Annotated in this window: 58 protein-coding genes (2 of these 58 running past the window's edge); 20 read left to right on the forward strand and 38 right to left on the reverse strand. The window is 59.2% G+C overall.

Annotation, left to right across the window (positions count from 1 at the left end):
• Together glgB and asd are read right to left on the reverse strand one after the other, a co-directional pair.
• On the reverse strand, positions 1-598 hold the beginning of the coding sequence (gene glgB / locus DR88_RS03940; protein ID WP_004150069.1) for a 1,4-alpha-glucan branching enzyme. It extends 1589 nt beyond the left edge of the window; only the first 598 of its 2187 coding nucleotides appear in the window; it begins with the start codon at positions 596-598; the stop codon falls past the left edge of the window.
• A 238-nt stretch (positions 599-836) separates the two neighbouring features.
• Complete coding sequence (asd, locus tag DR88_RS03935; RefSeq protein WP_002920570.1) at positions 837-1943, reverse strand: aspartate-semialdehyde dehydrogenase; 1107 nt, start codon at positions 1941-1943, stop codon at positions 837-839.
• Between the two features lie 103 nt (positions 1944-2046).
• Here asd and DR88_RS0126665 point away from each other — a divergent pair, with 103 nt between their 5' ends.
• A complete protein-coding gene (locus tag DR88_RS0126665; RefSeq protein WP_025861237.1) occupies positions 2047-2409 on the forward strand; it encodes a hypothetical protein in 363 nt (120 codons plus the stop codon).
• Here DR88_RS0126665 and gntU read toward each other — a convergent pair.
• The 5 genes from gntU to DR88_RS03910 all read right to left on the reverse strand — a co-directional run bounded on the left by gntU (position 2406) and on the right by DR88_RS03910 (position 7420).
• Positions 2406-3746 (reverse strand): gluconate transporter, encoded by a 1341-nt coding sequence (gene gntU / locus DR88_RS03930; RefSeq protein ID WP_002920773.1) that lies wholly within the window; start codon positions 3744-3746, stop codon positions 2406-2408. The two genes, DR88_RS0126665 and gntU, sit on opposite strands and share 4 nt — an antisense overlap.
• Complete coding sequence (gntK, locus tag DR88_RS03925) at positions 3746-4276, reverse strand: gluconokinase (protein WP_002920775.1); 531 nt, start codon at positions 4274-4276, stop codon at positions 3746-3748. Before gntK ends, gntU begins: the two co-directional genes overlap by 1 nt.
• Positions 4277-4456: 180 nt before the next feature.
• On the reverse strand, positions 4457-5452 hold the full coding sequence (gene gntR / locus DR88_RS03920) for a gluconate operon transcriptional repressor GntR (protein WP_002920777.1): 996 nt from the start codon (positions 5450-5452) through the stop codon (positions 4457-4459).
• Between the two features lie 113 nt (positions 5453-5565).
• Complete coding sequence (locus tag DR88_RS03915; RefSeq protein WP_002920779.1) at positions 5566-6261, reverse strand: pirin family protein; 696 nt, start codon at positions 6259-6261, stop codon at positions 5566-5568.
• Between the two features lie 121 nt (positions 6262-6382).
• Entirely contained in the window at positions 6383-7420 is a 1038-nt protein-coding gene (locus tag DR88_RS03910; RefSeq protein ID WP_025861234.1) for an oxidoreductase, read from the reverse strand.
• Positions 7421-7684: 264 nt separating this feature from the next.
• Between DR88_RS03910 and DR88_RS03905 the strand changes: the two genes are divergently transcribed.
• Both DR88_RS03905 and yhhY read left to right on the forward strand, forming a co-directional pair.
• Complete coding sequence (locus tag DR88_RS03905) at positions 7685-8338, forward strand: bactofilin family protein (RefSeq protein WP_015959101.1); 654 nt, start codon at positions 7685-7687, stop codon at positions 8336-8338.
• A gap of 239 nt (positions 8339-8577) precedes the next feature.
• Complete coding sequence (gene yhhY / locus DR88_RS03900; RefSeq protein ID WP_025861230.1) at positions 8578-9054, forward strand: N-acetyltransferase; 477 nt, start codon at positions 8578-8580, stop codon at positions 9052-9054.
• An 89-nt stretch (positions 9055-9143) separates the two neighbouring features.
• Here the strand turns inward: yhhY and ggt are convergent, their stop codons facing one another.
• A complete protein-coding gene (gene ggt, locus DR88_RS03895) occupies positions 9144-10889 on the reverse strand; it encodes a gamma-glutamyltransferase (RefSeq protein WP_004150072.1) in 1746 nt (581 codons plus the stop codon).
• A 123-nt stretch (positions 10890-11012) separates the two neighbouring features.
• On the opposite strand from ggt, the gene DR88_RS03890 reads away from it, so the two are divergent.
• Complete coding sequence (locus tag DR88_RS03890) at positions 11013-11333, forward strand: DUF2756 family protein (protein ID WP_004150073.1); 321 nt, start codon at positions 11013-11015, stop codon at positions 11331-11333.
• 23 nt (positions 11334-11356) lie between these two features.
• On the opposite strand, the gene ugpQ is transcribed toward DR88_RS03890, so the two are convergent.
• The 12 genes from ugpQ to livK all read right to left on the reverse strand — a co-directional run bounded on the left by ugpQ (position 11357) and on the right by livK (position 22191).
• Positions 11357-12097, reverse strand: a complete 741-nt coding sequence (ugpQ, locus tag DR88_RS03885; RefSeq protein WP_016531888.1) for a glycerophosphodiester phosphodiesterase — start codon at positions 12095-12097, stop codon at positions 11357-11359.
• Positions 12094-13164 (reverse strand): sn-glycerol-3-phosphate import ATP-binding protein UgpC, encoded by a 1071-nt coding sequence (locus DR88_RS03880; RefSeq protein ID WP_004150074.1) that lies wholly within the window; start codon positions 13162-13164, stop codon positions 12094-12096. The genes ugpQ and DR88_RS03880 overlap by 4 nt, the downstream gene beginning before the upstream one ends.
• A gap of 1 nt (position 13165) precedes the next feature.
• Entirely contained in the window at positions 13166-14011 is an 846-nt protein-coding gene (gene ugpE / locus DR88_RS03875; RefSeq protein ID WP_004145129.1) for a sn-glycerol-3-phosphate ABC transporter permease UgpE, read from the reverse strand.
• Positions 14008-14895 carry a sn-glycerol-3-phosphate ABC transporter permease UgpA gene (ugpA, locus tag DR88_RS03870; RefSeq protein WP_002920792.1) on the reverse strand — a complete coding sequence of 296 codons (888 nt, stop codon included), beginning with the start codon at positions 14893-14895 and terminating at the stop codon, positions 14008-14010. The genes ugpE and ugpA overlap by 4 nt, the downstream gene beginning before the upstream one ends.
• Before the next feature lie 106 nt (positions 14896-15001).
• The gene (gene ugpB, locus DR88_RS03865) at positions 15002-16318 is read right to left on the reverse strand and encodes a sn-glycerol-3-phosphate ABC transporter substrate-binding protein UgpB (protein ID WP_002920796.1); all 1317 of its coding nucleotides are present in this window, start codon (positions 16316-16318) and stop codon (positions 15002-15004) included.
• Between the two features lie 272 nt (positions 16319-16590).
• Positions 16591-16959, reverse strand: a complete 369-nt coding sequence (locus tag DR88_RS03860; protein WP_025861226.1) for a type II toxin-antitoxin system death-on-curing family toxin — start codon at positions 16957-16959, stop codon at positions 16591-16593.
• Complete coding sequence (locus DR88_RS03855) at positions 16956-17177, reverse strand: type II toxin-antitoxin system Phd/YefM family antitoxin (protein ID WP_004174006.1); 222 nt, start codon at positions 17175-17177, stop codon at positions 16956-16958. Before DR88_RS03855 ends, DR88_RS03860 begins: the two co-directional genes overlap by 4 nt.
• A gap of 163 nt (positions 17178-17340) precedes the next feature.
• The gene (gene livF, locus DR88_RS03850) at positions 17341-18054 is read right to left on the reverse strand and encodes a high-affinity branched-chain amino acid ABC transporter ATP-binding protein LivF (protein WP_004145133.1); all 714 of its coding nucleotides are present in this window, start codon (positions 18052-18054) and stop codon (positions 17341-17343) included.
• Position 18055: 1 nt separating this feature from the next.
• Positions 18056-18823 carry a high-affinity branched-chain amino acid ABC transporter ATP-binding protein LivG gene (gene livG / locus DR88_RS03845; RefSeq protein WP_002920803.1) on the reverse strand — a complete coding sequence of 256 codons (768 nt, stop codon included), beginning with the start codon at positions 18821-18823 and terminating at the stop codon, positions 18056-18058.
• Positions 18820-20097 (reverse strand): branched chain amino acid ABC transporter permease LivM, encoded by a 1278-nt coding sequence (gene livM / locus DR88_RS03840; protein ID WP_004174005.1) that lies wholly within the window; start codon positions 20095-20097, stop codon positions 18820-18822. The genes livG and livM overlap by 4 nt, the downstream gene beginning before the upstream one ends.
• Complete coding sequence (gene livH, locus DR88_RS03835) at positions 20094-21020, reverse strand: high-affinity branched-chain amino acid ABC transporter permease LivH (protein ID WP_002920807.1); 927 nt, start codon at positions 21018-21020, stop codon at positions 20094-20096. Before livH ends, livM begins: the two co-directional genes overlap by 4 nt.
• A 61-nt stretch (positions 21021-21081) precedes the next feature.
• Positions 21082-22191: a high-affinity branched-chain amino acid ABC transporter substrate-binding protein LivK gene (gene livK, locus DR88_RS03830; protein ID WP_004150079.1), complete on the reverse strand. Its 1110-nt coding sequence runs from the start codon at positions 22189-22191 to the stop codon at positions 21082-21084.
• A 423-nt stretch (positions 22192-22614) separates the two neighbouring features.
• On the opposite strand from livK, the gene panM reads away from it, so the two are divergent.
• Complete coding sequence (gene panM / locus DR88_RS03825; protein WP_023328322.1) at positions 22615-22998, forward strand: aspartate 1-decarboxylase autocleavage activator PanM; 384 nt, start codon at positions 22615-22617, stop codon at positions 22996-22998.
• Between the two features lie 394 nt (positions 22999-23392).
• Here the strand turns inward: panM and livJ are convergent, their stop codons facing one another.
• The 3 genes from livJ to DR88_RS03810 all read right to left on the reverse strand — a co-directional run bounded on the left by livJ (position 23393) and on the right by DR88_RS03810 (position 27411).
• Entirely contained in the window at positions 23393-24496 is a 1104-nt protein-coding gene (livJ, locus tag DR88_RS03820) for a branched chain amino acid ABC transporter substrate-binding protein LivJ (protein WP_002920812.1), read from the reverse strand.
• Between the two features lie 257 nt (positions 24497-24753).
• Positions 24754-25998 carry an aromatic amino acid transport family protein gene (locus DR88_RS03815; protein WP_004150081.1) on the reverse strand — a complete coding sequence of 415 codons (1245 nt, stop codon included), beginning with the start codon at positions 25996-25998 and terminating at the stop codon, positions 24754-24756.
• Between the two features lie 147 nt (positions 25999-26145).
• Positions 26146-27411 (reverse strand): 4-aminobutyrate--2-oxoglutarate transaminase, encoded by a 1266-nt coding sequence (locus tag DR88_RS03810; RefSeq protein WP_020803514.1) that lies wholly within the window; start codon positions 27409-27411, stop codon positions 26146-26148.
• A 118-nt stretch (positions 27412-27529) separates the two neighbouring features.
• Between DR88_RS03810 and pdxR the strand changes: the two genes are divergently transcribed.
• On the forward strand, positions 27530-29053 hold the full coding sequence (gene pdxR / locus DR88_RS03805) for a MocR-like pyridoxine biosynthesis transcription factor PdxR (protein WP_021313207.1): 1524 nt from the start codon (positions 27530-27532) through the stop codon (positions 29051-29053).
• Between the two features lie 52 nt (positions 29054-29105).
• Here pdxR and rpoH read toward each other — a convergent pair whose 3' ends face one another.
• The 4 genes from rpoH to ftsY form a co-directional block, all read right to left on the reverse strand.
• Complete coding sequence (gene rpoH, locus DR88_RS03800) at positions 29106-29960, reverse strand: RNA polymerase sigma factor RpoH (RefSeq protein ID WP_002920815.1); 855 nt, start codon at positions 29958-29960, stop codon at positions 29106-29108.
• 269 nt (positions 29961-30229) lie between these two features.
• Positions 30230-31285 carry a permease-like cell division protein FtsX gene (ftsX, locus tag DR88_RS03795; protein ID WP_004173994.1) on the reverse strand — a complete coding sequence of 352 codons (1056 nt, stop codon included), beginning with the start codon at positions 31283-31285 and terminating at the stop codon, positions 30230-30232.
• Positions 31278-31946 (reverse strand): cell division ATP-binding protein FtsE, encoded by a 669-nt coding sequence (gene ftsE, locus DR88_RS03790; protein ID WP_002920817.1) that lies wholly within the window; start codon positions 31944-31946, stop codon positions 31278-31280. Before ftsE ends, ftsX begins: the two co-directional genes overlap by 8 nt.
• A gap of 2 nt (positions 31947-31948) precedes the next feature.
• Positions 31949-33472, reverse strand: coding sequence for a signal recognition particle-docking protein FtsY (ftsY, locus tag DR88_RS03785; RefSeq protein ID WP_032443990.1), 1524 nt, complete (start codon positions 33470-33472; stop codon positions 31949-31951).
• 182 nt (positions 33473-33654) lie between these two features.
• Here ftsY and rsmD point away from each other — a divergent pair, with 182 nt between their 5' ends.
• Together rsmD and DR88_RS03775 are read left to right on the forward strand one after the other, a co-directional pair.
• Positions 33655-34251, forward strand: coding sequence for a 16S rRNA (guanine(966)-N(2))-methyltransferase (rsmD, locus tag DR88_RS03780; protein WP_015959105.1), 597 nt, complete (start codon positions 33655-33657; stop codon positions 34249-34251).
• On the forward strand, positions 34241-34516 hold the full coding sequence (locus DR88_RS03775; RefSeq protein WP_002920822.1) for a DUF1145 family protein: 276 nt from the start codon (positions 34241-34243) through the stop codon (positions 34514-34516). The genes rsmD and DR88_RS03775 overlap by 11 nt, the downstream gene beginning before the upstream one ends.
• Before the next feature lie 13 nt (positions 34517-34529).
• Here DR88_RS03775 and DR88_RS03770 read toward each other — a convergent pair whose 3' ends face one another.
• Positions 34530-34880, reverse strand: a complete 351-nt coding sequence (locus DR88_RS03770) for a DUF2500 domain-containing protein (RefSeq protein WP_073980602.1) — start codon at positions 34878-34880, stop codon at positions 34530-34532.
• A 150-nt stretch (positions 34881-35030) separates the two neighbouring features.
• On the opposite strand from DR88_RS03770, the gene DR88_RS03765 reads away from it, so the two are divergent.
• Together DR88_RS03765 and zntA are read left to right on the forward strand one after the other, a co-directional pair.
• On the forward strand, positions 35031-35657 hold the full coding sequence (locus tag DR88_RS03765) for a lysoplasmalogenase (protein ID WP_004173987.1): 627 nt from the start codon (positions 35031-35033) through the stop codon (positions 35655-35657).
• A 78-nt stretch (positions 35658-35735) separates the two neighbouring features.
• Complete coding sequence (zntA, locus tag DR88_RS03760) at positions 35736-37946, forward strand: Zn(II)/Cd(II)/Pb(II) translocating P-type ATPase ZntA (protein ID WP_004145145.1); 2211 nt, start codon at positions 35736-35738, stop codon at positions 37944-37946.
• Between the two features lie 103 nt (positions 37947-38049).
• On the opposite strand, the gene tusA is transcribed toward zntA, so the two are convergent.
• Entirely contained in the window at positions 38050-38295 is a 246-nt protein-coding gene (gene tusA / locus DR88_RS03755; RefSeq protein WP_002920858.1) for a sulfurtransferase TusA, read from the reverse strand.
• Between the two features lie 206 nt (positions 38296-38501).
• On the opposite strand from tusA, the gene DR88_RS03750 reads away from it, so the two are divergent.
• Together DR88_RS03750 and DR88_RS03745 are read left to right on the forward strand one after the other, a co-directional pair.
• Positions 38502-39167, forward strand: coding sequence for a 7-cyano-7-deazaguanine/7-aminomethyl-7-deazaguanine transporter (locus tag DR88_RS03750; RefSeq protein WP_002920860.1), 666 nt, complete (start codon positions 38502-38504; stop codon positions 39165-39167).
• A 73-nt stretch (positions 39168-39240) separates the two neighbouring features.
• Complete coding sequence (locus DR88_RS03745; RefSeq protein WP_002920861.1) at positions 39241-39798, forward strand: DcrB family lipoprotein; 558 nt, start codon at positions 39241-39243, stop codon at positions 39796-39798.
• On the opposite strand, the gene DR88_RS03740 is transcribed toward DR88_RS03745, so the two are convergent.
• The gene (locus tag DR88_RS03740) at positions 39799-41019 is read right to left on the reverse strand and encodes an MFS transporter (protein WP_004150089.1); all 1221 of its coding nucleotides are present in this window, start codon (positions 41017-41019) and stop codon (positions 39799-39801) included.
• 133 nt (positions 41020-41152) lie between these two features.
• Here DR88_RS03740 and DR88_RS03735 point away from each other — a divergent pair, with 133 nt between their 5' ends.
• A complete protein-coding gene (locus DR88_RS03735; protein ID WP_004145147.1) occupies positions 41153-42202 on the forward strand; it encodes an AI-2E family transporter in 1050 nt (349 codons plus the stop codon).
• Here the strand turns inward: DR88_RS03735 and arnF are convergent.
• The 8 genes from arnF to DR88_RS03695 form a co-directional block, all read right to left on the reverse strand.
• Positions 42199-42579, reverse strand: a complete 381-nt coding sequence (gene arnF / locus DR88_RS03730; RefSeq protein WP_002920863.1) for a 4-amino-4-deoxy-L-arabinose-phosphoundecaprenol flippase subunit ArnF — start codon at positions 42577-42579, stop codon at positions 42199-42201. The two genes, DR88_RS03735 and arnF, sit on opposite strands and share 4 nt — an antisense overlap.
• Complete coding sequence (arnE, locus tag DR88_RS03725; protein WP_002920864.1) at positions 42579-42917, reverse strand: 4-amino-4-deoxy-L-arabinose-phosphoundecaprenol flippase subunit ArnE; 339 nt, start codon at positions 42915-42917, stop codon at positions 42579-42581. Before arnE ends, arnF begins: the two co-directional genes overlap by 1 nt.
• Complete coding sequence (arnT, locus tag DR88_RS03720) at positions 42914-44569, reverse strand: lipid IV(A) 4-amino-4-deoxy-L-arabinosyltransferase (protein ID WP_021469880.1); 1656 nt, start codon at positions 44567-44569, stop codon at positions 42914-42916. Before arnT ends, arnE begins: the two co-directional genes overlap by 4 nt.
• Positions 44569-45471, reverse strand: a complete 903-nt coding sequence (gene arnD / locus DR88_RS03715) for a 4-deoxy-4-formamido-L-arabinose-phosphoundecaprenol deformylase (protein WP_004188275.1) — start codon at positions 45469-45471, stop codon at positions 44569-44571. The genes arnT and arnD overlap by 1 nt, the downstream gene beginning before the upstream one ends.
• Entirely contained in the window at positions 45468-47453 is a 1986-nt protein-coding gene (gene arnA, locus DR88_RS03710; protein WP_004150093.1) for a bifunctional UDP-4-amino-4-deoxy-L-arabinose formyltransferase/UDP-glucuronic acid oxidase ArnA, read from the reverse strand. Before arnA ends, arnD begins: the two co-directional genes overlap by 4 nt.
• Positions 47450-48433 carry an undecaprenyl-phosphate 4-deoxy-4-formamido-L-arabinose transferase gene (gene arnC, locus DR88_RS03705; protein ID WP_002921035.1) on the reverse strand — a complete coding sequence of 328 codons (984 nt, stop codon included), beginning with the start codon at positions 48431-48433 and terminating at the stop codon, positions 47450-47452. Before arnC ends, arnA begins: the two co-directional genes overlap by 4 nt.
• Position 48434: 1 nt before the next feature.
• Positions 48435-49574, reverse strand: a complete 1140-nt coding sequence (gene arnB / locus DR88_RS03700; protein WP_002921037.1) for a UDP-4-amino-4-deoxy-L-arabinose aminotransferase — start codon at positions 49572-49574, stop codon at positions 48435-48437.
• A 396-nt stretch (positions 49575-49970) separates the two neighbouring features.
• Positions 49971-50477, reverse strand: coding sequence for a phenolic acid decarboxylase (locus DR88_RS03695; protein ID WP_004181483.1), 507 nt, complete (start codon positions 50475-50477; stop codon positions 49971-49973).
• Positions 50478-50574: 97 nt separating this feature from the next.
• On the opposite strand from DR88_RS03695, the gene DR88_RS03690 reads away from it, so the two are divergent.
• The 7 genes from DR88_RS03690 to nikR form a co-directional block, all read left to right on the forward strand.
• The gene (locus tag DR88_RS03690; RefSeq protein WP_025861786.1) at positions 50575-51435 is read left to right on the forward strand and encodes a LysR family transcriptional regulator; all 861 of its coding nucleotides are present in this window, start codon (positions 50575-50577) and stop codon (positions 51433-51435) included.
• 138 nt (positions 51436-51573) lie between these two features.
• On the forward strand, positions 51574-53142 hold the full coding sequence (gene nikA, locus DR88_RS03685) for a nickel ABC transporter substrate-binding protein (RefSeq protein ID WP_004150101.1): 1569 nt from the start codon (positions 51574-51576) through the stop codon (positions 53140-53142).
• Positions 53142-54086: a nickel ABC transporter permease subunit NikB gene (gene nikB, locus DR88_RS03680; RefSeq protein WP_004150102.1), complete on the forward strand. Its 945-nt coding sequence runs from the start codon at positions 53142-53144 to the stop codon at positions 54084-54086. The genes nikA and nikB overlap by 1 nt, the downstream gene beginning before the upstream one ends.
• On the forward strand, positions 54083-54916 hold the full coding sequence (nikC, locus tag DR88_RS03675) for a nickel ABC transporter permease subunit NikC (RefSeq protein ID WP_004188270.1): 834 nt from the start codon (positions 54083-54085) through the stop codon (positions 54914-54916). Before nikB ends, nikC begins: the two co-directional genes overlap by 4 nt.
• Positions 54916-55680 carry a nickel import ATP-binding protein NikD gene (locus DR88_RS03670; protein ID WP_004173959.1) on the forward strand — a complete coding sequence of 255 codons (765 nt, stop codon included), beginning with the start codon at positions 54916-54918 and terminating at the stop codon, positions 55678-55680. Before nikC ends, DR88_RS03670 begins: the two co-directional genes overlap by 1 nt.
• Positions 55677-56468, forward strand: a complete 792-nt coding sequence (gene nikE / locus DR88_RS03665; protein WP_002921186.1) for a nickel import ATP-binding protein NikE — start codon at positions 55677-55679, stop codon at positions 56466-56468. Before DR88_RS03670 ends, nikE begins: the two co-directional genes overlap by 4 nt.
• Positions 56456-56469 carry the start of a nickel-responsive transcriptional regulator NikR gene (gene nikR / locus DR88_RS03660; RefSeq protein ID WP_025861784.1) on the forward strand. 385 nt of this gene lie beyond the right edge of the window, so the window shows 14 of its 399 coding nt (coding positions 1-14); it begins with the start codon at positions 56456-56458; the stop codon falls past the right edge of the window. The genes nikE and nikR overlap by 13 nt, the downstream gene beginning before the upstream one ends.

A 56469-nucleotide genomic window follows, 5' to 3' on the forward strand; every position in this document is an offset into this window, starting at 1 on the left:
GCAGATTGCCGTGGGCGTCAATCAGTTCGAATTTATACAGCTGGCCATTGTGCGCGCCGGGAACGAACAGCTCCCAGATCCCGGACTCTTTGCGGAATCGCATCGGGTGGCGACGGCCATCCCAGTAGTTAAACTGCCCCACCACCGATACGCGGCGGGCGTTCGGCGCCCACACCGAGAAACGGGTACCGGTGACGCCGTCCATGGTGGCAGCGTGCGCGCCCAGCGTTTCGTAAGGGCGCAGGTGGGTCCCTTCCGACAGCAGCCAGACGTCAAGGTCCTGCAACAGCGGACCAAAGCGATAAGGGTCATCGATCAGATTCTGCTGCCCGTGCCAGGTGACGGCCAGCTGATAGCGAAAAGCGTTTTTACGCCGCGGCAGGACGCCGCTGAAGAAACCACGCGAGTCGAGACATTCGAGCTTGCCGACTTTGCGTCCGGTTTTCGGTTCAATAACCCACACGTCGGTGGCATCGGGTAATAATGCGCGCACTTCCAGCCCGGCGTCAGTACGGTGCATGCCGAGCACGGAAAAGGGATCCGCGAAATGACCGGCGATTAGCGCATTAATCACGTCTCTATCAATATGATTAGACATGCTTTCATCCTGTTGTAAGTGTCGCTCATTCCTGTAACTGGCGACTTTTTTTGACCTGAACGGCGCAGTGCTCTCAGCATCCTCCTGCTCCGTCCCACCTTCAGGTAAGGAATTCCTTACTTAAAGCATAGCCAAGGCTGAGTTACCTCCGTGGGGAAAAATCTAACATCCGCGTTTACTCCTTGTATTACGCAAAAAAAAAGGGGGCTTGAAGACCCCCTTTCTGTTCATCCTGGGCTTACGCCAGCTGGCGAAGCATCCGGCGCAGCGGCTCCGCGGCGCCCCACAGCAGTTGGTCGCCAACGGTAAAGGCCGATAGATACTCCGGCCCCATATTCAGTTTACGCAGGCGTCCTACCGGGGTGGTCAGGGTGCCCGTCACCGCGGCTGGGGTCAGCTCGCGCATGGTAATCTCACGATCGTTCGGTACCACTTTGGCCCACGGGTTGTGCGCGGCCAGCAGCTCCTCAACGGTCGGGATAGAAACATCTTTCTTCAGCTTGATGGTAAACGCCTGGCTGTGGCAGCGCAGCGCGCCAACGCGAACGCAGAGGCCGTCTACCGGGATAACGGACGAGGTGGCGAGGATCTTGTTGGTCTCCGCCTGGCCTTTCCACTCTTCGCGGCTCTGACCGTTATCCAGCTGTTTGTCGATCCACGGGATCAGGCTGCCCGCCAGCGGTACGCCAAAGTTATCGACCGGCAGCTCGCCGCTGCGGGTCAGCGACGTCACTTTGCGCTCAATATCCAGGATGGCGGAAGCCGGGTCCGCCAGCTCCGCGGCCACATGATTATGCAGTTGCCCCATCTGGCTCAGCAGCTCGCGCATATGACGCGCGCCGCCGCCGGAAGCCGCCTGGTACGTCGCCACGCTGACCCACTCCACCAGATCCTGAGCAAACAGGCCGCCGAGGGACATCAGCATCAGGCTGACGGTGCAGTTGCCGCCGACAAAGGTTTTCACGCCGTTGTTCAGGCCGGCGGTGATCACATCCTGGTTAACCGGGTCGAGGATAATGATCGCATCGTCCTTCATGCGCAGCGAAGAAGCCGCGTCAATCCAGTAACCCTGCCAGCCGCTTGCGCGCAGCTTCGGGTAAATCTCGTTGGTGTAATCGCCGCCCTGGCACGTGACAATAATGTCCAGCGCCTTCAGCGCGTCCAGATCGAACGCATCCTGCAGCGTGCCACCGGTGCTACCGCCGAATGACGGCGCTGGCTGTCCCAGCTGGGAGGTAGAGAAGAACACCGGGCGAATGGCGTCGAAATCGCGCTCTTCAACCATGCGTTGCATGAGGACAGAGCCGACCATTCCGCGCCAGCCGATAAAACCAACATTTTTCATAACGTATTCCTGCGAGGTGTGTGCTGTTTGTGCCTGGCCAGTTTCCAACTGGATTATCCCTCACCTTACAAAATGCAGCTAAAGTCGCAAGTGAAATTAATCAATGATTGCTGAACAATCAGAAAAGCAACTTATCCTGCACATTGTCCACCGTCGCTGGTCGTCGTCAAAAGCGCAACGATTATCGGGGAAATCCCCCGGGGAATGGAATATTTTCCGTCGCTATTTTATTGATCCTGATTATGGATTAAGCGTGAAATCTGGTGCTTTTCTGCTTGCCAAAAAAAAGCGACAAACCCAGTCACAGCAAGGGATGACGAGGGATACGAGCATCGTCGTAGCGCTAATAAGGGCCAATAGCTGGCAAGGAAAAGAGGGAAAAAGGGCGGTTTATTGCAAAGAAGCCAGGGTAAGCAGCGTTACCCTGGCTTTTTATTTCCCGCGAGCGGGAGATGAGCGGGCTTAGCTCAGCAGCTGGAAGGCGATCATACCGACAATCGCCCCGGTGGTGCCAAGGATGGTTTCCATCATGGTCCAGGTCTTCAGCGTCTGGGCTTCACTGGCGCCGGTAAATTTACCGAACAGCCAGAAGCCGGCGTCGTTCACGTGGCTTACCACAATCGAGCCGCCGGCGATACAGATAGACAATGCCGCCATCTGCGCGCCGCTGTAGTTCAGCTGCTCAATCACCGGCATCACCAGGCCGACCGCCGTCAGGCACGCCACGGTGGCAGAGCCCTGAATGATACGCACCGCCGCCGCCAGTACGAAGCAGGTAATAGCGATCGGCAGCCCCATTCCGGTCAGCGCTTCACCAAGCGCCGGGCCAACGCCTGAGTCAACCAGCACCTGCTTGAAGACGCCGCCAGCCCCGATCACCAGCAGAATAATCCCGGCCGGCTGCAGCGCGTGGCCGCAAATCTCCATCACCCGGTCTTTCGCCATTCCCTGACGTACCGCCAGACCGTAAATCGCCACCAGGCAGGCCACCAGGATCGCGGTGAACGGGTGGCCGATAAACTCGAACCATTCGTAGGCAGTGGAACCCACCGGCACAAAGCGCGCGGCGATGGTTTTCAGGCCAACCAGCACCAGCGGCAGCAGGATCAGCGCCAGGCTGAAGCCGAAGGAGGGCATCTTGCCTTCGCCGAGATGCGGTTCCGTGACGTCGTCAGGAATATGTAATTCGACGTAGCGGCTGATGAAGTTGCCCCATAGCGGACCGGCGATAATCATCCCCGGAATGGCCGCGCACAGGCCAATCAGGATCATCCAGCCAAAGTCGGCGTGCATTTGCGACGCCAGCAGCATCGGCGCCGGTCCAGGCAACAGAAACGCCGCGGCGGCGGCAACGCCGGCAAACAGCGGGATCACCAGCTTCACGAGGTTAGTACCGGTATGGCGCGCCATCGAGAAGGCGACGCTAATCAGCAGTACGATCGCCACTTCGAAGAACAGCGGCAGCGCGCAGATGAGACCGGCGAGACCAATCGCATAGTGCGCGCGATTGTGGCCAAAGGATTTGAGCATCTTGACGGCAATCTGATCGACCGCCCCCGTTTCATGCAGGATCTTACCGAACATCGCGCCGAGCGCGACGACGATCGCCAGGAAGCCCAGCGTACCGCCCATCCCTTTCTCCATCGTCGCCGCGATTTTATCCAGCGGCATGCCGGAGAAGAGACCGGCGCCAATAGAAACCACCATCAAAGCCACGAAGGCGTGCATTCGCGCCTTCATGACTAAAAACAGCAGCAGCAATACCGAGCCGACTGCTGTTAAAACAAGCGTTAAAGTACTCACTAGTGACTGCCTTTGTTGATCACCTCGATGGTGCTGGCCACCACGCCTTCCAGCGGCTGGTCGATATCGACGATAAGCACATCGCTCTCGTCGGCGCCTGGTTCCTGCAGCGTTTCAAACTGCGTCACCAACATTTGGGTTTTAAAGAAGTGCCCTTTACGCGCCTTCAGACGGCTTTCGATCACGTCGAAATCGCCTTTCAGGTAGATGAAGGAGAGGTTCGGGTTGCCCTTGCGCAGAATGTCGCGATAGCTCTTCTTCAGCGCCGAGCAGACGATCAGCGACACCTTGTTGGTACGCTGCATGGCGAACGCGGCGTCATTTAGCGCCTGCAGCCACGGCGTGCGGTCGTCATCGTTGAGCGGCTCGCCGGAGGCCATCTTGGTGATATTGCTGCGCGGATGGAGAAAGTCGCCGTCAAGAAACGCGGCATGCAGTTGATGCGCCACTTCGCTGGCGACAGCGGATTTTCCGCTGCCGGAAACGCCCATCAGGACATAGACGTGGTGATCATGGTTAGTCGTGCTCAAAGCGTCCTCCCACTGGACTGGTACGCCGCGCCGGGGCTGACTCATCCAGCGCGAAGGCGGCGTATCGGTTAATTGTTACGGGTAACTGTTATCGGTAACATTGTCATGCCGGACCTGTGGAGAAGCAATATCCATTCGTGCCAGATGTGAATATGTGTGATCTACTTCAAACTTGTCAGTTTAAATTGATCCGCCCGGTGACAATGTGAAACCTAAATCTAACATCTTAGGGGTAATCGCTTCACCACGAATGCGCGCCAGCAGCCGTTCGGCGCCGATGCGCCCCATTCGCTCGCGCGGGGTCAGGACGCTGGCCAGCCGCGGCTCCATCACCTGGCCGATATCATGGCCGTGGAACCCGGCGATCGCCATATCATCGGGGATCTTCAGCCCCAGACGCTGGCACTCGAACGCCGCGCCGACCGCGAGGTCATCGTTGGTGCAGAAGATGCCGTCGAGCTGCGGATATTCGCGGCGCGCCTGGCGCATCAGCTCAATCCCCGAAGAATAGGACGAGGATTGTTCCACCATCACGCTGTAGGGCGTCATCCCGGCGTCAAGCATCGCCTGCTCGTACCCCTTCTGTTTGATGATAGTACGTTCATCAAGACGCGCCCCCAGATAGGCGACATGGCGGTGGCCGCGGGCGATGATCGCCGCGGTCATCTGCCGGGCGGCTTCAAAGTTATCAAACCCGACGGCAATATCGAGACACGGCGACCGGCTGTCCATCAGCTCCACCACCGGAATGCCGGCGACTTCGATCATCTTCAGGGTGCGCGGCGTATGGGTGCGTTCGGTGAGGATCAGGCCATCAATGTTCCAGGAGAGCATCGATTCGAGGCGTTTCTCTTCCATTTCCGGCTTATAGCCGTAGTGCGCCAGCATGGTTTGATAGCCGAAGGCGTCGGTGACGCTTTCGATACCGCGCAGTACTTCCGAAAAGACCTGATTGGTTAACGACGGCAGCAGCACGCCGATGGCGCGGCTGGTGGCGTTGGAAAGAATGTCAGGGGCGCGATTGGGAATATAACCCAGTTCATCGAGGGCAACGGCAATCTTGCCACGCAGCGCTTCGGAGACCTGCTCCGGGTTGCGTAAATAGCGACTGACCGTCATTTTGGTCACGCCGACAAGATCGGCTACATCCTGAAGTACGGGTCTTTTCTTTTTCATCGTCCTGACTGTGATCAACGGGAAACATTTTCTCAGTTTATCACGGACAAAGCGCAACCTTCCCTAACATGAGGGAAGGCTGCGCAATTTATTTAACCTGGCTCAGATAACTATCAAACCGGCGGCAGATCGAACAGCAGGATCTCGCTATCGCTGTCGGCATGAACCGAAATCGCCTGCTCGTCCCAGATGGCCAAACCGTCGCTGGTGGTGGCTTTGGTACCGTTGATGGTCACTTCGCCTTTGACCACCTGGATCCACACGCGGCGTTCCGCGGCAATCTGGTGAACCGACTGCTCATCTTTCAGCAGCGCCCAGCGATAGAGTTCCATATCCTGGTACACCTTCAGCGAGCCATCTCGCGCATCTGGCGACAGTACCAGCTGTTTGCCCTGGGCGGCGTCGAAGCGGCGCTGCTCGTAGCGCGGGGTAATGCCGGTTTCTTCCGGAATAATCCAGATCTGATACAGACGCAGACGATCGGTTTTGCTCGGGTTGTACTCAGAGTGGCGCACCCCGGTACCCGCGCTCATGATCTGGAACTCGCCCGCCGGCACCTGCTCTTTGTTGCCCATGCTGTCCTGGTGCTCCACCGCCCCTTCCAGCACATAGGTCAGGATCTCCATGTCTTTGTGCGGGTGGGTACCGAAGCCCTGACCGGCGTCGATGACGTCGTCGTTAATCACCCGCAGGGCCGAGAAGCCCATAAAGTTCGGGTCATAATAGTTGGCGAAAGAGAAAGTATGCCAGGAATCCAGCCAGCCATGGTTAGCGTGGCCACGTTCGTTCGCTTTGCGTAAATAGATCATGTTGCACCCCCGTATGTTGTCGATGGAGTCAGTGTGGACCCATTTCGCCGGCGATCATAGAGGGTGAAAATTGACTCCTCTGTTCAAAAAATATGAACAAGCGCAGAGGAGCCAATTTGACTTATCGGGTAAGGGTAATGGTGGCCGGTGAAGGCTGCTCAAAGCCGCGCTGCAGGATCTCCATATTGGTGAGAACGTCAGTTTCCTTGACGTAATTCGGCTGGCTGTTGACGAGGGTGTCGTACAGCGCGTCGTACACCCGACCATAATCGCCGCTCTCCAGCGGCACAGCTTCGCGCACCATCTCCCCTGCCTCGTTGACATACACCAGCTCGCCAACGCTGTCGTCCGCGCCAAATCCCGGCTCGCCCGGCATGACATTGGCCTTCAGGCTGGTCTCCTGCTGGTCAATGCCGTACTTCACAAACGAACCTTTGTGCCCGTGAACGATAAATTTCGGGTAATCGATCTGCACCAGATGGCTGGTCTTAACGATGGCCTTCATATCGCCGTAGAACAGCTGGGCTTCAAAGGTGTCATCCGGGTTGGCTTTATTGCGCAGCGAGCGCAGATCGTAAGAGACATGGTCCGGGCGGCCGAACAGCGAAATGATCTGATCCAGGGTATGCACGCCAAGGCCATAGAACTCGCCGTTTTGCGGACCGCCGGGGTTGGTCTCCGCCAGTGGGCGGTAGTTATCAAAATGACTTTCGATCTCCACCAGTTCGCCGAGTTTCCCGCTCTCAATCACCTTTTTGGTGGTCAGGAAGCAGGAGTCGAAACGGCGGTTCTGATAGGGCGTCACCGTCAGGCCTTTGCTGTTCGCCAGGGCAAACAGAGTTTTTGCTTCCTCCAGCGTCGGGGTGAACGGCTTTTCCACCAGCACGTTTTTTCCTGCCTCCAGCGCCTTTTTCGCATATTCAAAATGGCTGTCGGCGTGAGTGCAGACCACCACCAGCTTGACCAGTGGATCGTTTAATACTTCATCAAGGTCGCTGGTGAAATGAATATGGGAATACTGCGGCGCCTGCTCCTCGGGCTTCGCCCGGCGGCGGTAAATGTGCGCTACCTGCCAGCGGTCTTTGCGGTGCAAAACGTAAGGAAGGTGATAGCGGGTGGTGCTTTTACCAAAGCCAATAAATGCGCAGTGCAGAGTCATAACGCTGTCCTTAGTTAATGAGCTACCTTCAACCATAGCGCAAGCCGGTCCCTCACTTCATCCTCTCTGTTCGCTTGCAGTGAAGATTCGTTAGGAAAATAGTTCGAGTATCACTCATACGTAATTATTAATAACTTATTGATTAATAAGTGATTAGATCAACAGTTTTCGGCAAAAAACCTTGATCGCCATGGCAAAACTGCGGATAAGTGGAGAGCAAACCAGGAGGTTGCTGATGACTAACGGAGTAGCCAGCCGCTGCTGATGGACAAACAGTATCTCGCCATAAACGGCGCCCTTTTTTTCTGGCTTCTCGCGCTGATCGCCTGGTCTGTCGATGCAAGCGCGCTGGCGCGCCTGGCGGCCGCCTGCGCGCTTATCGCTTTCCTCCTCCATAGCCAACGGAACAAGATTAACGCGATGTTTATTAAGAAAAATAAAACGGAACCTCAGATATCTGAAGCAGCCACGCCTCCGGCAATTAACCCAGAACCCGAAGCGGTCGCCAGCAAAAAACACGAGACTACGGTCATCGCCAGCGGGGTGCATTTCGTCGGCAATATAGTCGCCAGCGGCCATGTCTATATCCACGGTCAGGTCACCGGCAACATTGAGGCCAAAGAGCATTTGATTAAGGTAATGCGTGAAGGCCAGGTGGAGGGCAACGTCAGCTGCCGGGAGCTAATAATTGACGGCAAGGTGCAGGGCCAGTGTCATGGCGACAGCATCACCATCGAGGAGCACGGCCATCTGGAGGGTACCCTCGCCTATCGCGCGCTGGCGATCAAGAAAGGCGGCGTTTTTAGCGGTCGCGCTGAACTGCTGGCCGCCGCGGAGAACAAAAGTCATATTCTCGGTCTGGTAGCAGACGCACCCTCCAAAGCCGACGCGGAGCCCGTCAGGCCGCAGAGCGCCTGAGATAGCAGCAAAAAAAAAGCCAGCACCCGGCTGGCTAAAGTAATACTGGAAGCAATGTGAGCAATGTCGTGCTTTCAGGCTTTCCGCAAGGGTCTCCCTGAATGCAGGACAATAATAATCATTCTCATTCGCACTTGTCTACTTTTTTTTGCAAAAAACAACATTGACTCCCCGGCCGCCGTCAGAGATTGTGAAGGGGAATCAGTAACCAAAAAGAGGATAAGGGAATGAGTGACATAGTGATACGCCATGCCGAACCGCGCGATGCTGAACCTTTACGTATGCTGATGGCGCACCCGGAGGTCTATCATGACACGCTACAGATCCCCTATCCATCGATGGAAGCCTGGCAGGAGAAGCTACAGCCCAGACCCCATACCTTTCATCTGGTGGCGACACTGGACGAGCAGGTCGCCGGACATCTGTCTCTCCATGTTGAGCCGCGCCCTCGGCGCAGCCACGTCGCAACCTTTGGCATGGCGGTTGCCGCCGGCCATCAGGGTTGCGGCATCGGCAGCGCGCTGATGCGCGAGATGATCGACCTGTGCGACAACTGGCTGCGCGTCGAGCGTATTGAGCTGACGGTGTTCGCCGATAATGCCCCGGCGATTGCGGTGTATAAGAAGTACGGCTTTGAGATCGAAGGCACCGGCAGGCGTTACGCGCTGCGCAACGGTGAGTATGTGGATGCGTATTATATGGCGAGAATAAAGTAGCGTGTTGCCGGGTGGCGGCTTCGCCTTACCCGGCCTGCGTTCGCACAGTTGTAGGCCCGGTAAGCGCAGCAGCGCCACCGGGCAACACATCAATACCCCGCCGTTAAATCATCCGGCGAACGCGGATCGGAGGCGCCATACAGCATGCCGTCCGGCCCCACCATAATGCTCTGGGTACTGCCCATCGCCTCTTTCAGCGCCACTTTCTGCCCCTTCGCCTCCAGCAGCTTCAGGGTATCCGGGCTAAAGCCTTTCTCCACCCGCAGCTCATCCGGCAGCCATTGATGGTGGAAACGCGGCGCGTTGGTGGCTTCCGCGACGTTCATCCCGAAATCGATGGTATTGACCACCATCTGCAGTACGGTGGTGATGATCCGACTGCCGCCCGGGCTGCCGGTTACCAGCCAGGTTTTGCCGTCTTTCACCACAATGGTCGGCGACATTGACGACAGCGGGCGTTTTTTCGGCTCCACCGCATTGGCGTCGCCGCCCACCAGACCATAGACGTTAGGCACGCCGGGCTTCGCCGAGAAATCATCCATCTGGTTATTGAGCAGAATGCCGGAATCACCGGCCACAATGCCGGTACCGAAGGTGGTATTCAGCGTATAGGTCACCGCCACCGCATTGCCGTCTTTATCGACCACCGAGAAGTGGGTGGTCTGGTTGCTTTCATAGGGCGCCAGCTTGCCCGGACGGATCTGGCTGGAAGGCTTCGCCTTGTTGACATCAATCTCGGCGGCGATCGCTTTGGCGTAAGCCTTGCTGGTCAGCGCCTGCCACGGCACGTTGACGAAGTCAGGATCGCCGAGATATTCAGAGCGGTCGGCGTAGGCGTGTTTCTCTGCCTCCGCCATCACCTGCATAGCGTCGGCGCTGCCAAAGCCATATTTCTGCATATCGAAGTTTTCGAGGATATTGAGGATCTGCACGATATGGATCCCGCCGGAGGACGGCGGCGGCATAGAGTAAACCTCATACCCGCGATACTCGCCGCTAACCGGCGTACGCTCCACAGCCTTATAGCCGGCGAGATCGGCTTTGGTGATTAGCCCGCCGTGCTTTTTCATCTCGTCAGCGATCTGGTCGGCGATGGCCCCTTTATAGAAGGCGTCCGGGCCGTGCTCGGCAATCAGTTCCAGGCTCTTACCGAGGTTCTTCTGCACCAGCCGATCGCCCTTCTTCAGCGGCTCGCCGTTCTTCCAGAAGATCGCTTTACTATTTTCATGCTGCGGGATCACTTCGCTGCCGTAGGTCTTCAGATCGTCCGCCAGCGCATCGTTAACGATAAACCCCTCTTCCGCCAGCTTAATCGCCGGACGGATCACTTTGTTCAACGGCATGGTGCCATACTTTTCCAGCGCGAGGGAGAAACCGGCGACGCTGCCTGGCGTGCCGGAGGCCAGATGCGAAGTCAGTGATTTTTTACTGTCCGGGTTGCCCTGGTCGTCAAGGAACATGTCGCGGGTGGCCTGCTCTGGCGCCATTTCGCGGAAATCGATCGCCGTGGTCTTGCCGTCTTTAGTCCGCAGCATCATAAAACCGCCGCCGCCAATATTCCCGGCCTGCGGATGGGTGACCGCCAGCGCGTAGCCTACCGCTACCGCCGCATCGACAGCGTTACCGCCCTGGCGCAGGATATCCACGCCGACGCGGGTCGCCAGCGCGTCCACCGAGGCCACCATCCCCTGCCGGGCGCGTACCGGGTGGAACACATCTTCCTCTACGCCATAAGAGACCGGCGGCGGCGGTGGCGGATTGGCGGCGACGGTAAAGCTGCCCCCCGCCAGCAACGCAGCGATGACCACCTGACGCCATATTGTTGTTTTTATCATTGTCTTACTCCTGAAAGGTAGGTTTCATTCCCCGCTTAAGCCTGGTTGATAACTCCTAAAAAATCATTGTTATGGCAGATTCGAGGTACACTTAAGTGATCCCACGCACGGGAGGAGAAAACCATGAAAGCGATTCTGTTTCTGGCGGCGCTGATGCCGCTTGGCGTATTAGCCCAGCCGATCAATATTAATAACAACCCTAACCAGCCGGGTTACGTGGTCCCCAGCCAGCAGCGCATGCAAAATGAGATGAAGATCCAGCAACAGCAGCAGCAGAGCATGCTGAAGCAGGATCTGAACAATCAGACCCGCTCGCAGCAGCAGCATTTGCAAAACCAGCTGCAGACTAATCAGCAGCGCGCGGCCCAGGGCGGCAATCTGAATGCGCCGCAGCAGGTGCGGCCAAATAACAACGGTGGGATGCTGCGGCAGACTAATCCGTAAAGGTCGTCCGCCGCAAATCCGTCTTAAGGCTGGAAATTCGGCCCGATGACATCAACGGCATCGGTGCAGATGCAGTCTACGCCCCAGCGCAGCAGTTCGGCGGCGCGCTGGGGTTTATTGACCGTGTACACCAGAATGTGCAGGCCAGCCTGTTTCAGGCTCGCCACCCGCGCCGCATCCAGCAGTTTGTGATTGAGGTGAATCGACACGCAGCCCAACCGGGTGGTCAATTCGCGCCAGTCATCGCGCCACTCATCCAGCAGCAGCCCGCGCGGCAGCTCGGGCGCGGCTTCCTGCGCCGCCTCAAGGGCGTCGATTTCAAAAGAGGAGAGCAGCGGCGCGGTCATGCCTTGCCATAGATCGCGCGCGGCCAGCGCCACCACTCTGCCGGTCTGCGGCCCCAGCCCGGTGGTCGGCTTAATTTCGATATTCGCCATCATGCCGTGACGACGGCAGCGCTCCGCCACCTGGGAGAGCAACGGCAGCGGCTCGCCCTTAAATTCACGGCTGAACCAGCTGCCGGCATCGACCTTCAGCAGATCGTCCCACGCCAGCTCTCCCGCCACGCCCCAGCCATTGCTGGTGCGTTCGAGATTATCGTCATGCAGCAGAAAGATCTGCCCGTCCTTCGACAGCTTGGCGTCAAATTCAATCATCGTGTGCCCGTAGCGGGCGCCGACGTCGATAGCCGCCAGGGTGTTCTCCGGCGCCAGTTTACCGCCGCCGCGATGGGCGACGATGCGGGGATAAGGCCAGTTACTCATGCGCGTTGTCCTGTTTCACCATCAAAGAGGTGCAGATGTTCCAAAGGCAGATGCAGCCATAGCGTGCTGCCTGCCGCCGGGCGCTGCTGGTGCGGCAGTCTGACCACCAGCTTCTGTTCGCCCCAGCGCCCGTGAGCGAGGTTATCGGCACCTAAAATTTCCAGGGTGTCCATCAGCAGCGGAATACCACCTTGCGCCTGCGAGCTTAAGATAAAATGCTCCGGACGGATACCGAGCGTCATTTTACGCCCAGCGTGGCGCCGGTGCTCATGATTCGTCGGCAGCTGCATGCCGCCCGCCAGCTCAAAGCGACCGCCGTCATCGCTGATGCGCCCTTCCAGCAGGTTCATGGCCGGGCTGCCGATAAAGCTCGCCACAAAGCGGCTGGCTGGCTTCTCGTACACTTCCACCGGGGTGCCGATCTGCTCGGCAACGCCTTTGTTCATCACCATCACCCGCTGGGCGAGGGTCATCGCCTCCACCTGGTCATGGGTGACGTACAGCGAGGTGGTTTTCAGGCGGCGATGCAGCTGCTGCAATTCCAGACGCATCTGCACGCGCAGCTTGGCGTCGAGGTTTGACAACGGTTCGTCGAAGAGGAATACCGCCGGGTCACGCACGATGGCGCGGCCCATCGCCACGCGCTGGCGCTGGCCGCCGGACAGTTCCCGCGGGCGGCGCTTGAGCAGACCATCCAGCTCAAGAATGCGCGCCGCCTCCTGCACCCGCTCGGCGATCAATCCCTTACCCATGCCGCGAATCTTCAGCCCCCACGCCATGTTCTCTTCCACGCTCATATGCGGATAAAGGGCATAGTTCTGGAACACCATCGCGATGCCGCGATCTTTCGGCTCCATCTCGGTCACCCGTTTACGATCGATCCAGATATCGCCGCTGGTCACCCGTTCAAGTCCCGCGACCATCCGCAGCAGCGTTGATTTCCCGCAGCCCGACGGGCCGACCATAACGATAAATTCCCCGTCCGCCACGTCCAGCGTCAGCGGTTGAATTACCTGGGTTTTGCCATCCCAGCTTTTGCTTACTGCCTGTAGTTTTAAACCAGCCATTTTATTTCTCACTATCGACCAGGCCGCGCACAAACGCGCGCTGCATGGCTAAAACGATGACGACCGGCGGGATCAGGGTCAGCAGCATCGCCGCCATCACCTGATTCCACTGGGTAGTACCTTCGCCGGTGGCGATCATGCCTTTAATACCGGCGACGGCGGTGCCAAGATTCACATCCTGAATAATCAGCAACGGCCACAGATACTGGTTCCAGCCGTAGATAAAGGTGATGACGAACAGCGCGGCGAGGTTGGTTTTCGACAGCGGCAGCACGATGTCGCGAAAGAAGCGCATCGGCGAAGCGCCATCGATACGCGCCGCTTCAATCAGCTCGTCCGGCAGGGTCATAAAGAACTGGCGGAACAGGAAGGTAGCGGTGGCCGAAGCCATCAACGGCAGCGTTAACCCGGCATAGCTGTCGAGCATGTTGAGGTTGGCGATCACCTCCACCGTCGGGAAAATACGCACCTCGACCGGCAGCATCAGGGTGATAAAGATCATCCAGAAGAACAGGTTACGCAGCGGAAAGCGGAACCAGACGATAGCGAACGCCGAAAGCATCGACACCACGATTTTGCCGACCGTAATGGCGAACGCCATGATGAAACTGTTGAGCATCATCAGCCAGAACGGCGCGCTGTTGACGCCGACGCCGTTCACCCAGATGGTCTTCATGTTCTCCAGCAGATGTCCGCCGGGGATCAGCGTCATCGGCGTTTCAAATACCGATTTGTTATCCAGCGTCGCCGCCACGAAGGCGACGTACAGCGGGAATAAAATGACGGCGATACCCAGGATCAGCATGGTGTGGCTAAAAATCGTCAGCCCGCGACGGTTCTCAATCATTGGTAACGCACCTTACTTTCAACGTAACGGAACTGCACCACCGTCAGGATAATGACGAGGAACATCAGCACCACCGACTGCGCGGCGGAAGCGGATAGATCGAGCCCGGCGAAACCTTCGCGATAGATTTTGTAGATCAGAGTGGTGGTAGCCTGCACCGGGCCGCCGGCGGTGGCGGCATCGATCACCGGGAAGGTGTCGAAGAAGGCATAAACCAGATTGACCACCAGCAGGAAGAAACTCACCGGCGCAATCAGCGGCAGCGCCAGCTTAAAGAAGCGTCGAATCGGCCCGGCGCCGTCGATGGCGGCGGCCTCAACCAGCGAACGCGGAATCGACTGCAGCGCGGCGAAGAAGAACAGGAAGTTGTAGCTTATCTGCTTCCACACCGAGGCGAAGACCACCAGAAACATCGCCTGGCCGCTGTTCTGCGCATGGTTCCAGTCATAGCCCAGCTCGCCGAGGAAATGGGTGATCAGCCCGCGCCCGGGGTTAAAGAGGAAGATCCACAGCACCGCCGCGACGGCGGGGGCCACGGCGTACGGCAGCAGCATCAGCGTTTGATAAAAGCGGCTGCCGCGCACCACATAGTCGACCAGCGCGGCGAAAAACAGTGAAATGAGCAGGCCGCTGACGGTCACCAGGGCGCTGAATTTTATGGTGGTCCAGAACGAGTCCAGGTAGTACGGATCGTGGAACAGCGCAACGAAGTTATCCAGGCCGACGAACTGGCTGGAAAGGCCAAAGGGATCGACGCTCTGCAGCGAGTACCACAGCGCTTCGCCTGCGGGCCAGATAAAGAAAATCAGCGTGATAATCAGCTGCGGCGCGACCAGCACATAGGGCAGCCAGCGCGAGCGGAATACCGGACGGGATGATGACATTGAGATTGGGTTCCTGAACAATGCCGGGTGGCGGCTACGCCTTACCCGGCCTACATAGGGCACATCGTAGGCCCGGTAAGCGCAGCGCCACCGGGCAAGTTACAGATTACGATTTGGTCGCTTGCTCGAAGCGACGCAGCAGCTGGTTCCCGCGCTGCACGGCGGAATCCAGCGCCTGCTGCGGGGTTTTCTTGCCGGTCCACACGCTCTCCAGCTCTTCATCGACGATGGTGCGGATTTGCGGCATGTTGCCCAGGCGCAGACCTTTGGTGAACGGCAACGGCGGCTTGTTCAGCATCTGGCGGGTAGCGATATCGGCGCCCGGGTTCTTATCATAGAAGCCCTGCTGACGCGTCAGATCGTAGGCCGCGGTAGTGATCGGCAGGTAGCCGGTTTTCTGGTGCCACTCGGCGGCGTTTTCCGGTTTGGTCAGGAAGTCGAGGAACTTCGCCACGCCGGTGTAGGTCTCTTTGTCTTTGCCCTGCATCACCCACAGGCTGGCCCCGCCGATGATGGCGTTCTGCGGCGCGCCTTTCACGTCGGCATCGTAAGGCATCATGCCGACGCCGTAGTTAAATTTGGCGTACTGGCGGATATCGGCCAGCGATCCGGACGAGGCAGTGGTAATGGCGCAGTCGCCGTTATAGAACTTTTCGGTAGACTCGTCTTTACGCCCGAAGTAGCTGAAATCGCCCTTCTTGTTCATCTCTTCGAGCAGCGCGATATGCTTCACCTGCTCCGGCTTGTTGAACTCAAGAACCGCGTCGGTACCGTCGAAGCCGTTATTCTTCGTCGCCACCGGCAGACCGTGCCAGGCGCTGAAGTTTTCAATCTGGATCCAGCCCTGCCAGCCGCTGGCGTAGCCGCACTTCATCCCGGCGGCTTTCAGCTTCGCGGTATAGGCCGCCAGATCCTGCCAGGTCTTCGGCGGCTGATCCGGATCTAAGCCGGCTTTTTTGAAGGCGTCTTTGTTGTAGTAGAGCACCGGGGTAGAGCTGTTAAACGGCTGGGAGAGCAGATGGCCGGTTTTCGAATCGGTGTAATACCCGGCCACCGTCGGTACGAACTGCGATTCATCAAACTTGATGCCCGCCTCGCTAAACACCTGGTAGACCGGCTTAATGGCTTTTGACGCCATCATGGTGGCGGTGCCGACTTCATACACCTGCAGGATAGCCGGCGCGTTGCCGGTACGGAAGGCGGCGATACCGGCGCTCAGGCTCTGCTCGTAGTTGCCTTTGTATACCGGAACGATTTTGTAATCAGGATTGGCCGCGTTAAAGCGTTGCGCCAGAGAATCCACTTCTTTACCCAGCTCGCCTTCCATTGAGTGCCAGAATGGGATGGTGGTAACCGCCAGGGCCTGACCGGCAAAAGCCAGGCTCAGCGCCAGTCCTAAAGCTGTATGTCGTAACGATATCATCGGTTATCTCTCTTGTTGTGCCGGATGCGCGATTTCACGCGTTTTATGCTCGCGGGGTAACATGACATGTTCGAATTACAGAAAAATAACTTTTTTATTACAAAAAAAAGATAGTAACGGGTCAGAGAGATGACAAGCCGATGAAAGGACGGGGGAAGTAAAGTGGGAGCTGAGACACGGATAATATTCGTGCGGTCGGCTCCCGGGGTCGGCGCAAGCGCCTCGCCCGGGCTACAAACCGGCGAAGCCGCCGGGTTGCAACGAGTTAACCGTCATCCGCGCAAACGCGCGACAATCTGTTCCAGGGTAAGTTGCCCTGCTGCTGCCTCGACGGTCATGCCGACGAAGTCTGGATTCGCTGGCAATATAATTCCATTTCGCTTTAAAAAAAGCAGGGTGATAAACAGTGCCGTACGCTTAATACCATCATTAAATATATGACCGCGAGAAATCGCCAGCAGATGCATCGCAGCGAGTCGCCACACGTCTGTCACACCTTCATATTCAATTTTGTTTAGCACCCTATACATTATCGCTTCGGCACGCCCCGGATCGGGCATACCGGCAACGCCAGGCGTGACGCGGAGCAGCCTGTCGTGAAACTGTATTATCTCTTCCGCTGAGATAATCTGCAGCGTCATTTATCCGCAAGCTCCCTGATCTCATCACCATGAACCGCCATGATAGCCGCGAACTCATCATCCATTCTGGCCGCCTGGTAGCGTTCAAACTCTTCTGCACTAATGATGACTGCAGATTTATGCCCACGACGGGTAATGGTCACAGGTACACCTGTCACTGCGCTTTCCAGCACATCGGCCAGATTTTGCCGGGCTTCGCTATAGTTAACCGTTCTCATAAAAACCTCCAAAGCTGTACTCTTTTATTGTACAACATACATGTACAAAAAAAGAGCCAACAGGCTCTTTTAAATGTATTCGTGCGATCGGCTCCCGGGGTCGGCGCAAGCGCCTCGCCCGGGCTACAACCCGGCGAAGTGAACGACGCCGGGTTGCGATGAATTAACCGCCGAGATAGGCGCTGCGCACCGCCTCGTTGGCCAACAGCGCGTCGCCGGTGTCCTCCAGCACCACGTGGCCGTTCTCCAGCACATAGCCGCGGTCGGCCAGCTTCAGCGCCTGGTTGGCGTTCTGCTCAACCAGGAAGATCGTCATCCCTTGCTCGCGCAGCTGCTCGATGGTGTCGAAAATCTGCTGAATGATAATCGGCGCCAGCCCCAGCGACGGTTCATCCAGCAGCAGCAGGCGCGGTTGGCTCATCAGGGCGCGACCGATCGCCAGCATCTGCTGCTCGCCGCCGGACATGGTGCCGGCGCGCTGAATACGGCGTTCATGCAGACGCGGGAACAGCTCATACACCCATTTGATGCGGGTCTGGAACTGATCGCGGTCGGCAAAAAAACCGCCCATCGCCAGGTTCTCTTCCACCGTCATACGCGAAAAGACGCGCCGCCCTTCCGGAACGATCGCCACCGCCTCGCGCATGATCTTCGCGGTTTGCCAGTCGGTAATATCCTTACCGTCAAAGACAATGCGCCCGCTGGAGGCGCGCGGGTCGCCGCACAGCGTACCAAGTAGGGTGGTTTTCCCCGCGCCGTTGGCGCCGATAAGCGTGACGATCTCGCCCTGTTTGATATGCAGGCTGACGTTGTGCAGCGCCTGAATCTTGCCGTAGTGGGCGCTGACGTTGTCAAAAGTTAACATCGCGTTTTCCATCTTATGCCTCACCAAGGTATGCGCGGATCACATCCGGGTTATTACGAATCTCTTCCGGCGTCCCGTTGGCCAGCGGTGTTCCCTGGTTCACGACGTAGATGCGATCGGAAATGCCCATCACCAGCTTCATATCGTGTTCGATAAGCAGGATGGTGGTGTTGTGATGGTTACGCAGCTCGGCGATAAGCTCGTCCAGCTCTTTGGTCTCTTTCGGGTTCAGCCCCGCCGCCGGTTCATCGAGCATCAGAATTTCCGGCTGGGTCACCATGCAGCGGGCAATCTCCAGCCGACGCTGGTCGCCGTAGGCCAGGTTGCTGGCCTGACGGTTGGCATGCTCCAGCAGGCCGATACGCTCCAGCCAGGTGGCGGCCCTGTCCAGCGCTTCGCTCTGCGCCCGACGGAAGGCCGGCGTTTTCAGCAGGCCGGAGAAGAGCCCGGTTTTCAGCTGCTGATGCTGCGCCACCAGCAGGTTTTCAATCACCGTCATTTCGCGGAACAGGCGCACGTGCTGGAAGGTCCGCACCACGCCCATCCGCGCAATCTGCTGACCCGGCAGCCCTTCCAGGTGCTGGTCGCGCAGCAGAATAGTGCCACCGGTGGGCTTGTAAAAACCGGTCAGGCAGTTAAAGACGGTGGTCTTCCCGGCGCCGTTGGGGCCGATCAGCGAGACGATCTCGCGCTCTCTGAGCTCCAGCGACACATTGTTGACGGCCAGCAGACCGCCGAAACGCATCATCAGGCCGCTAACGGATAATAATGGCTGACTCATGCCTGCTCTCCTTTCGCCTGACCGTTTTTCAGCTTCAACTGCACGCGCGTCATTGGCAGAAGCCCCTGCGGACGCCAGATCATCATCAGCACCATCAGGCCGCCGAGCATTAACATGCTGTATTCGTTGAAGTCACGCATCAACTCGCGCGAGACCACCAGCAGAATAGCCGCGAGGATCACCGCGAACTGCGAGCCCATCCCGCCCAGCACGACGATCGCCAGCACAAAGGCTGACTCGGCGAAGGTAAAGGATTCCGGGCTGACGAAGCCCTGGCGCGCGGCGAACAGCGTGCCGGCGAAGCCAGCAAACGCGGCGCTGATGGTAAAGGCGGTCAGCTTGATGCGCGTCGGGCTCAGGCCCAGCGAACGACAGGCGATCTCATCTTCACGCAGCGCTTCCCACGCCCGGCCCAGCGGCATTCGCAGCAGGCGGTTGATGACGAACAGGCTGAGCACTACCAGCAGCAACGCCACCAGGTAGAGGAAAATCACCCGGTCGGAGGGATCGTATTTGACGCCGAAGAAGTTGCTGAAGGTATCCCAGCCGCCTTCGCGGGCGCTGCGGCTAAATTCGAGGCCAAAGAAGGTCGGTTTCGGGATCTGGCTGATGCCGTTCGGCCCGCCGGTGATCTCGGTATTGTTGAGCAGCAGAATGCGCACGATCTCGCCGAAGCCTAAGGTCACAATCGCCAGGTAGTCGCCGCGCAAACGCAACACCGGGAAGCCCAGCAGGAAACCGGCCGCCGCGGAGACCAGGCCGGCCAGCGGGAGACAGGTCCAGAAGCCGAGACCGTAATAGTGGTTCAGCAGCGCAAAGGTATACGCGCCGATGGCATAGAACCCGCCGTAGCCCAGCACCAGCAGGCCGGAAAGGCCGACCACCACGTTCAACCCGAGGCCGAGGATGATATAGATCATCGTCAGGGTGGCGATATCCACCGTGCCGCGCGACACCATAAACGGCCAGGCCACGGCAATCACCAGCAGGGCTATCAGGAACAGCTTCTGCTTCACCGTCGACCCGTCAATCGCCGGCATAATAAACTTCGGCCCGGAGACGTTCTTAACCGCTTTCTGGAACAGCGGCCGCAGCAGCTGGAAGAAAAAGACCACCGCGGTACCGATGAAGATCCACTGCCAGCGAATATCGGCGGCGGTATCGACCACCAGTTTGGTGCCGTTCAGCTCCAGCTGCACGCCCATAAAGACGCCCGCCAGAATGAAGAACATCACGGCAGAGAGCAGCGCCATTGCAATTTGCATCGGTTTCATACTTTTTCCACCTCCGGGCGGCCCAGAATGCCGGTCGGCATCACTAACAGCACCAGAATCAGCAGCGCGAAGGAAACGACGTCCTTATATTCGGTGCTGAGATAGGCGGAAGAGAGCGCCTCGGCAATACCCAGGATCAGGCCGCCGATCATCGCGCCAGGGATACTGCCGATCCCGCCGAGCACGGCGGCGGTGAACGCCTTCATCCCGGCCATAAAGCCGATGTAGGGGTTAATCACGCCGTAGAACTGCCCCAGCAGCACGCCGGCCACCGCCGCCATCGCTGCGCCGATGACAAAGGTCAGGGCAATGACGCGGTCGGTGTTAATCCCGAGCAGGCTGGCCATTTTCAGATCTTCCGCGCAGGCGCGGCAGGCGCGCCCCATCCGCGAGTAGCGAATAAACAGCGTCAGGGCCAGCATGGCGATAAAGGTCACCACCCAGATCACCAGTTGCATGGTGGTGATTGTCGCGGAGAAGCTGTCGCTGTGGCCGACGACCCACTGGCCGTTAAACAAGCTCGGCAGCGCCACGTCGCGGGAGCCCTGGGTCAGGCTGACGTAGTTCTGCAGGAAGATAGACATCCCGATGGCGGAGATCAGCGCAATCAGGCGCTTGGAGTTACGCACCGGCCGATAGGCCACGCGCTCAATGCTCCAGCCGTAGGCGCTGGCAATCACAATGGCGCCCACGAATCCGGCGGCGACCAGCAGCCAGCTAGTGTCAATGCCCATCATCATCAGCGCGGCGATGATCATGAAGGAGACATAGCTGCCAATCATATAGACCTCGCCGTGGGCGAAGTTGATCATGCCGATAATGCCGTACACCATCGTATAGCCGATGGCGATCAACGCATAGGTACTGCCCAGCGTGACGCCGTTAAACATCTGCTGCAGAAAATAGAGAAACTGCTCGGACATAAGGTAACCTTTTTCAAACCGCCCGCGGTTCGCGGGCGGAGGGATAACTCGTCTTCAGCGCTTATTTCGCCGCGCTCGAAGAGCCATCGGCGTGCCACTGGAAGACACCAAACTCAAATCCCTTCAGATCGCCTTTTTCATCCCAGGTCAGCGGCCCAATCACGGTTTTCGCCCCGTGCGCTTTCAAATCGTTGATTAAATCCAGCGGCTGCTGGCTGCCGGTTCTGTCCATCGCCTGCGCCAGCGACTGAACGGCGGCATAGGTGATCCAGACGTACGGTCCGCTCGGATCTTTCTTCTCCGCTTTCAGCGCGTTGACGATGGCGCTGTTGGCAGGGTCCTGATCGTAGCGTTTTGGCATTGTCACCAGCATGCCTTCCGCCGCGGCGCCCGCGATATTGGACAGCGAGGCGTTGCCGACCCCTTCCGGCCCCATAAACACGGTTTTCAACCCGACGGAGCGCGCCTGGCGCAGCATCTGGCCCATTTCCGGGTAGTAGCCGCCGTAGTAGACGAAGTCGATGTTCTCTTTCTTCAGGCGCGCCAGCAGGGCGGAGAAATCTTTTTCCCCCGCGGTGATGCCATCGAAGAAGACGATGTTGGCCCCGGCTTTCTTCAGGTTGTCCTGCACCGAACGCGCCAGCCCTTCGCCGTACTGCTGCTTGTCATGAATGATGGCGATACGCTGCGGTTTGACTTTCTCGACGATATATTTCGCCGCGGTCGGCCCCTGCGAGGAGTCGAGGCCGGCGGTACGCATGATGTACTGGTATCCGCGCTGGGTCAGCTCCGGATTGGTCGCCCCGGGGGAGATCATCAGGATGCCTTCATCCTCATAGATGTCGGAAGCCGGCTGGGTGGAAGAGGAGCACAGGTGGCCGATAACGTACTGAATGCCGTCGTTGACGATTTTGTTGGCCACCGCGACCGCTTGCTTCGGATCGCAGGCGTCGTCATATTCGACGGCCACCAGCTTGTCGCCCTTAATGCCGCCGCTGGCGTTGATGTCTTTAATCGCCTGACGCGCGCCATTGAACTCCATGTCGCCCCACTGGGCCACCGGACCCGACATCGCGCCGACCACGGCGACCTTAATATCCTTGGCCATCGCCGCGTGCGACATCGCTAATGCGACAATGCCCGCGACGATGGTTTTCGCGTTCCTTTTCATGCTGCAGAACCCCGTTCGTGATGTGGTGTAAATGTTTTGTATTTTTATGGTTAAAAAGCATTCTGTGCTTTTATTAAACAACGCCATTTTTACCATTGAGTTTAATGGTTTAGCGCAGTTTTTCACTAAAAAACAGATTAAAACCTCTATTTTTCAGTCGATTAAGCAAAGATAATATTCTGTATTTTGGTGAAGATAAACAAAAAAAAGTCCATCCTGCAGCATAAAATAACGATACATAAGGCGGAATAAAACGCTGCACATTAGGTTAAAATTCTGCTTATTTTTCGATCCATGACGGATTGAGCTACCCTGACAACGCCAGGAAAACGAATCCCCTGATGTACGCGCAAAAAACAGCGCTCCGCCAGACAGCAATTTTGGGTACACTGGCGCCTCTGTTTTGCACTGGATTTGCCGCCCATGAAACTGACCATTATCCGTTTACAGCACTTCAGCGATCAGGATCGCATTGATCTGGGGAAAATCTGGCCGTCGCAGGATCTGTCGACGCTGACCCTTGATGAAAACCATCGTCTCTACGCCGCCCGCTTTAACGAGCGCCTGCTGGGCGCCGTGCGCGTTACCCTGGGCGGCGTCGAAGGTGAGCTCAGCGATCTGTGCGTGCGTGAAGTGACCCGCCGCCGCGGCGTCGGACAATACTTAGTGGAAGAGACATTGCGTGATAACCCGGCGATCAATAGCTGGCGCGTCGCCGACCATGGGGTGGAGGACCGCGGCGTGATGGCGGCCTTTATGCAGGCGCTCGGCTTTAGCGCCCAGCAGAATGGTTGGGAAAAGCATTAAGCCGTAGCCCCAATAAGCGGAGCATGGCCAAGGAAGAACCCGGCGGCGCTTCGCTTAGCCGGGCTACCTGGCGACTGTAGCCCGGCTAAGCGCAGCGCGACCGGGGTCAGACAACGCATTTGCAGAGTGAAAGGCCCCACCCATTTAACCCAGCATTTCGCGTTGCAAAAAGGCGTCAAGACCCGAAATCCCCGGGAGCTTACATCAGTAAGTGACCGGGGTTGAGGGCCGCAGACAACGCATTTGCAGCGTGAAAGGCCCCCACCCATTTAACCCAGCATTTCGCGTTGCAAAAAGGCGTCAAGACCCGAAATCCCCGGGAGCTTACATCAGTAAGTGACCGGGGGTGAGGGCCGCAGACAACGCATTTGCAGCGTGAAAGGCGCCGGTTAAATTATTTGGCGTCGGTCGCCGTACCGTTCGCATGCCAGGTAAAGACCCCGAACTCGAAGCCTTTCAGGTCGCCTTTCTGATCCCACGACAGCGGGCCCATCACGGTGTCTACTGTCGCGCCTTTCAGGTATTTAGCGATTTCCGCCGGATCGTCAGACTGATTCAGGCCTGCCTGCAGCGACTGCAGCGCCGCGTAGGTGGTCCACACGAAGGCGCCGCTCGGATCCTGTTTCTTCGCCTTGATCGCATCCACGATCGGTTTGTTCGCCGGCACCTGGTCGTAGTTCTTCGGCTTGGTTACCAGCAGGCCTTCCGCCGACTCGCCGGCGATGTTAGACAGGGAGACGTTCGCTACGCCTTCCGGGCCCATAAACTGGGTTTTCAGACCGGCGGCGCGCGCCTGACGCAGGATCTGGCCCATTTCCGGGTGATAGCCGCCGTAGTAGACGAAATCGATATTCTCTTTCTTCAGGCGCGCCACCAGGGTGGAGAAATCTTTCTCACCGGCGGTGATCCCGTCGAAGAAGACCACGTTTGCCCCGCCTTTTTTCAGGCCATCCTGCACCGCACGGGCCAAACCTTCGCCGTACTGCTGTTTGTCATGTACCACTGCGATACGCTGCGGCTTCACTTTGTCGAGAATGTATTTCGCCGCGGTTGGCCCCTGATCGGAGTCCAGACCGGTGGTGCGCAGGATCAGCTTATAGCCGCGCGCCGTCAGCTCCGGAGCAGTCGCTGCCGGGGTAATCATCAGAATGCCTTCGTCTTCATAGATATCAGACGCCGGCTGAGTGGAAGAGGAGCACAGGTGACCAATGACGTATTTGATGCCGTCGTTGACCACTTTGTTGGCTACCGCTACCGCCTGTTTCGGGTCGCAAGCGTCATCATATTTGACGATCTGCAGCTTATTGCCCTTGATGCCGCCCTTAGCATTGATATCCGCTACCGCCTGCTCTGCGCCGGTAAACTCCTGGTCGCCGTACTGGGCCACCGGGCCGGACATCGCCCCGACTACCGCGATTTTGATATCTTCCGCCAGCGCCGCGCTGCTCATAACTAAGGCAATACATCCTGCCAGTAACGCTTTACCCTTCATATTCATCCTGAGGCTCCCCATTATTATGGTTTTTGCATTTGTTGTGATGTTGTTTATTAGCGCATTATTTTGTTTATACCGATAGGAAAAGCATATGATAGCTAATCAACCGGGGACTGCCCGCGCTTTTGCAGCACACTATGCTAAACATACCGTCATTCTGAGGAATTTGAAACGACTAAATTGCGGGCTATGTAACAGATAAGTGACAAATAAAAAAACCGCGCCAGCATGAACCGGACGCGGTGCAAAACAGAGCCTGATTACCAGCCTGCGGGTAGGTAGCCCACCGCGGATGCTATCGCGTAGGCGGCGCTGCAAAGATACAACAACACAATGAAGCATTGGATAAGCGGATGGGTCATCCAGGCCGGACAGGTCCAGCCCGGGGTCAGATCGCCACGCTGGCGGGCGCCCTTGAGCATCAGGATCGGCATAATCGATAAAATGACGCCGCTGAACACCCCGGCAAAATAGAGCGCGTTGACGAAGGAGACCATGCCGCTATAGGCCAGTACGAACGGCGGGATCGCCACCACCAGCAGCACCATCAGGCGCCGGGCGGGCTGTTCATCATTCCCCAGGCGGAACTGATCGAAGATATTGGTCAGGAAGCTGCCGCCCAGTCCCCAGTAGGAGGTCAGCATCGCGCACAGCGCAAACAGATTGGCTGAGAAGAAGGCCCATTCGCCAAGCGCCCGCCCCCAGGAGATGGTGGCCACATCCGAGATATTGTCCAGACCGTTAAGCGAGATCACCGACAACGGCACCAGCGCCAGTAGGGTAAAGGTCAGCGCCATGCCGACCATGATGGCTTTAGGCAATTTTTCCGGTTTGTCGGCGAAGCCCCGCGCCATCTCCGGCACGATATACTGTGCCGAGAAGCAGAATGCCACGACGTTGAAGACCGGAACCATATACAGCCAGTTGCCGTCGAGCAGATAGCCGACGCGGGTGGTCTCTTTCAACAGCGTGGCAATCACCAGCACCGAGATCATCACCACCATGCCGATGCTGATAAATTTCTCACCGCGGCCGATCGCCTTCAGCCCCAGGTAGAGTACCCCTGCCGCCGGAACGAAAAACAGCACGCTACCCAGCGCCGGCGAGATGCCAAACAGGGAGTGCAGCAGCTTACCGCTGCCGGTCATATACGCCGTCAATGCCCCGACGCTATTGACGCAGACGGAGAGAAACATCATCAGCGCGCCAAAGCCGCCGACGTAGCGCTTCGATAATCCACTGAGCTGCAGATGTTTACGGGTGCGCAGCGTGGATTCCGCGACATAGAGCATAGTCACCGTCGTCAGGCTGCCCACCAGCACCAGCCAGAACAGCAGCGGTAAGAAGCCCGCTTTGCTCGACGCATAGGCGATAGAGAGGACGCCCGCGCCAATATTGGTACCGACAATCATCGATACCCCTTCGACGAAGCTCAGAGATTTTGCAGGGACAGCCGTACGTTCCCGGCCAGTGAGGACGGGAGAAAAGGTGGAGTTTTCAGACATAATACTTTCCGTTTTACTCCGGCGGTTGTCACCGCCGGAAAAAAGGTGATATCAGGGTGATAAACCACTCACGCTGAGCATAAACAGCCGGCTGCGGCGTCCTGTTTCTGTTCGGCTTCCCTGCCGCCGCAGCCCGCCGGGGAGACGTTAGCTCTTCAGTACGCGCGCCAGAATATCCAGCGCTTTCGAGAACTGGGTATCCGGGATAGTCAACGGATACAGGAATCGGATCACGTTGCCGTAGACGCCACAGCTCAGCAGCAGCAGGCCGTTCTCCTGCGCTTTCTGTTGCACCTGGCGGGTGAATTCCGGCGACGGTTCGCCTGTTTGCGGATCGTTAAACTCCACCGCCACCATCGACCCCCGGCCACGGACATCAACGATCGCCGGGCAGGTAGCGCGCGCCTGGTTGAGCACTTCCTGCAGATGGCTACCCAGCTGTTCAGCGCGCTGACACAGCTGCTCTTCGGCAATCACATCCAGCACCGCGTGCGCCGCGGCCACCGCCAGCGGGTTACCGGCATAGGTTCCGCCCAGCCCGCCAGGCGCTGGCGCATCCATCACTTCGGCGCGGCCGACAACGCCCGACAGCGGGAAACCGCCGGCGAGGCTTTTCGCCATCGTCATCAGATCCGGTTTCACCTCATAGTGCTGCATAGCGAACAGCTTGCCGGTGCGGGCGAAACCGGTCTGCACTTCATCGGCGATCAGCAGAATGCCGTGGGTATCGCACAGGTCGCGCAGCGCCTGCATAAAATCGGCCGGCGCGACGTTAAAGCCGCCTTCCCCCTGGATCGGCTCGAGAATGATGGCCGCTACCTGGTCCGGCGCAATATCCGCTTTGAAAATGCGCTCCAGGCTTTTCAGCGCATCCGCGGTGGTCACGCCATGCGCCGCATTGGGGTAAACGCCGTGATACACCGAGCCCGGGAACGGCCCGAAGCCGATTTTGTAGGGCGCGACCTTACCGGTGAGGGCCATGGTCATAAAGGTACGGCCGTGGAAACCGCCGCCGAAGGTAATCAGCCCCGGACGACCGGTGTAAGCGCGGGCGATTTTCACCGCGTTCTCGACCGCTTCCGCGCCGGTGGTGAAGAAAGCCGTTTTTGCCGGCCCGTCAATTGGCGCCAGATCGTTGATACGCTCCGCCAGCGAAACATAGCTTTCGTACGGCACAATCTGATAGGCGGTGTGGGTGAACGCCTGCAGCTGGTCGGCAACCGCGGCGACCACTTTCGGATGGCGGTGACCGGTATTTAACACGGCGATCCCGGCGGCGAAATCGATCACCTCATTGCCTTCGATATCCCACAGCGTGGCGTTTTCCGCCTTCTCGACAAAGTAGTTACACATTACGCCTACGCCGCGCGGCGTCGCCTGCTGGCGACGTTGATTCAGTTCTGAGCTTTTCACCTGCGAATCTCCTGTCGTGTATGTCACGTTATCGCAACAAATTAGAAACAATGTCGTTTATTTACACAGGAGTTGGCCCTATAATCGAGTACCAATTTTGAATATCTGAGGGATCCAATTGCGTTCGCTGGTGGGTGACCTGGTGCTGGTCCGTCTGCAGGAAGAGCGGGATCCTCTTCTGCACAAACGCTTATATAACGCGCTGCGCCGCGCGATCCTCGACGGTTCGCTGGCGCCGCAAAGCCGTCTGCCGCCGTCGCGGGACCTGGCGGGCGAACTTGGCGTATCAAGAAACACCATATTAACAACTTATGAACAATTGCTGGCGGAAGGATATGTGGTTTCCCGTCGGGGAAGCGGAACATTCGTTGCCCAAACCGCCCCTGAGAGCTCATTGACGGCTAAAGGTCAGCAAGAAAACAGCAGTATCGCAGCACCGACGGCGCATCTTTCACGCCGAGGCCAACATCTGCTCGGCCAGGTCAGCGCCAGCCCGCGCCAGTGGGGAGCGTTTATACCCGGCGTGCCGGACGTTAACGCCTTTCCCCACCCGCTGTTCAGTAAGATCCAGGCCCGCATCAGCCGTCGGCCCAAACCGGAGCGGCTCAGCTATAGCTGCAACGGCGGCACTCCGGAACTGCAGCAGGCGCTGGTGGATTATCTGCGCGTGTCGCGCGGCGTCCACTGTCAGTCAGATCAAATTCTTATCACCGAGGGGATCCACCAGGCGATCGATCTGGTCACCCGCATGCTGTGTGATAACGGCGATCTGGCGTGGGTGGAGGAGCCTTCCTACTGGGGGATCCGCCACGTGCTGGCGATGAACGACGTTCGGGCAGAGCCCCTGACCGTGGATGCCAACGGCCTGTGCCCGCCGGAGACGGTTGACGATGCGCCGAGGCTGATCTTCGTTACGCCTTCCCACCAGTATCCTCTGGGCGCGGTGATGAGCCTTGAGCGCCGCCAGCGCCTGCTGGCACTCGCCCGTCAGCAGGGGAGCTGGATCGTCGAAGATGATTATGACAGCGAGTTTCGCTTTTCCGGTCAGCCGATCCCCGCCCTGCAGGGTCTGGTCGCCGACGCCCCGGTGGTCTATATCGGCACCTTCAGCAAGACGCTCTATCCCGGCCTGCGCCTGGGCTACGTGGTGATCCCGCGGCCGCTGGTCAGCGATCTGAAGCACGCCCATGCCGAGCTTTACCGCGGCGGCCATTCGCTGATCCAGATGGCGCTGGCGGAGTTTATTACCGCCGGCCACTATTCGGCCCATATCCGCCGTATGCGGCTGCTCTACAGCCGTCGCCGGGCCTTTTTAACTGAGCTTATCCAGCGGCACTGTATGCCGTACGCCCTGTCTGACTTCAGCGATAATGCCGGGCTGCATTTGATCCTCAATTTGCCCGCAGAGGCTGACGATGTGGCGATCGCCAGAGAGGCCAATGCGCGGCACATTCTGGTGCGGCCGCTGTCGCGCTACTACCTGACGGCGGCGCGCAAGAAAGGATTACTGATGGGATTCGCCAGCCAGCCCGAAGAGCAGATGGCGTCGGCGTTCAGCGTCTTACTCGGCTGCCTGCAGACGCACTGCCCGCAGATGCTCCTGCCCCCGGGGGACGCAGAAAAACAAAACGCCCCAACCTGAGGCGGGGCGTTATCGTGGAGCCTGATATCAGGTATCAGGCAGGCGTGGCGTATCAGGCTTCGATAGCGGCACGCAGTTTTTTCATGGCGTTCTTTTCCAGCTGACGCACGCGCTCTGCGGAGACGCCGTAGCGGTCGGCCAGTTCCTGCAGCGTGGACTTGTTATCTTCGTCCAGCCAGCGGGCGCGGATGATGTCCTGGCTACGCTCGTCCAGGCCCTGCATCGCGTCAGTCAGCTTATTCGCCGCCTGCTCTTCCCAGTTATCGTCTTCGATGCCGTCGGCAAAGTTAGACGTTTTGTCCTGCAGATACAGGACCGGCGCCATCGGCTGGCTGTCGGACTCATCGTCGGACGACATGTCGAAGGTCATGTCCTGGGCCGCCATACGGGATTCCATCTCGCGGACGTCTTTGCTCGACACGCCCAGCTCACGGGCCACCATTTCCACTTCATCCTGATTGAACCAACCCAAACGCTGTTTGGTTTTACGCAGGTTAAAGAACAGCTTACGCTGTGCTTTGGTGGTAGCGACCTTCACAATACGCCAGTTGCGCAGCACGTATTCGTGAATTTCGGCTTTAATCCAGTGCACGGCGAAGGAGACCAGGCGCACACCCACTTCCGGGTTGAAGCGACGCACGGCTTTCATCAGGCCGATATTGCCTTCCTGGATCAGATCCGCCTGCGGCAGGCCATAGCCCGAGTAGTTACGAGCAATGTGAACAACAAAGCGCAGGTGAGACAGAATCAGCTTTTTCGCTGCTTCCAGATCGCCCTGGTAATGCAGCTTTTCAGCAAGCTCCCGCTCTTCATCAGCCGACAGCATCGGCCAAGTGTTAGCGGCCCGGATGTACGATTCCAGGTTACCAACGGGGGCTAAAGCTAAAGTTTGCATTTCTTTGGTCATTCAAATCCTCTCAATTGATATCTTCTGACGCGTTCTTGTCCCCATCAGGCAACAAGCATGCCAGCATTCATGAGCAACGAGAATATCACTCACATTAGTATCAGACAGTGATTTTATCCACAAGTTCCATGCAACGGTGTGAATAAATTACGCACAAAATGTGACACCACGATGAAAAAGTGAGGGCAGGAAAAGGGGAACAAGCTTGCGGTATCTTTCCCTGCGAACAGGAACTCATTGCAGCAGGGAAAGATTATATCACGCTTTTATTAATCGGGAGTAAAGTGACGTAAATGTTGCACTGTCGCCAGCCAGGCGGCTACCCACCCGATCATCGAGCAGACGATCAACATCAACAGACACTCGTCGAAGCCTAAGCCGCTCAGCTCAAACTGGGTGCCGAAGACTTTCGCCACTTCGGTCACCGCCGACGAGAGGCGCATTACCAGAATCTCCGACAGGATCAGCGATAAAAACGCGCCGGAAAAGCCCAGCATCGCTCCGCCGTAGAGGAAGGGACGCAGGATAAAGCCGTCGGTGGCGCCGATAAGCTTCTGAACGTTAATGGTATCGCGGCGGGCGAAGATGCTCAGGCGCACGCTGTTGCCGATCACCAGGAACACCGCCGCCACCATCAGCACGCCGATCATCGCCGACACGCGTCCTACCAGCCCGGTGAGCGAGGAGAGACGGGCAAACCAACTGTCGTCCATCCGCACTTCATCGACGCCCTGGATCCGCGTTACCCGATCGCGCAGGGTATTCAGCGCCTCGGTGCTCTGGAAATCCAGCTTCGGCACCACGATGGCGACCGCCGGCAGCGGGTTCTCCTCCAGCATATCCAGGGCGCCGCCAAAGCCAGACCAGTTACGGAATTCCCCCAGCGCCTCGTCACGGGACAAATAGTTTACCTTGTCGACGCCCTGCTCCGCCTGCAGCTGGCCCACCACCCGCGCCGCGGCATCGTCATCCAGCGTTTTTTCCAGATAAACGGTGATCTGCGGCGAGGGATAATACTGGGACGCCGCGCTGCTGACGTTTTTGTAGACCATGTAGCAGACGCTTGGCAGGGTCAACGAAATGGCGATGACCATTACCGTCAGGAAGGTCGCCAGCGGCGTGCTTTTTAGATCCTGCAGCGCGCCGTGCCAGGCATAGCGCACCTGCTCGTTGAATACGTTGCTCTTACGCGAGGCCGGGTTAGGCGCCGCTTTCGGCCGTTTTGGCGCATTGCGCCCGCCACCGCCGCCGCCCGCGGCGTTGCGCAGGCGATCGAACTTGCTGCCGAACTGGCGAATCTGGTTCATTGCGTCGCGCTTATTCACCCCGAATGCCTCCATGCAGATGGCCGTCGCTAAGCGTCAGCACGCGGTACGGACGACTGGAGATAAGCCCCAGATCGTGCGTGGCCATCAGTACCGTCACCCCGACGCGGTTAAACTCTTCAAACAGACGTAAAATCCCCTCCGAGAGCGCCTCGTCGAGGTTGCCGGTCGGTTCATCCGCCAGCAGCACCGCCGGCTTGTTGACCACCGCGCGAGCGATTCCCACGCGCTGCTGCTCACCGCCGGAGAGCTGAATGGGAAAATTCTTCGCTTTGTCCAGCAGGCCAACCTTGTCCAGCGCCGCCGAGACGCGACGACGAATATCATCGCCGCTGGCGCCGGCGATAATCAGCGGGATCGCCACGTTGTCATACACGGTACGATCCATCAGCAAATGGTGGTCCTGGAAAATCATACCGATCTGGCGGCGCAGGAACGGCACCTCACGGCTCTTCAGACGGCTGATTTCATGACCGCTGAAGAAGATTTTCCCGGCGCTGGGCCGTTCGATACCACAGATAAGCTTCAGCAGGGTACTCTTCCCTGCGCCGGAATGGCCGGTCAGAAACGCCATCTCGCCCGGCTGCAGGTGGAAGGTCACCCCCTGCAGCGCTTGTCTCCCACCGAGATAGGCTTTGCTGACTTGTTCAAAGCGAATCATTCTTAATCCTCTCGGGCAAAAAGTGCCTCAATAAAGTCGCCCGCATTAAACGGACGCAGATCCTCAATACGCTCGCCGACGCCAATATAGCGAATCGGAATGCCGAACTGATCGGCCACCGAGAAGATCACGCCGCCTTTGGCGGTGCCGTCCAGCTTGGTCAGGGTGATCCCGGTCAAACCTACCGCCTCATGGAACAGTTTGGCCTGGCTAATAGCATTCTGCCCGGTGCTGGCGTCAATGGTTAACATCACCTCGTGCGGCGCGTCGACGTCCAGCTTTTTCATTACCCGGACAATCTTCTTCAGCTCTTCCATCAGGTGCGATTTATTTTGCAAACGCCCGGCGGTATCGGCAATCAGTACGTCAACATGGCGCGCCTTCGCCGCCTGAATGGCGTCGAAAATCACCGAGGCGGAGTCGGCGCCGGTGTGCTGGGCGATCACCGGGATATTATTACGCTGGCCCCAGACCTGCAGCTGTTCCACCGCCGCCGCACGGAAAGTATCCCCCGCCGCCAGCATCACCGACTTACCCTGCTGTTCAAACTGACGCGCCAGCTTGCCGATGGTAGTGGTTTTCCCCACCCCGTTCACGCCGACCATCAGAATAACAAATGGCGTTTTGCCTTCAACGTTCAGCGGCTCGTCTACTTTGGCGAGAATCTCGCCCATCTCTTCTTTCAGCAGGCCGTACAGCGCTTCCGCATCGCGCAGCTGCTTACGGCTGGCGCCTTCCGTCAGGTTGGTAATGATCTTGCGGGTGGTTTCCACCCCGACGTCGGCGATCAGCAGCTGTTCTTCCAGCTCTTCAAACAGATCATCGTCGATCTTCTTACCGCGGAACAGGCTGATAAATCCGGAACCGAGATTTTGCTTCGTTTTCAGCAGGCTACGTTTGAGGCGGGCGAAGAAACCTTCTTTTGTCGGTTTTTCCTGCTCCTGAGCCAGCGCTTCAAGCGGCGCCTCGTCCTCAGGCGCCGGCACCACTACCGCCGCCTCTTCTGCCGCTTCGGCCGCCAGCGCCTGCGCTTCCAGCTCTTCATCGCTTAACGGCGCGTCCTCTTCGGGCGCTTCTGTCTCCTGCGGCGGGACAACGATGCCTTCCACAGGCTGCTCTGCTACGGCTTCCGCCACCACCGGTTCGGCGATAACCTCTTCCGCCAGCGGCTCAACCACCGCAGGCTGTTCAGGCGGTTCGCTGACCGCGGGCTCCGGTTCAACAACAGGCGTTTCTTCGGTCAGAGCAGGCGTTTCCACCCACTCTTCTTCCTGCGCGCTGGCAGGCTCCGCGAGGTGCGCTTTTTCGCTTTCGACCACCGTCTCGGTCACTTCGACGACGTCTTCGGCAAACGCCTCCGGGTCTGCTTTCGGCGCGCTCGGCTCAGCAGGGGTTTCAACCGCCGGTATCTCTTCGGCAACCGCTTGCTGTTCTTCTACTTTTTGCTCAGTCTCGGTTTCCTGTGCCTGTTCTTTCTGTCCAAAGCCCAGCCAGGAAAAGAAGCCACGTTTTTTCTCTTTTGCCATTTGCGACCACACTCCTCGCTGTTTATTCATGGCGCAGCTTCATCAGAAGCTGAAAAAATGATGAAATTAGTTGGATAGTCTATCACTTAACTTAACTCGCAGCACCGCCCCCGGATTAAGGTTTCGTCAACCGCCGTCGATCGCTAGAATAGCAGGCTGGAAGTTGAGACTTGAGCAGAGAGATGAAAAAACCAAACCACGCGGGCAGCGGCCAGATCCGCATCATCGGCGGGCAATGGCGCGGCCGTAAATTACCGGTGCCGGAGAGCCCGGGCCTGCGGCCGACCACCGACCGGGTTCGCGAAACCCTTTTTAACTGGCTGGCGCCGTCCATTGTTGACGCGCACTGCCTCGATTGCTTTGCCGGCAGCGGCGCGCTGGGGCTGGAAGCGCTGTCCCGCTATGCGGCCAGCACCACGCTGCTGGAGATGGAGCGCGGCGTAGCCCAGCAGCTGCAAAAAAATCTCGCCACCCTGAAAGCGAATCGCGGCAAGGTGATCACCACCAACACCCTCAGCTTCCTGAGCCAGCCGGGGACCCCGCACCAGATCGTGTTCGTCGACCCGCCGTTCCGTCAGGGGCTGCTGGAGGAGACGCTACGTCTGCTGGAGACACAAGGCTGGCTGGCCGATGAGGCCCTGGTGTACGTCGAAAGCGAAGTCGAAAACGGCTTACCGCCGGTGCCGGCTAACTGGCAATTGTATCGTGAAAAAGTGGCCGGACAGGTCGCCTACCGTCTTTACCAACGTGAGGCCCAAGGAGAGCACCATGCTGATTAATTTAGGCCGCCTGCTGATGCTGTGCGTCTGGGCCTTTCTGTTATTGAATCTGTTTCAGCCCTTCCCGAAGCCGCTGAATATCTTTGTCAACGTCGCGCTGATTTTCATGATCCTGATGCACGGTCTGCAGCTGACGCTGCTCAAGGCGACGCAGCCGAAAGAGGCGCCGCCGCTGAGCCGCTTTGAGCAAATCCGCATTTTTATTTTCGGCGTGTTTGAGCTCGTCGCCTGGCAGAAAAAACTGAAGGCGACGCTGAAAAAATAGTCCTGAAAAGGGCTCAGGGATCGGGCGTAAACGCCACGAACGCTGTGCCCTTATAACTCAACATCCCACGATCGCCGACGCTCAGCGCGTGATATTGCGGCGCGTCAAGGCGAAACACCACCTCCAGACCACCGTTTTCGGGGCGAAAGCTCGCTTCATAGCGCATCTCACTGCCTGCAGGCGTCACCGTCTGCTGCCGCGAGCGCCGATCGTTAATCACTTTTTCCCGTTTATTGCTGACGAAAACCCGCTTTTGTAGCAACGGCGCGGCGTCATTCGCCTGTTTCTCACGGCGCTGCTGGACATAGCGAAACGAAGCCGCCACCACAATCACCGCGACGACCAGAACAAAAAAGAGGGGCATTTTACTCATTAGGGTTACCCATAAAAAATATCAGGAATCAGCATACTGCGTCGGGAATAACATTGTCATCTGCTACGCCAAACCACTACACTGAGTAGTAGCATCACGCATCCGTAACTTTCTTTATGATAACAGATACAGGGACTTACTATGCTTTGGTCATTTATTGCTGTCTGTTTCTCCGCATGGCTTTATGTCGATGCATCCTATCGTGGGCCGGCATGGCGACGCTGGGTTTTTAAACCTGTCACCCTGATTCTGTTGCTGTTACTGGCCTGGCAGGCGCCGATGTTCAATGCCATCAGCTATCTGGTGCTGGCTGGCCTGTGCGCCTCGCTGCTCGGCGACGCCCTGACCCTGCTGCCGCGCCAGCGGGTGATGTACGCGGTGGGCGCTTTCTTCCTGTCACATCTGCTGTATACCATCTGGTTCGCCAGCCAGCTGACGCTGTCGTTCTTCTGGCCGCTGCCGCTGGTGCTGCTGGTATTCGGCGCCCTGCTAATGGCGGTGATCTGGAGTCGGCTGGAAGAGATGAAAATGCCGGTGCTGACCTTTATCGGAATGACGCTGGTAATGGTCTGGCTGGCCGGTGAGCTGTGGTTTGCCCGCCCCACCAACACCGCGCTGTCCGGTTTCGCCGGCGCAGCCCTGCTGCTGCTGAGCAATGCCGTGTGGCTGGTGAGCCACTATCGTCGCCGCTTCCGCGCCGATAACGCCATCGCCGCCGCGTTCTACTTTGCCGGCCACTTCCTGATCGTGCGCGCGCTGTACCTGTAATTTAGTCCTTGACTCTGGAGTCGACTCCAGAGTGTATCCTACGGCTAATGAGAAAATTATCATTTCCCGGAGGGTGCCATGTCGACTCCAGACGCGCAGGATAAAAAAGTTCCACAATTCTCGTCTTTCACCATGCGGCCAGCGACCGCCCCGGCGGAGAGCTGCTGTACAGATCACGCCTGCGCCACAGAGTCCGCCCCTGCCGCCGAAGCGCTTAGCGACGCCCGCTATAGCTGGCAAGTTGATGGCATGGACTGCGCCGCCTGCGCCCGCAAGGTGGAAACCGCGGTCCGTCAGGTGCCCGGGGTCAGTCAGGTCCAGGTGCTGTTCGCCACAGAAAAGCTGCTGGTTAACGCCGAGGGCGATGTCCGCGCTCAGGTTGAGAACGCGGTCCGCCAGGCGGGGTATACGCTGCGCGATGCCGATGCTCCCGCAGCAGAGCAAACCCGAGGGTCGCTGCTGCGCGACAATCTGCCGTTACTGACGCTGGTTATCATGATGGCCTTGAGCTGGGGGCTGGAGCAGGCCAACCACCCTGCCGGTCAGTTGGCCTTTATTGCCACCACCCTGGTTGGCCTGTGGCCGGTTGCCCGCCAGGCGCTGCGCCTGATCAAGAGCGGGAGCTGGTTCGCCATTGAAACGCTGATGAGCGTCGCCGCCATCGGGGCGCTGTTTATCGGCGCCACCGCGGAGGCGGCGATGGTGCTGTTGCTGTTCCTGATCGGCGAGCGTCTCGAAGGCTGGGCCGCCAGCCGCGCACGGCAGGGGGTGAGCGCGCTGATGGCGCTGAAGCCCGACACCGCCATCCGTCTGCGCAACGGCGTGCGGGAAACCGTCGCCCAGCGCGACCTGCGTCCCGGAGATGTGATTGAAGTGGCTGCCGGCGGGCGTCTGCCGGCGGATGGACAACTGCTGTCGCCGTTTGCCAGCTTTGATGAAAGCGCCCTGACCGGCGAGTCGGTGCCGGTGGAGCGTCAGGCCGGGGAACGGGTAGCGGCGGGCGCCACCAGCGTCGATCGCCTGGTGCAGCTTACCGTGATATCCGAACCGGGCGACAGCGCCATCGACCGCATCCTGAAGCTGATTGAAGAGGCTGAGGAGCGTCGGGCGCCAATCGAGCGCTTCATCGACCGCTTCAGCCGGATCTACACCCCGGCCATTATGGTCGTGGCCTTGTTGGTCGCCATTGTCCCGCCGCTGTTCTTCGCCAGCGCCTGGCTGCCGTGGATTTATAAAGGGCTGACGCTGCTGCTGATCGGCTGTCCGTGCGCGCTGGTCATCTCCACGCCGGCGGCCATCACCTCCGGCCTGGCGGTCGCCGCCCGCCGCGGGGCGCTAATCAAAGGCGGCGCGGCGCTGGAGCAGCTGGGCCAGGTGCGCCAGGTGGCGTTCGATAAAACCGGCACCCTGACCGTCGGCCAGCCGCAGGTGACTTCGGTTATTGCCACGGCCGAAGTTGACGACAACGCGCTGCTGGCGCTGGCGGCGGCGGTGGAGCAAGGCTCCAGCCACCCGCTGGCGCAGGCTATCGTCCGTGAAGCGCAGCGGCGTCAGCTGAGCATTCCGCTTGCCAGCGGCCAGCGGGCGCTGGCGGGCTCTGGTATCGAAGCCGAAGTCAACGGCAGCCGCATCCTGATCTGCGCCGCCAGCAAAGCCGCCCCGGCAGAGCATGAGGCGCAGATCCAGCAGCTGGAAAGCGCCGGGCAAACGGTAGTGCTGGTGATGCGCGGCGAGACGCTGCTCGGCATTCTGGCGCTGCGCGATACCCTGCGCGACGACGCGCGTCAGGCGGTGGATGCTTTGCATCAGTTGGGCGTTCAGGGGGTGATCCTTACCGGGGATAACCCGCGCGCTGCGGCGGCCATCGCCAGCGAACTGGGGCTGGAATTCCGCGCCGGTCTGCTACCGGCGGACAAGGTCAACGCGGTGATAGCGCTGAATGCCGACGCGCCGCTGGCGATGGTCGGGGACGGTATCAACGACGCCCCGGCGATGAAAGCGGCCACCATCGGCATCGCCATGGGCAGCGGAACCGACGTGGCGCTGGAGACGGCCGACGCCGCGCTGACCCATAACCGTCTGACCGGCCTGGCGCAGATGATTTCCCTGGCGCGCGCCACCCACGCCAATATCCGCCAGAACATCGCGATTGCCTTAGGGCTGAAGGGGATTTTCCTCGTCACCACCCTGCTCGGCCTGACCGGTCTGTGGCTGGCGGTGCTGGCGGATACCGGCGCCACCGTGCTGGTAACGGCTAACGCGCTGCGGTTATTGCGTAAGAAGTTGTAGCATCGATACCGGCTTCCCTGCTCGCGCTACGCTTAGCAGGGCTACGGTTCCAGACCGTCGGGTAGCCCGGATAAGGCGCTACGCGCCGCCATCCGGGAGAGGCTCAGTGGCTTTTGCGGATCAGGTAGCGGTACGGCAGGGCTTCGGTTTCCTGGGCCACCAGCTCATGCTCCATAAAGCGGCAGAATCCCGGGATATCGCGGGTGGTGGCCGGATCGTCAGCAATAATCAGCAGCGTCTCGCCCACCGGCATCGTCCGCACGGTTTTACGCACCATCATGACCGGCTCCGGGCAGCGGAGTCCCAGGGCATCCAGGGTGTGGTCAGGAGTGGAGAAAAGTTCGCTCATTTTAGTCTCACGTCAACAAAACGGCCCTAGTTTACCCCCTGCTCGCCAGTACGCAAGCCAGGTTAACGTTTGCGCGAAAAACAACCATTGCATTACGCCGGCAACGCAGTATCATGCAGCCGTTTTTAATTGGGTTCCCTCACCCCAACGTTCCGCTGCCGATTGCTCATTCACCTGAAGCATGACGGGCATAAAAAGGTCACAATATGAATCCGTTTACTACCGTACAGCGCAAAAAAGCGCTCGTCTGGCTTTCGCTATTTCATTTGCTGGTCATCACCTCCAGCAACTATCTGGTTCAGCTGCCGATCTCCATCTTTGGTTTCCATACCACCTGGGGCGCGTTTAGTTTTCCGTTTATTTTCCTCGCCACCGACCTGACGGTGCGAATTTTTGGCGCCCCGCTGGCGCGACGCATCATTTTCGCGGTGATGGTCCCGGCGCTGGCCATCTCTTACGGCATCTCCGCGCTGTTCTACATGGGCGAATGGCAGGGCTTTGCCGCGCTGGGCACCTTTAATCTCTTCGTCGCGCGCATCGCCGTCGCCAGCTTTATGGCCTATGCGCTGGGGCAGATCCTCGACGTTCACGTCTTTAACCGCCTGCGGCAGAGCCGCCGCTGGTGGTTGGCCCCTACCGCCTCGACGCTGTTCGGCAACATCAGCGATACCGTGGCGTTTTTCTTTATCGCTTTCTGGCGCAGCCCGGACCCGTTTATGGCCGCCCACTGGGGGGAAATCGCCCTCGTCGACTACAGCTTTAAAGTGCTTATCAGCATCATTTTCTTCCTGCCGATGTACGGCGTGCTGTTAAATATGCTGTTGAAAAGACTGGCGGATAAATCTGATTTGTCGGCATTACAGCCGAGTTAAAGGTACTCGCGGGCTGATGTGTTAAGATAGCCGGATGAGCCATTAGTGGCCGTTTATCGAAAGGAAGATGTCAATGCGCAATTTGGTTAAATATGTCGGTATTGGCCTGCTGGTGATGGGGCTTGCCGCCTGCGATAACAGCGATTCAAAAGCGCCAACCGTTGGCGCAGCAGCGGAGAGCAATGCCAGCGGCCAGGCAATCAGCCTGCTGGATGGCAAGCTGAGCTTCACCCTGCCTGCGGGCATGGCCGACCAGAGCGGCAAACTGGGTACCCAGGCGAACAATATGCACGTCTACTCTGACGCTACCGGCCAGAAAGCGGTCATCGTCATCGTCGGCGACAGCACCAATGAAGATCTGGCGGTGCTGGCGAAACGCCTGGAAGATCAGCAGCGCAGCCGCGACCCGCAGCTGCAGGTGGTGAGCAATAAACCGCTGGAGATTAAAGGCCATACCCTGCAGCAGCTGGACAGCATCATCTCCGCCAAGGGGCAGACCGCCTGGTCTTCCGTGATCCTCGGCAAAGTGGATGACAAGCTGCTGACCCTGCAGGTCACCCTGCCGGCGGATAACCAGCAGCAGGCGCAGACCGAAGCGGAAAGCATCATCAACACCCTCACCATCCAGTAATTACTGGCCTGGTGCGCTGGCCTCCGGTTCGCTAACCGGGGGCCGTTTTTTTAGCCGCCAGCCCAACAGCAGCGCCGCCATCACCAGCCCCGCCGCGGCGAGATAAATCATCGAGATCCCGGTCCACGCCATCAGCAATCCGGCCAGCGGCCCGCTGACGCCCAACGACAAATCCATAAACACGGTATAGGTCGCCAGCGCCGACCCCTGATTGTGCTGCGGCACCGCTTTCACCGCCACCACGCCCAGCGCCGGAAAGACCAGCGAAAAGCCAGCCCCGGTAAGGAAAGTACCGATTTTCGCCATCATCGGCGTATCGGCAAAGCCGACCAGCAGCAGGCCGATCGCCTCCACGCTAAAGCAGAGCATCGCCACGTTCAGCCCGCCGAGTCGGTTAATGGCGTTGGGAAACAGCAGCCGCGCGCCAACGAATGCGCAGCTGAATAATGTCAGCGCGAAAGCCGCGCCGTCCCAACCTTTGGCGTCATAAAATAGCGTGATAAAGGTGGCGATCACCCCAAAGCCGGCGGAGGCCAACGCCAGCGCCATGCCGTAGGGCCAGACGCGGCCGAGCACCGCACGAAACGACATCGCTTTGCCTTTGGCAGCCTTCACCGCCGCGCGGGGCAGCGCGCAGAGGATAGCCACCAGCGCTACCGCCATAATGACCCCGGACAGACCGCTGAGGCCAATGTGCGAATAGCACAGCACGCCGAGCGGCGCGCCCATCGCCATCGCCCCATAGGTCACAATCCCGTTCCACGAGATCACCCGCCCGATATGCAGCGAACCGACCACGCCGACGCCCCACAGCGTCGAGCCTGTGCCGGCGAAGCTCTGGCCAATACCAAGGATCACCCGTCCGAGGCATAACAGCAGCAGGCTAATCAGTGGCCAGCCGCTACCCCAGGCGGCCAGCAGATAGCTTAAACCGCTCAAAAAGCAGCCGCCGAGGCCGAAGACGACAATCTTTTTGGGCCCCAGCAGGTCGGCATAGCGCCCGGCATGCGGGCGGCTGAGCAGCGTGGCGAAATATTGCAGACTAATCACCAGCCCGGCCCAGAAAGCGCTAAAGCCCATGACATCATGAACATAGCCGGGCAGCACCGCCAGCGGCAGGCCGATGGTGAGGTAGCTGGCAAAGTTAAAGATAACGACAGAGACAATCCGCAGATTGAGGCGCAGTCCATTAAGCGCCGGTTCGGCGACGGGTTCGGGCATCAGGTTCCACCAGATTTCGACAACCAGCTTTCACTATTACCACGCTGTCGGCGGAAAAGCAGCCCTCCTTTCGGAATATTGGCAGTCGGCGAACCGCTACACTTATCTGGCGCGACTCATAAAAGGAATACCTATGTCCCCTCCGCAGGCTGATAAAGCCGGGCTTCATATTTTACTTAAGCTGGCGGCGCTGGTGATTATCCTCGCCGGGATCCACGCCGCCGCCGATATCCTGGTGCAGCTACTGCTGGCGCTGTTTTTCGCTATTGTTCTCAACCCGCTGGTCACCTGGTTCATTCGCCGCGGGGTGCGGCGTCCGTTCGCCATTACCCTGGTGGTGACGGCGATGCTGGTGATGCTCACCGCGCTGCTCGGCGTGCTGGCGGCGTCGCTCAATGACTTTGTCGCCATGCTGCCCGATTTCAACCGCGCCCTGACGCGCAAGATCCTCCAGCTCCAGGAGTATCTCCCCTTCCTTAATCTGCATATCAATCCGGAGCGGATGCTGCGGCGCATGGATTCAGAACGGCTGATGACCTGGGCCACGACGCTGATGACCCAGCTTTCCGGGGCGATGGCCAGCATCGTGCTGCTGGTGATGACGGTGATCTTTATGCTGTTTGAGGTTCGCCACCTGCCCTACAAACTGCGTTTTGCCCTCAATAACCCGCGCCTGCATATCGCCGGATTGCACCGGGCGCTGAAAGGCGTCACCCATTATCTGGCGCTGAAGACGCTGATTAGCCTGTGGACCGGGCTGATTGTCTGGCTGGGGCTGCTGGCGATGGGGGTACAGTTCGCCCTGATGTGGGGGGTGCTGGCGTTTTTGCTGAACTATGTGCCGAACATTGGCTCCGCCATCTCCGCTATCCCCCCCATGCTGCAGGCGCTGCTGTTCAGCGGCATCTATGAGTGCCTGTTGGTAGGGGCGCTGTTTCTGGTGGTGCATATGGTGCTGGGCAACATGGTGGAGCCGCGCATGATGGGCCACCGGCTGGGGATGTCGACCCTGGTGGTGTTCCTGTCGTTATTGGTCTGGGGCTGGCTGCTGGGGCCGGTGGGAATGCTGCTCTCAGTGCCGTTAACCAGCGTCTGTAAAATCTGGATGGAAACCACCGTCGGAGGCAGCAAGCTGGCGATCCTGCTCGGCCCGGGCCGTCCCAAAAGCCGGCTCCCCGGCTAGCGGCGTTTCACCGGCCAGAAGATGGTCAATACGCCGGCGACGATGATCGCCACGCCCAGCAGCGATTGCCAGTAGAACGGCTCATGCCAGCCGGGCAGCCAGATGGCGGCGGCCCACACGAGGATATAGCTCAGGCTCAGTAGCGCATACGCTTTCGACAGCGGCAGGCGATGGAGGGCAAAGTACCAGCAGACCATCGACAGCAGGTAGCCCAGCAGGCCGAAAAACAGGCCGAAAGTCCCGGGCTGGAAATGCAGCAGATGCTGGAGAAATGCCACAATATCGGTCAGCGGTGGCAAGGCCACCATGGCGCTGCGCAGCAGCAACTGCGCGGCGCTGACGAGGCCGACGCTGAGTAATGCCCAGAAAAAGCCCATCAGACGCTGGTCCCCAGAATGACAATGCCCACGACGATCAACCCGACGCCAAGCCAGTGGCGACGGGCGACCGGCTCATGCCAGATGCCCCAGCCCGCGAGGGTAACCCAGACGAAATTCAGACTCAGCATCGGATAGGCGATGCTGACCGGAATAGACTGCAGGACGCTCAGCCACAGCAGCATGCCGCAGCCCAGACATAACAGCGCCATCCCCAACCAGAAGAGTATATGGCGACTCCGCCGTCCGCGACGGGACGGGCGGGTCGCCTGTTTCTGGCAGAGCTGTCCGGCGCAGCTCAGCAGGCTGGCGCACACCAGACAGATCCAGACGCTCATTGCGGCAGGTACTGAAGGAAAACGACCCGGCCCAGCTCGTAGGCGTTATCCGGTTTCGGTAACGGTAAGTCGAGCATACTCTCTCCTTTATCCATCAACAGCACCAGCGAGACCGGCCCCTGCTGACGATGCGCGGCCAGCCAGTCGGCAAAACCGGCCTGGCTGACAAAGCTTCCCTGAGCATCCGGCCAGTCGAGACCGTACTTCAGCTCACCCTGTTTGTCGAACATAATAATATCGCTTCGCTTCAGCTCCCAGGCCAGGCCGCCGGCGATCCCAACGTTGTTGGTCAGGACGTAACGGCTGGGCTGCAGGGATTCGCTGACGATATCCACGAGGAACTGCGGCTGTTTGCTGTCGATAACCCGGTCCGGGATGGCGAAGCCCACCAGCAGCGCCAGGCCGAGCGGACAGAGCGCGGCGAGGCTCCAGCGGCGGCCACAGTCTTTCATCGCCAGCCAGCCCATCAGCGCCCAGACGGCAAAAGCGATCGCCGCCAGCAGACATTTATACAGCTCAATCTTGGTCCACACCGGCCTATGCATGAAGCCCCACGGCGAGACCACCAGCACGGCGATAAGCCCCAGCAAACCAACGCCCAGGTTGATCATCCCGTTGATGCGCAACGCTTTCGCGCCGGTCTTTGCGGCCTCCAGCGCGTAGCGGGCCATCAGGATCGACAGCGGCGCAAAGCACGGCAGGATATAGGTCGGCAGTTTGCCTTTGGCGATACTGAAGAACAGGAACGGCATCGCCACCCAACCTAACAGATACAGCGCGCCGCGGGCCTCATCGCGCTCAAGCCAGCCGCGCTTTAGCGCCCCCGGCAGCAGGGCCAGCCACGGCAAACTGCCGGCGATCAGGAACGGGATGTAGTACCAGAACGGCGCTTTGTGCTGGGCGTCTTTTTCAGCAAAACGCTGAATATGCTCGACCCAGAAGAAGTAGCGCCAGAAGTCCGGCTCGCGCTGGGCGATAGCCAGCCCCCAGGGCAGCACCACCAGCGTACAGACAATCACCGCCAGCCAGCCGTAGGTCAGCACTTCACGCCAGCGTTTACGGGCGATCACCCACGGCAGAACGCCCACCACCGGCACCGCCAGCGCCAGGAAGCCTTTGGTCATCACCCCCATCCCGCAGGCGACGCCCAGCAGCACGTAGCCCAGTATTTTGCCGCTGCGGCTCTGCGCCTGCGCCGCGCCCCAGAAGCTGCACATCGCCAGCGCCAGCCACAGGGTGATCATCGGGTCCAGCACCGCATAGGTGCCAATCGCATACACCAGCATCGCGGTGAGGAAGATAACCGGCGACAGGATAGCTACCCGCTTATCACGAAAGATCCGCCACGCCAGCCAGGCCACCAGCAGGGCGGTCATGGTGATGGCGAAGACCGACCCGAAGCGTACGCCGAAGTTATTATGGCCAAACAGCCACTGACCAATACTGTTGATCCAGTAACCGGCAATCGGTTTTTCGAAGTAGCGCAGGCCGAGAAAATGCGGTACCACCCAGTCGCCGGTGGCCAGCATTTCACGGCTGATCTCCGCGTAGCGGGTTTCGTCGGGTTGCCAGAGCAAACGGAAATTGAGCGGCAGCAGATAATACAGCGCAAACAGCGCAATCAGAGAGACGCCATAGCGAATGCTTTTCATCAAACACCCGAAGTCAGTAATTGTTCACGTCCGAGCCAGCCTTCCCGGCCAGCCAGTTCACCACGAACCACTTTGCCTGAGGGCAGCTCGCTAAAGTCAGCGGGCAGCAGCTGGCTCAGTGGGCAAAACTGAATTTCTTCTTCCGCCGCCATGGTCAGTAGTTCATTGAACTGATCGGCGTAGGCAATACCTTCCACTTCAGCGTGAATGGTATAGACCGGCACGCCCGCATCGCGATGGATGCAATCCAGCAGGTAGCGGTTAAAGCCGGCGATATCCACCGCCGTGCCCACCGCCTCGTCCCAGGTCGGCAACGTGACCGGGATCTGCACCGTACCGGAAACGCCGCTGCCGAGCTGGGGCAGAAACGGCCGCGTGCCGCGACAGTCGCTGTTGTAGAGAAAATCGAAGGATTCTTTGGCTTTAACCACCCGCTGATCGGCGCGCCAGCCGGCGACGGCCGAGCAGGTCACCGGCCGGCCGATGATGCGCTCGAGCTCCAGCAGGCCGCGCTCAACCTCCAGCGCCAGCCTTTCCTGCGGCCAGACGCCGCTCCACGCCTGCCAGCTGTAGTGGTCCCAGGCGTGCAGGCCGACTTCATGAGATTCGGCGGCGGCGCGGATCACCGCTTCGTTCCCTGCGCCGATGCGGCGCCCCGGCCAGGCGGTGCCGGCCAGCAGAATATCCCAGCCGTACAGCGAGGCGGCTCTGGAACGCAGCATCTTCCACAGAAACTTCGGTTTTACCAGGCGCCACAGGTGGCGCCCCATATTGTCCGGCCCGACGCTGAAGAAGAAGCTTGCCTGAATCCCGTGCTTGCCCAGCAGGGCCAGCAGCCGCGGTACGCCATCACGCGTCCCGCGAAAGGTATCGACATCTATGCGTAAGCCGACTTGTTTCATGAGTTTTTATCGTCCGTGAGCTCAACGGTGCGCAGGAAGAAGTCCAGAGTGTGTTCAACGGTCTCTTCCATCTCGACGGTCGGTTCCCAGTTCAGGCAGCGTTTCGCGTTGCGAATGCTCGGTTTACGATGCTCAACGTCCTGGTAACCTTTACCGTAGTAATCGCTGCTTTCCACTTCGCGGAAGCCGGCGAACGGCGGGAAGCGATCGCGCAGCGGATGGCGCTCGAAGCAGGCGAGCAGCATTTCCGCCAGCTCTTTGATGCTCGCTTCGTTTTCCGGGTTACCGATGTTGATGATCTGACCATCGCAGCGACCGTCTTTGTTCTCAATGATGCGGAACAACGCTTCGATACCGTCGCTGATATCGGTGAAGCAGCGCTTCTGTTTGCCGCCTTCGATAAGCTTAATCGGCGAACCTTCCACCAGGTTGAGGATCAGCTGAGTGATGGCGCGGGAGCTACCGATACGTGCGGCATTAAGGTTATCCAGACGCGGCCCCATCCAGTTGAACGGACGGAACAGGGTGAACTTGAGGCCGTTCTTATCGCCATAGGCCCAGATCACGCGGTCCAGCAGCTGTTTAGAAACCGAGTAGATCCAACGCTGTTTGTTGATCGGCCCGACCACCAGATTGGAATTATCTTCGTCGAAGTTTTTGTCGGTGCACATGCCGTACACTTCCGAGGTCGACGGGAAGATAATGCGCTTATTGTATTTCACGCAGTCACGGATGATCTTCAGGTTCTCTTCGAAATCCAGTTCGAACACGCGCAGCGGGTTACGGGTGTATTCGATAGGCGTCGCGATCGCGACCAGCGGCAGTACCACGTCGCATTTCTTAATGTGGTATTCGATCCACTCGGAGTGAATGCTGATATCGCCTTCCACAAAGTGGAAACGCGGACAGTCGAGAAAACGGCTGATGGCGTCGGAGCCGATATCCAGACCGTAAATCTCATAGTTGTCGTCCTGCAGCAGACGCTCGGTCAGGTGGTTACCGATAAAGCCGTTGACGCCGAGGATCAGCACCCGGGTGCGACGCTTAATCGCCACCACCGGTTTGCTGCTGATCACCGCCCCGGACACCAGGCCCAGCGCCTGCGCCAGCTGAGCGCCCTGCATGTACACGCCGCGTTCGGTCTGGCCGGTGACAATCTCCAGCGCCCCGTCCTGGCACGCGACGATCAGCGGCGCAATGGAGATCACGGTGCCCGGTTTAGCTGCTGGCAAATCGTGGCGAACGCGGGATTTCCAGACGATAAACTTGTTCGCTCCGGCGTAGCCGAAGGCGCCCGGCCACGGATCCGAGACCGCACGCACCAGATTGTGCAGGGTCTGCGCCGGCTGCTCCCAGTCCAGCCGGCCATCTTCCGGGGTACGACGCCCCACATAGGTTGCCTGGCTGTGATCCTGCGGACGCTCATCGGTGGTGCCGGCGAGGATCGCCGGCAGCGCCCGGCTCAGCAGCTCAGTGGCGGCAGCGCACAGCTTACGATGCAGCGTCAGGGCGGCGTCATCCGCGCCAATCGCCACGGCCTGCTGGGCGACGATATCGCCAGCGTCTGCGCGGTTCACCATCCGGTGCAGGGTGACGCCGGTTTCGCTTTCGCCATTGACCAGCACCCAGTTCAGCGGCGCGCGGCCGCGATATTTTGGCAGCAGCGAACCGTGCAGGTTGAACGCCCCTTTCGGCGCCAGATTGAGGATCTCATCGCCCAGAAGGTTGCGATAGTAGAAGGAGAACAGCACGTCCGGCTTCATCTCGCGGATACGCTCAATCCACAGCGGATGGTTCACGTCTTCCGGCGCCCACACCGGAATACCCTGCTCGGCGGCAAGGCGCGCCACGGAGCCAAAGAAATGGTTTTCGCCAGGGTTATCCGGGTGGGTGAAAATAGCAGCGATATCATACCCGGCGTCCAGCAGGGACTGGATACCGGTGCAGCCCATATCGTGATAAGCGAAGACTACGGCTTTCATGAACGATCTTCCTCTTTAGATGCCGTTTCCGGCTGGCGAACAACACGTTGAATAAAGTAGCGGGGGCGGGCGCGCACGTCGTTATAGATGCGGCCGATATACTCCCCGAGCAGGCCCATACCGACAAACTGGGCGCCGATGAACATGAACAGCACGGCGAAGAGCATAAACACCCCTTCCGCCGCCCACTGCGGGCCAAAGGCCAGACGCAGCACCACCAGCAGCAGGCCGAAGGCGAAGCCCAGCAGGGCAATCACGCTGCCGAAAATGCTGAGCAGACGCAGCGGCGTGGTGGTCAGACAGGTCACCAGGTCGTACATCAGGTTGATCAGGCGCATGAAGCTGTATTTGGAGTCGCCGAATTCGCGCTCGGCGTGCATCACCGGGATCTCCACCGCGCGCCGGGCGAAGGTATTCGCCAGGATCGGGATAAAGGTGCTGCGCTCATGGCAGTTGAGCATGGCGTCGATGATATGGCGGCGGTAAGCGCGCAGCATGCAGCCGTAGTCGCCCATCGCTTTGCCGGTGGTGCGCTGGATCAGGCGGTTGATCATCTTCGACGCGGTTTTACGGAAGATGCTGTCCTGACGGTTCTGGCGGACGGTGCCCACCACGTCGTAACCTTCATCAGCCTTCGCCACCAGCCGCGGGATCTCCTCCGGCGGGTTTTGCAGGTCGGCGTCGAGGGTAATAATCAGATCGCCGGTTACATGGCTGAAGCCGGCCATGATCGCCGAGTGCTGGCCGTAGTTACGGTTTAACAGCACGGCGACGACGTGGCTGCCTTCCGCCTCGGCGGCTTCGGTGAGCATGCGCGCGGAATCGTCGCTGCTGCCATCGTCGATCAACAGAATTTCATATTGCCGCCCCAGGGTGGCGCAGGCGGCATCCGTACGACGAAGCAGTTCCGGCAGGCTATCCTGTTCGTTATAAACCGGGATAACCACCGAGACCTTCTTCACGGGAGGGTAAGTAAGCATATCAACGTCCTGACAACTGGCGCAGTGCGGAGATAACGCGAGTGACATCGTCATCGGTCATATCCGGGAACAACGGGAGAGAGCAGATGCGGGCGCTGTTCCATTCGGTATTCGGCAGGGAAACCTCAGGGAAGCGCTCGCGGTAATATTTTTGCGTATGGGCCGCACGGAAGTGCAGGCCGGTGCCGATGCCCATCGCCTTCAGCTTTTCCATCAGCGCGTCGCGGCTGATGCCGCACGCGGCCTCATCGACGCGGATGATAAACAGATGCCAGGCGTGCTGGTGATCCCAGGTCGGGACGCTCAGCGGTTTAAACGGCGTGTCCGCCAGCTCGCGCAGGTAGCGCTGGGCAATCTCGGTCCGGCGCTGATTGGCGTGGCTCAGTTTTTCCAGCTGGACCAGCGCCAGAGCGGCGTTGATATCGGCAAGGTTGTACTTGAAGCCCGGGGTGATCACCTCCGCCTGCGGCGCGCGGCCGTGGGTCTGGCGATCATAAGCGTCCACGCCCAGACCATGGAATTTCAGGCTACGGATGCGGGAGGCCAGCTCGTCGTCGTCGGTGACAATCAGCCCGCCTTCGGCGCAGGTCATGTTTTTGATCGCGTGGAACGAGAAAATGGCGGTCCCCTGCCAGCCCACGTGGCGGCCTTTATAATGGGTACCGGCCGCATGGGCGGCGTCTTCGATCACCGAAATGCCATGGCGCTCGCCCACCGCGCGAATGGCGTCGATGTCGGCTGGCGCGCCCGCGTAGTGCACGGGAATTATCGCTTTGGTACGCGAGGTGATCGCAGCTTCCACCGCTGCAGGGGTAATCATCAGATTGTCGTTATCGACATCGATCATCACCGGCGTGGCGCCCAGCAGGCAGATCATATTGAGAGTGGAGACCCAGGTCTGGGACGGCGTAATGACTTCATCGCCGGGGCCAATACCCAGCGCCATCAGGGTCACATGCATCCCGCCGGTCGCTGAACTGACGGCAATCGCATGACGGTTGCCGGTCAGCTGGCAGAATGCCGCTTCAAGTGCCTGATTCTTCGGCCCGGTGGTGATCCAGCCCGACGCTAAAACTTCACGCAGGGCTGCCAGCTCTGCGTCGCCCATCGACGGGCGCGAAAAAGGCAAAAAATCGCTCATCATCATCCTGTTCTGTAGATGACCCACGCACGAATCTGGGTCGTTAGAATAAAATATCCTGCGCCTGCGGACTTAAACGAAATTAAAATGAAGTGAGTTCAGCACGGCATTCCATTTCAGGGTATCTCGACCACTATTAATGTAGTCGACCTTGCTTAGGATAATATTAAGAAATTAATATTTCTTCAGGATAAGAAATAACTTATTAATAAACAGTATGATAGGAGTTTTTTATGGCAGAAATTTGACGGAGGAGCGTTCCTGTCACGAAAAAGAGAACAGGAACGCAATAGTTGAAATTAAACGAGAACTAAACCAGTTCACAATTTATTATTCTGTCATTGTCACGCTTAATGACAAAAAGTTAGCGCAGATCACAAAGTTATTTCTGCTGAATTACAAATTTGCAGGAAAATCCGCAGGCAATTCGCTCGCCGGGCAATTAATGACCTCGTCATTATCCGCGCCACAGTCGCGAATGAAGGTGATAGTGGCGAACTCGTCAATCACTTCCGTCGGGTAGGCCGGGCCGGCATCGCGATACGAATTCATCAGCGGAATATGGTCGTTCTGGAAGCAGATGGTTTTTTCCGGGTTATTCATGATCCAGCGCGGGAAGAAAATAGTGCCGTGGAACAGTTTGTCGCCCAGGTTGACGATCAGGCTGACGTCGGTGCCGGTCGGTTCGGTCCAGGAGATTTTGTAGATACTTTCCCCCACCCGCACAATGTACGCTTCCTGATCTTTCACCCAGCGATTGCCGACGATGCCGCTGTGAATACGGTAGTCGAGGGTGTGGCCATTTTTGACGTAAATCTCGTAGTTCCAGCCGTTGTCGTAGGTATAGACCAGATGTTTACCGATAAAGCCGCTGAGGTCATGTTTGTCGAAAGTGCTCATCATTTATTCTCCTCTGTTTTGTTGAGGACAGCATACGTCTTTAAAAAATGAATGAATAACGCTATGTTTGGATTAAATACATTCAAATTTTAGATTGATTATGCACAAGACAACCCTGGAGCAGTGGGCGTTACTCGAAAAGGTAGTGGAATTGGGGAGCTTTGCCAGAGCGGCGGAGGAGACCAATCGCAGTCAGTCATCGGTAAGCTATAACCTCGCGCTGCTGCAGGAGCGCTTAGGCGTGGCGCTGCTGGCGCCGTCCGGCCGGCGGGCGGTGCTGACGCCGGCTGGCGAACTACTGCTGAATCAGGTCAAGCCGCTGCTGCAGGCCTTCGCCTACGTCGAGACGCACGCCGCCACTCTGCGCAACGGGGCGCGGACCCGCCTGGATCTGGTGGTCGACAGTATTTTCCCGCGCCAGCGGCTGTTCGCGATTTTACGCCAGTTTCAGCAGCGCTATCCGCAGACCCAGGTCAGGCTCACCGAAGTGCTGGAAAACCTGGATGACGAGAGCGCGGCGCGGACGGAAGCCGATGTGATGGTGTTGACCCGCCGCCAGGATATTACCGGCCGCGGGGAGTGGCTGATGAATATTGATTTCATCGCCGTCGCCCACCGCGACCACCCTCTCGCCGCGCTGGACGGACCGCTGGAGGATAGCGCGCTGGCGCCGTGGCCGCTGGTGCGCATTGCCGATCAGGGCGGAGATAGCCAGGCGCCGCGAGACGCCTGGACCTTCTCCACCATTGATGCCGCCATTGATGCGGTGATGTATCAGGTCGGCTTCGGCTGGCTGCCGGAGGAGCGCATTCGCCCCCATCTCGATCAGGCCGTGCTGAAGCGGTTGCCCCTCAGCCATGGCGCGCGCCGCGCGACGCCGCTGCACCTGATCGTCAAGCGGGACCTGGCGCCGATCGACGAACAGGTGGCCACGCTGCTGGCGTTGTTCCGGACGCCCTGAGGGGTAAGGCGGCGCTGGTCGCCTGGGCGTAATGATACGATTTTCTTATACTTTCCGGCGCAATATTGATCCAGGTTACTCCCAAAGTATGATGAATCACTAAAATCGTCATACTTTCCTGTCGTTGAGATTGCCGTCTTGTCTATTATCCGCCTCACCCTGCTGGCGCTGGTCGCCTGCGTCCCTCTGCTGGCTCAGGCCGCGCCGTACCAGCTCACCACCGCCTGGCCGGTTAACGTCGGCCCGCTGAATCCCCATCTCTATACGCCCAACCAGATGTTTGCCCAAAGCATGGTCTATGAACCGCTGGTGAAGTATCAGGCTGACGGCAGCGTACAGCCCTGGCTGGCAACCCGCTGGCGTCACTCCGCCGACGGAAAAACCTGGTGGTTCACCCTGCGCGACGATGTGGCCTTCTCCAACGGCGAACCGTTTAACGCCCAGGCCGCGGCGGCCAATTTTCAGGCGGTGCTGGCCAACCGCCAACGCCACGCCTGGCTTGAGCTCGCCAACCAAATAACCGACGTGCGGGCCCTCAGCGCCACCGAACTGCAGATCACCCTGAAAAGCGCCTACGCCCCCTTACTGCAAGAGCTGGCCCTGCCCCGCCCGTTCCGCTTCATCGCCCCCTCGCAGTTTATCGATGGCGGCACCGCCAGGGGCATTAAAGCCCCGATCGGCACCGGCCCGTGGCGGCTGGCAAGCTCGCAGCTCAATCAGCGCGATGTGCTGGTGCGCAATGAGCGCTACTGGGGTCGCAAACCCGCACTACAGCAAATCACCATCAAGGTGATCCCTGACGCCACCAGCCGGGCGGTGGCGTTCGAAACCGGGGAAATCGATATGCTCTACGGCGATGAAGGGCTGCTGCCGCTGGACACCTTCGAACGCTTTCGCCATCACCCCGGCTACGTGGCGCGCCTGTCCGCCCCGGCGGAGACGGTAATGCTGGCGCTAAACGCCAGCCAGGGCCCGACCCGCGAGCTGACGGTTCGCGAAGCGCTCAACTACGCCGTCGATAAACAGACCCTTGTCGATAGCGTGTTGTATGGCACCCAGCAGGTTGCCGACACCCTGTTTGCCCCCTCCGTCCCTTACGCCCCGCAGGATCTGACGCCGCGCCGTTACGACCCGACAAAAGCCCGCGCCCTGCTGGAACAGGCCGGCTGGCAGCAGCTGGAGGTCCAGCCCTGGCGACAAAAAGCCGGGCAACCGCTGGCGATTGAGCTGGCGTTTATCGGCACCGACGCGCTGGCTAAATCGATGGCCGAAATTATTCAGGCCAATCTGCGGCAGGTCGGCGTGCAGGTCACCCTGGTGGGCGAGGAGGAAAGCAGCATTTACGCGCGCCAGCGCGAAGGCCGCTTCGGCATGATCTTCAATCGCACCTGGGGCGCACCCTACGATCCGCATGCCTTTTTAAGCTCGATGCGCGTCCCTTCGCATGCGGATTACCAGGCCCAGCGCGGCCTGCCAGACAAGGCACTGATTGATAAAGAGATTAGTGAAGTGCTGACCATCGGGGACGAGGCGCAGCGGAGAAAACTGTACCATGATGTGCTGACCCGTCTGCATCAGGACGCGGTGTATCTGCCCATCAGCTATGTCTCGCTGATGTCGGTCGCGCGCCAGGAGGTCGGGGAGATCCCGTTCGCCCCGGTGACCAGCGAGATCCCTTTCGACCAGATTACCCCGGTAACGCCATAATGCTACGCTATATTTTACGCCGCCTGCTGCTGCTGATCCCGCTGCTGCTCGCCGCCTCAGCCATCATCTTTCTGCTGCTGCGGCTCGGCACCGGCGACCCGGCGCTGGATTATTTACGCCTGTCGAACCTGCCGCCCACTGAAGAGATGGTTGCCTCGACCCGCGAGCTTCTGGGGCTCAACCAGCCGCTGGCAATGCAGTATCTGCACTGGCTATGGCGGGCGCTGCACCTGGATTTCGGTCTCTCCTATGCCACCCAGCGCCCGGTGCTGGACGACCTGCTGCACTTCCTGCCGGCCACCCTGCTGCTCACCGGCGCGGCGCTGGCGCTGATCCTCGTCACCTCCCTGCCGTTGGGCATCTGGGCGGCGCGCCATCGCGATCGCCTGCCGGACTATATCGTACGGCTGATTGCCTTCCTCGGCGTCTCAATGCCCAACTTCTGGCTGGCCTTTCTGCTGGTGATGCTCTTTTCCGTGCATCTGCAGTGGCTCCCGGCGATGGGGTATGGCGACTGGCAGCACCTGATTTTGCCCGCCGTCTCCATCGCCTTTATGTCGCTGGCGATCAACGCCCGCCTGCTGCGCGCCAGCATGCTGGACGCCGCCAGCCAGCGTCACGTGATATGGGCGCGGCTGCGCGGATTGAGCGCGCGCCAGGTGGAGCGCCGACATATCCTGCGCAACGCCACCCTGCCGGTGGTGACCGCCATGGGCATGCACATTGGCGAGCTGATCGGCGGCACCATGATTATCGAAAATATCTTTGCCTGGCCCGGGGTCGGCCGCTACGCGGTTTCCGCCATTTTCAATCGCGATTACCCGGTGATCCAGTGCTTTACCCTGATGATGGTGACGGTGTTCGTGCTGGCTAATCTGGCGGTAGATGTGCTTAACGCGGCGCTCGACCCGCGCCTGCGCCGCCACGAGGAGGTGAGCGCATGAGAGGGCTACAAAGTTTTCGCTGGCCGGTAAAACTCGCCCTGTTAGTCATCGCGCTGCTGGCGGTCATCGCCATCGGCAGCGGCTGGTGGCTGCCCTGGGATCCAGCGGCGATTGACCTTCAGCAGCGGCTGCTGCCGCCGGGCGCAGCGCACTGGCTCGGCACCGATCATCTCGGCCGGGATATTTTCTCACGCCTGCTGGCCGCCACCCGCGTTTCGCTGGGGGCGGTGATGGCTTGTCTGCTGCTGGTGCTGCTGATCGGCCTGGCGGTCGGCGGCAGCGCCGGACTGCTGGGCGGCCGTGCCGACCGCGGCCTGATGCGCATCGCCGAACTGTTTATGACCTTTCCGACCTCGATCCTGTCGTTCTTTATGGTGGGAGTGCTGGGTACCGGGCTGACCAATGTGATCCTCGCCATTGCGCTGTCACACTGGGCCTGGTACGCCAGAATGGTGCGTAACCTGGTGGTTTCCCTGCGCCAGCGCGAATTTATCCTCGCCGCCCGTCTGAGCGGCGCCAGCCAGTGGCGGCTGTTCAGCGACCATCTGGCCGGCGCGGTGATCCCCTCGCTGCTGGTGCTCGCCTCGCTGGATATCGGCCATATGATGCTTCACGTAGCCGGCATGTCGTTCCTCGGTCTCGGTGTCAGCGCACCGACGGCGGAATGGGGGGTGATGATCAACGACGCCCGGCAGTATATCTGGACCCAGCCGCTGCAAATGGTCTGGCCGGGGCTGGCGCTGTTCATCAGCGTGATGGCTTTTAACCTGCTGGGCGACGCGCTGCGCGATCGTCTCGATCCCCACCTGATCGCGGAGCATAGCCACTGATGCCGCAGAAGATCCAACTGGAACAGATCTCGCTTGCCGCTGACCGACCGCTGGTCAGCGACGTCTCCTTCACCCTGCGCCGCGGCCAGGTGCTGGCGCTGCTCGGCAGCAGTGGTTGCGGAAAATCGCTGACCTGCGCCGCCGCGCTGGGCCTGCTGCCGCCCGGCGTCAGGCAAACCGCCGGCCGGGTGCTTCTCGACGGCATTCCGGTGCACGGCGAACAGCTGCGCGGGGCGACCATCGCCACCATCATGCAGAACCCGCGCAGCGCCTTTAACCCGCTGCAGACCATGGCCGCGCATGCCCGGGAAACCTGCCGGGCAGCGGGTCGTGAAACGAATGACGCCGTGCTGCTGGCAGCGATGGAGGAGGTCGGTCTGGACAATCCGCGGGCGCTACTGAAGCGCTACCCTTTTGAAATGAGCGGGGGCATGCTGCAACGGATGATGGTCGCTCTCGCCCTGCTCAGCCGCGCGCCCTTTATCATCGCCGACGAGCCGACGACCGATCTCGATGCCATCGCCCAGGCGCGCATCCTCGACCTGCTGGCGGATATTGTCGCCAGGCGCGGTCTGGGACTGCTGCTGGTGACGCATGACATGGGCGTCGTGGCGCGGCTGGCGCATCACGTAACGGTGATGGAGAACGGTCGCCTCGTTGAACACTGCGATGTGAATACGCTATTTAGCGCCCCGCGGCACCCGCTCAGCCAGCGCCTGCTGGCCGCGCATCTGGCGTTATACGGTCTGGAGAAAACACCATGAATTTACTCAGCGTCACCGGGGTGAGTCACGATTATCCTCACCACGGCAGAGTCCTGCACGAGATACAACTCGCCATCGCCCCCGGCGAAACGGTGGCCCTGCTCGGACGCAGCGGCTGTGGGAAAAGCACCCTGGCGCGGATGCTGGTGGGTCTGGAAACGCCGCAGCACGGCGATATTGCCTGGCGCGGCGCGCCGCTGGCCGCCCTGAAGGGCGAGGCCATCGGCGCCTTCCGCCGCGATATTCAGCTGGTATTTCAGGATGCCTTCAGCGCGGTGAATCCGCGCAAAACGGTGCGCGAGATCGTCAGCGAGCCGCTGCGCCATCTGTTGTGCTTGCCGCGTGAGGCGCGTGCGCGGCGGGTGGAAGAGATGCTGCTGGCCGTCGACCTCGCGCCGTCGCTGCTCGATAAGCGCCCGGCGCAGCTCAGCGGCGGACAGCTGCAGCGCGTCTGCCTGGCACGCGCCCTGGCGGTACGGCCGCAGCTGTTGATCCTTGATGAAGCGGTTTCAAATCTCGATCTGCTGCTGCAGGCGGAGATTATCGCCCTGCTGAAGCGTCTGCAGGCGCAGTTTGACACCGCCTGCCTGTTCATCACCCATGACCTACGGCTGGTGGAGCGCTTTTGCCAGCGAGTGCTGGTGATGGAGCACGGGCGCATCGTCGAAACCGCAACGGTTAGTCTACCGCTACGCCTGCGTTCCCCTGCCGGACAGGCGCTCCAGCAGGCAGTGCTCCCCCCTTTTCCTGCCACTCTGCTTAACGAGGCCATGCCATGCAGCGCGTAAC

The sequence above is a fragment of the Klebsiella pneumoniae genome (genome assembly GCF_000742135.1).
Lineage (GTDB): Bacteria > Pseudomonadota > Gammaproteobacteria > Enterobacterales > Enterobacteriaceae > Klebsiella > Klebsiella pneumoniae.

Coding starts and splice junctions, on each gene's coding strand:
- asd (WP_002920570.1), bottom strand. CDS start 1,943: ATGAAAAATGTTGGTTTTATCGGCTGGCGCGGAATGGTCGGCTCTGTC.
- DR88_RS0126665 (WP_025861237.1), top strand. CDS start 2,047: ATGATTGCTGAACAATCAGAAAAGCAACTTATCCTGCACATTGTCCAC.
- gntR (WP_002920777.1), bottom strand. CDS start 5,452: ATGAAAAAGAAAAGACCCGTACTTCAGGATGTAGCCGATCTTGTCGGC.
- DR88_RS03915 (WP_002920779.1), bottom strand. CDS start 6,261: ATGATCTATTTACGCAAAGCGAACGAACGTGGCCACGCTAACCATGGC.
- DR88_RS03910 (WP_025861234.1), bottom strand. CDS start 7,420: ATGACTCTGCACTGCGCATTTATTGGCTTTGGTAAAAGCACCACCCGC.
- DR88_RS03905 (WP_015959101.1), top strand. CDS start 7,685: ATGGACAAACAGTATCTCGCCATAAACGGCGCCCTTTTTTTCTGGCTT.
- ggt (WP_004150072.1), bottom strand. CDS start 10,889: ATGATAAAAACAACAATATGGCGTCAGGTGGTCATCGCTGCGTTGCTG.
- DR88_RS03890 (WP_004150073.1), top strand. CDS start 11,013: ATGAAAGCGATTCTGTTTCTGGCGGCGCTGATGCCGCTTGGCGTATTA.
- ugpQ (WP_016531888.1), bottom strand. CDS start 12,097: ATGAGTAACTGGCCTTATCCCCGCATCGTCGCCCATCGCGGCGGCGGT.
- DR88_RS03880 (WP_004150074.1), bottom strand. CDS start 13,164: ATGGCTGGTTTAAAACTACAGGCAGTAAGCAAAAGCTGGGATGGCAAA.
- ugpE (WP_004145129.1), bottom strand. CDS start 14,011: ATGATTGAGAACCGTCGCGGGCTGACGATTTTTAGCCACACCATGCTG.
- ugpA (WP_002920792.1), bottom strand. CDS start 14,895: ATGTCATCATCCCGTCCGGTATTCCGCTCGCGCTGGCTGCCCTATGTG.
- ugpB (WP_002920796.1), bottom strand. CDS start 16,318: ATGATATCGTTACGACATACAGCTTTAGGACTGGCGCTGAGCCTGGCT.
- DR88_RS03860 (WP_025861226.1), bottom strand. CDS start 16,959: ATGACGCTGCAGATTATCTCAGCGGAAGAGATAATACAGTTTCACGAC.
- DR88_RS03855 (WP_004174006.1), bottom strand. CDS start 17,177: ATGAGAACGGTTAACTATAGCGAAGCCCGGCAAAATCTGGCCGATGTG.
- livF (WP_004145133.1), bottom strand. CDS start 18,054: ATGGAAAACGCGATGTTAACTTTTGACAACGTCAGCGCCCACTACGGC.
- livG (WP_002920803.1), bottom strand. CDS start 18,823: ATGAGTCAGCCATTATTATCCGTTAGCGGCCTGATGATGCGTTTCGGC.
- livM (WP_004174005.1), bottom strand. CDS start 20,097: ATGAAACCGATGCAAATTGCAATGGCGCTGCTCTCTGCCGTGATGTTC.
- livH (WP_002920807.1), bottom strand. CDS start 21,020: ATGTCCGAGCAGTTTCTCTATTTTCTGCAGCAGATGTTTAACGGCGTC.
- livK (WP_004150079.1), bottom strand. CDS start 22,191: ATGAAAAGGAACGCGAAAACCATCGTCGCGGGCATTGTCGCATTAGCG.
- panM (WP_023328322.1), top strand. CDS start 22,615: ATGAAACTGACCATTATCCGTTTACAGCACTTCAGCGATCAGGATCGC.
- livJ (WP_002920812.1), bottom strand. CDS start 24,496: ATGAATATGAAGGGTAAAGCGTTACTGGCAGGATGTATTGCCTTAGTT.
- DR88_RS03815 (WP_004150081.1), bottom strand. CDS start 25,998: ATGTCTGAAAACTCCACCTTTTCTCCCGTCCTCACTGGCCGGGAACGT.
- rpoH (WP_002920815.1), bottom strand. CDS start 29,960: ATGACCAAAGAAATGCAAACTTTAGCTTTAGCCCCCGTTGGTAACCTG.
- ftsE (WP_002920817.1), bottom strand. CDS start 31,946: ATGATTCGCTTTGAACAAGTCAGCAAAGCCTATCTCGGTGGGAGACAA.
- ftsY (WP_032443990.1), bottom strand. CDS start 33,472: ATGGCAAAAGAGAAAAAACGTGGCTTCTTTTCCTGGCTGGGCTTTGGA.
- rsmD (WP_015959105.1), top strand. CDS start 33,655: ATGAAAAAACCAAACCACGCGGGCAGCGGCCAGATCCGCATCATCGGC.
- DR88_RS03775 (WP_002920822.1), top strand. CDS start 34,241: ATGCTGATTAATTTAGGCCGCCTGCTGATGCTGTGCGTCTGGGCCTTT.
- DR88_RS03770 (WP_073980602.1), bottom strand. CDS start 34,880: ATGCCCCTCTTTTTTGTTCTGGTCGTCGCGGTGATTGTGGTGGCGGCT.
- DR88_RS03765 (WP_004173987.1), top strand. CDS start 35,031: ATGCTTTGGTCATTTATTGCTGTCTGTTTCTCCGCATGGCTTTATGTC.
- zntA (WP_004145145.1), top strand. CDS start 35,736: ATGTCGACTCCAGACGCGCAGGATAAAAAAGTTCCACAATTCTCGTCT.
- tusA (WP_002920858.1), bottom strand. CDS start 38,295: ATGAGCGAACTTTTCTCCACTCCTGACCACACCCTGGATGCCCTGGGA.
- DR88_RS03750 (WP_002920860.1), top strand. CDS start 38,502: ATGAATCCGTTTACTACCGTACAGCGCAAAAAAGCGCTCGTCTGGCTT.
- DR88_RS03745 (WP_002920861.1), top strand. CDS start 39,241: ATGCGCAATTTGGTTAAATATGTCGGTATTGGCCTGCTGGTGATGGGG.
- DR88_RS03740 (WP_004150089.1), bottom strand. CDS start 41,019: ATGCCCGAACCCGTCGCCGAACCGGCGCTTAATGGACTGCGCCTCAAT.
- DR88_RS03735 (WP_004145147.1), top strand. CDS start 41,153: ATGTCCCCTCCGCAGGCTGATAAAGCCGGGCTTCATATTTTACTTAAG.
- arnF (WP_002920863.1), bottom strand. CDS start 42,579: ATGGGCTTTTTCTGGGCATTACTCAGCGTCGGCCTCGTCAGCGCCGCG.
- arnE (WP_002920864.1), bottom strand. CDS start 42,917: ATGAGCGTCTGGATCTGTCTGGTGTGCGCCAGCCTGCTGAGCTGCGCC.
- arnT (WP_021469880.1), bottom strand. CDS start 44,569: ATGAAAAGCATTCGCTATGGCGTCTCTCTGATTGCGCTGTTTGCGCTG.
- arnD (WP_004188275.1), bottom strand. CDS start 45,471: ATGAAACAAGTCGGCTTACGCATAGATGTCGATACCTTTCGCGGGACG.
- arnA (WP_004150093.1), bottom strand. CDS start 47,453: ATGAAAGCCGTAGTCTTCGCTTATCACGATATGGGCTGCACCGGTATC.
- arnC (WP_002921035.1), bottom strand. CDS start 48,433: ATGCTTACTTACCCTCCCGTGAAGAAGGTCTCGGTGGTTATCCCGGTT.
- arnB (WP_002921037.1), bottom strand. CDS start 49,574: ATGAGCGATTTTTTGCCTTTTTCGCGCCCGTCGATGGGCGACGCAGAG.
- DR88_RS03695 (WP_004181483.1), bottom strand. CDS start 50,477: ATGATGAGCACTTTCGACAAACATGACCTCAGCGGCTTTATCGGTAAA.
- DR88_RS03690 (WP_025861786.1), top strand. CDS start 50,575: ATGCACAAGACAACCCTGGAGCAGTGGGCGTTACTCGAAAAGGTAGTG.
- nikB (WP_004150102.1), top strand. CDS start 53,142: ATGCTACGCTATATTTTACGCCGCCTGCTGCTGCTGATCCCGCTGCTG.
- nikC (WP_004188270.1), top strand. CDS start 54,083: ATGAGAGGGCTACAAAGTTTTCGCTGGCCGGTAAAACTCGCCCTGTTA.
- DR88_RS03670 (WP_004173959.1), top strand. CDS start 54,916: ATGCCGCAGAAGATCCAACTGGAACAGATCTCGCTTGCCGCTGACCGA.
- nikE (WP_002921186.1), top strand. CDS start 55,677: ATGAATTTACTCAGCGTCACCGGGGTGAGTCACGATTATCCTCACCAC.